The sequence below is a fragment of the Catenulispora sp. MAP12-49 genome (assembly GCF_041262705.1).
Classification (GTDB): Bacteria; Actinomycetota; Actinomycetes; order Streptomycetales; family Catenulisporaceae; genus Catenulispora.
Genome location: NZ_JBGCCP010000009.1, coordinates 223,541 through 279,580, shown reverse-complemented (window position 1 = coordinate 279,580; position 56,040 = coordinate 223,541). Strand labels below are relative to the sequence as shown.

51 protein-coding genes and 1 pseudogene (2 of these 52 only partly in view) are annotated in these 56,040 nt (G+C 71.7%); 32 read left to right on the top strand and 20 right to left on the bottom strand.

All coding sequences use genetic code 11. The annotated features are described in order from the left end of the window. On the bottom strand, positions 1-465 hold the 5' portion of the coding sequence (locus tag ABIA35_RS19530; protein ID WP_370358806.1) for a TIGR03086 family metal-binding protein. Its footprint begins 141 nt before the window's first position; the window shows 465 of its 606 coding nt (coding positions 1-465); the start codon lies at positions 463-465; its stop codon lies off the left edge, out of view. Positions 466-547: 82 nt separating this feature from the next. On the opposite strand from ABIA35_RS19530, the gene ABIA35_RS19525 reads away from it, so the two are divergent. Further along, entirely contained in the window at positions 548-1,519 is a 972-nt protein-coding gene (locus ABIA35_RS19525; RefSeq protein WP_370358804.1) for an ADP-ribosylglycohydrolase family protein, read from the top strand. Between the two features lie 32 nt (positions 1,520-1,551). Here the strand turns inward: ABIA35_RS19525 and ABIA35_RS19520 are convergent, their stop codons facing one another. Next, entirely contained in the window at positions 1,552-3,726 is a 2,175-nt protein-coding gene (locus ABIA35_RS19520; RefSeq protein ID WP_370358803.1) for a cell wall-binding repeat-containing protein, read from the bottom strand. Between the two features lie 111 nt (positions 3,727-3,837). Here ABIA35_RS19520 and murD point away from each other — a divergent pair, with 111 nt between their 5' ends. After that, a complete protein-coding gene (gene murD / locus ABIA35_RS19515) occupies positions 3,838-5,388 on the top strand; it encodes a UDP-N-acetylmuramoyl-L-alanine--D-glutamate ligase (RefSeq protein ID WP_370358802.1) in 1,551 nt (516 codons plus the stop codon). Between the two features lie 27 nt (positions 5,389-5,415). Here murD and ABIA35_RS19510 read toward each other — a convergent pair whose 3' ends face one another. Continuing rightward, positions 5,416-6,063: a tetratricopeptide repeat protein gene (locus tag ABIA35_RS19510; protein WP_370341371.1), complete on the bottom strand. Its 648-nt coding sequence runs from the start codon at positions 6,061-6,063 to the stop codon at positions 5,416-5,418. 79 nt (positions 6,064-6,142) lie between these two features. After that, positions 6,143-7,012, bottom strand: coding sequence for an AraC family transcriptional regulator (locus ABIA35_RS19505; protein ID WP_370341370.1), 870 nt, complete (start codon positions 7,010-7,012; stop codon positions 6,143-6,145). A gap of 100 nt (positions 7,013-7,112) precedes the next feature. On the opposite strand from ABIA35_RS19505, the gene ABIA35_RS19500 reads away from it, so the two are divergent. Continuing rightward, positions 7,113-8,165 (top strand): DMT family transporter, encoded by a 1,053-nt coding sequence (locus ABIA35_RS19500; protein WP_370358801.1) that lies wholly within the window; start codon positions 7,113-7,115, stop codon positions 8,163-8,165. Positions 8,166-8,374: 209 nt separating this feature from the next. On the opposite strand, the pseudogene ABIA35_RS19495 reads toward ABIA35_RS19500, so the two are convergent. After that, positions 8,375-9,382: pseudogene (locus ABIA35_RS19495) on the bottom strand (glycosyltransferase 87 family protein); the annotation flags it as partial. Between the two features lie 502 nt (positions 9,383-9,884). Between ABIA35_RS19495 and ftsW the strand changes: the two are divergent. From ftsW to ABIA35_RS19475, 4 genes are all read left to right on the top strand, one after another. After that, positions 9,885-11,138: a putative lipid II flippase FtsW gene (gene ftsW / locus ABIA35_RS19490; RefSeq protein WP_370341368.1), complete on the top strand. Its 1,254-nt coding sequence runs from the start codon at positions 9,885-9,887 to the stop codon at positions 11,136-11,138. A gap of 9 nt (positions 11,139-11,147) precedes the next feature. Beyond that, entirely contained in the window at positions 11,148-12,317 is a 1,170-nt protein-coding gene (murG, locus tag ABIA35_RS19485; protein WP_370358800.1) for an undecaprenyldiphospho-muramoylpentapeptide beta-N-acetylglucosaminyltransferase, read from the top strand. Next, positions 12,314-13,723: a UDP-N-acetylmuramate--L-alanine ligase gene (murC, locus tag ABIA35_RS19480; RefSeq protein ID WP_370358799.1), complete on the top strand. Its 1,410-nt coding sequence runs from the start codon at positions 12,314-12,316 to the stop codon at positions 13,721-13,723. Before murG ends, murC begins: the two co-directional genes overlap by 4 nt. A gap of 111 nt (positions 13,724-13,834) precedes the next feature. Then, positions 13,835-15,034 (top strand): FAD-dependent oxidoreductase, encoded by a 1,200-nt coding sequence (locus tag ABIA35_RS19475; protein ID WP_370358798.1) that lies wholly within the window; start codon positions 13,835-13,837, stop codon positions 15,032-15,034. A gap of 2 nt (positions 15,035-15,036) precedes the next feature. Here the strand turns inward: ABIA35_RS19475 and ABIA35_RS19470 are convergent, their stop codons facing one another. The 3 genes from ABIA35_RS19470 to ABIA35_RS19460 form a co-directional block, all read right to left on the bottom strand. Further along, the gene (locus ABIA35_RS19470; protein WP_370341364.1) at positions 15,037-15,363 is read right to left on the bottom strand and encodes a hypothetical protein; all 327 of its coding nucleotides are present in this window, start codon (positions 15,361-15,363) and stop codon (positions 15,037-15,039) included. Between the two features lie 147 nt (positions 15,364-15,510). Continuing rightward, a complete protein-coding gene (locus ABIA35_RS19465) occupies positions 15,511-16,764 on the bottom strand; it encodes a peptidase S8 (protein WP_370358797.1) in 1,254 nt (417 codons plus the stop codon). Between the two features lie 14 nt (positions 16,765-16,778). Then, positions 16,779-18,827 carry a hypothetical protein gene (locus ABIA35_RS19460; protein ID WP_370358796.1) on the bottom strand — a complete coding sequence of 683 codons (2,049 nt, stop codon included), beginning with the start codon at positions 18,825-18,827 and terminating at the stop codon, positions 16,779-16,781. A 205-nt stretch (positions 18,828-19,032) separates the two neighbouring features. On the opposite strand from ABIA35_RS19460, the gene ABIA35_RS19455 reads away from it, so the two are divergent. Then, positions 19,033-20,355, top strand: a complete 1,323-nt coding sequence (locus ABIA35_RS19455; RefSeq protein WP_370341361.1) for a hypothetical protein — start codon at positions 19,033-19,035, stop codon at positions 20,353-20,355. Positions 20,356-20,460: 105 nt separating this feature from the next. On the opposite strand, the gene ABIA35_RS19450 is transcribed toward ABIA35_RS19455, so the two are convergent. Then, positions 20,461-21,042, bottom strand: a complete 582-nt coding sequence (locus ABIA35_RS19450; protein ID WP_370341360.1) for a hypothetical protein — start codon at positions 21,040-21,042, stop codon at positions 20,461-20,463. A 133-nt stretch (positions 21,043-21,175) separates the two neighbouring features. Between ABIA35_RS19450 and ABIA35_RS19445 the strand changes: the two genes are divergently transcribed. The 7 genes from ABIA35_RS19445 to ABIA35_RS19415 all read left to right on the top strand — a co-directional run bounded on the left by ABIA35_RS19445 (position 21,176) and on the right by ABIA35_RS19415 (position 27,326). Then, complete coding sequence (locus tag ABIA35_RS19445; protein ID WP_370358794.1) at positions 21,176-21,967, top strand: cell division protein FtsQ/DivIB; 792 nt, start codon at positions 21,176-21,178, stop codon at positions 21,965-21,967. Between the two features lie 302 nt (positions 21,968-22,269). Next, positions 22,270-23,460 carry a cell division protein FtsZ gene (ftsZ, locus tag ABIA35_RS19440; RefSeq protein WP_370341358.1) on the top strand — a complete coding sequence of 397 codons (1,191 nt, stop codon included), beginning with the start codon at positions 22,270-22,272 and terminating at the stop codon, positions 23,458-23,460. A 15-nt stretch (positions 23,461-23,475) separates the two neighbouring features. After that, complete coding sequence (pgeF, locus tag ABIA35_RS19435) at positions 23,476-24,225, top strand: peptidoglycan editing factor PgeF (RefSeq protein ID WP_370341357.1); 750 nt, start codon at positions 23,476-23,478, stop codon at positions 24,223-24,225. A gap of 3 nt (positions 24,226-24,228) precedes the next feature. Further along, positions 24,229-24,975: a YggS family pyridoxal phosphate-dependent enzyme gene (locus tag ABIA35_RS19430; RefSeq protein ID WP_370341356.1), complete on the top strand. Its 747-nt coding sequence runs from the start codon at positions 24,229-24,231 to the stop codon at positions 24,973-24,975. Between the two features lie 151 nt (positions 24,976-25,126). Beyond that, positions 25,127-25,735: a cell division protein SepF gene (locus ABIA35_RS19425; protein ID WP_370341355.1), complete on the top strand. Its 609-nt coding sequence runs from the start codon at positions 25,127-25,129 to the stop codon at positions 25,733-25,735. 140 nt (positions 25,736-25,875) lie between these two features. Continuing rightward, positions 25,876-26,160 carry a YggT family protein gene (locus ABIA35_RS19420; RefSeq protein ID WP_015794684.1) on the top strand — a complete coding sequence of 95 codons (285 nt, stop codon included), beginning with the start codon at positions 25,876-25,878 and terminating at the stop codon, positions 26,158-26,160. Between the two features lie 56 nt (positions 26,161-26,216). Beyond that, positions 26,217-27,326, top strand: coding sequence for a DivIVA domain-containing protein (locus tag ABIA35_RS19415; RefSeq protein ID WP_370341354.1), 1,110 nt, complete (start codon positions 26,217-26,219; stop codon positions 27,324-27,326). A 185-nt stretch (positions 27,327-27,511) separates the two neighbouring features. On the opposite strand, the gene ABIA35_RS19410 is transcribed toward ABIA35_RS19415, so the two are convergent. Together ABIA35_RS19410 and ABIA35_RS19405 are read right to left on the bottom strand one after the other, a co-directional pair. Next, positions 27,512-27,790, bottom strand: a complete 279-nt coding sequence (locus ABIA35_RS19410) for an Lrp/AsnC family transcriptional regulator (protein ID WP_370341353.1) — start codon at positions 27,788-27,790, stop codon at positions 27,512-27,514. A gap of 24 nt (positions 27,791-27,814) precedes the next feature. Beyond that, the gene (locus ABIA35_RS19405; RefSeq protein ID WP_370358793.1) at positions 27,815-28,603 is read right to left on the bottom strand and encodes a rhomboid family intramembrane serine protease; all 789 of its coding nucleotides are present in this window, start codon (positions 28,601-28,603) and stop codon (positions 27,815-27,817) included. Positions 28,604-28,772: 169 nt separating this feature from the next. Between ABIA35_RS19405 and ABIA35_RS19400 the strand changes: the two genes are divergently transcribed. The 4 genes from ABIA35_RS19400 to ABIA35_RS19385 all read left to right on the top strand — a co-directional run bounded on the left by ABIA35_RS19400 (position 28,773) and on the right by ABIA35_RS19385 (position 32,868). Beyond that, the gene (locus ABIA35_RS19400) at positions 28,773-30,098 is read left to right on the top strand and encodes an NYN domain-containing protein (RefSeq protein WP_370341351.1); all 1,326 of its coding nucleotides are present in this window, start codon (positions 28,773-28,775) and stop codon (positions 30,096-30,098) included. Between the two features lie 161 nt (positions 30,099-30,259). Next, a complete protein-coding gene (locus ABIA35_RS19395) occupies positions 30,260-31,366 on the top strand; it encodes an NlpC/P60 family protein (RefSeq protein ID WP_370341350.1) in 1,107 nt (368 codons plus the stop codon). A 164-nt stretch (positions 31,367-31,530) separates the two neighbouring features. After that, positions 31,531-31,719 (top strand): hypothetical protein, encoded by a 189-nt coding sequence (locus ABIA35_RS19390; RefSeq protein WP_370358792.1) that lies wholly within the window; start codon positions 31,531-31,533, stop codon positions 31,717-31,719. Between the two features lie 39 nt (positions 31,720-31,758). Further along, a complete protein-coding gene (locus ABIA35_RS19385) occupies positions 31,759-32,868 on the top strand; it encodes a hypothetical protein (RefSeq protein WP_370358791.1) in 1,110 nt (369 codons plus the stop codon). Positions 32,869-32,917: 49 nt separating this feature from the next. Here ABIA35_RS19385 and ABIA35_RS19380 read toward each other — a convergent pair whose 3' ends face one another. Next, on the bottom strand, positions 32,918-33,394 hold the full coding sequence (locus ABIA35_RS19380) for a winged helix-turn-helix transcriptional regulator (protein ID WP_370358790.1): 477 nt from the start codon (positions 33,392-33,394) through the stop codon (positions 32,918-32,920). Between the two features lie 134 nt (positions 33,395-33,528). Here ABIA35_RS19380 and ABIA35_RS19375 point away from each other — a divergent pair, with 134 nt between their 5' ends. Both ABIA35_RS19375 and ABIA35_RS19370 read left to right on the top strand, forming a co-directional pair. Continuing rightward, positions 33,529-34,155 carry a dihydrofolate reductase family protein gene (locus ABIA35_RS19375; RefSeq protein ID WP_370358789.1) on the top strand — a complete coding sequence of 209 codons (627 nt, stop codon included), beginning with the start codon at positions 33,529-33,531 and terminating at the stop codon, positions 34,153-34,155. Beyond that, entirely contained in the window at positions 34,152-34,538 is a 387-nt protein-coding gene (locus tag ABIA35_RS19370; RefSeq protein WP_370358788.1) for a pyridoxamine 5'-phosphate oxidase family protein, read from the top strand. The genes ABIA35_RS19375 and ABIA35_RS19370 overlap by 4 nt, the downstream gene beginning before the upstream one ends. A 22-nt stretch (positions 34,539-34,560) precedes the next feature. Here the strand turns inward: ABIA35_RS19370 and ABIA35_RS19365 are convergent, their stop codons facing one another. Next, positions 34,561-35,256, bottom strand: coding sequence for an SDR family NAD(P)-dependent oxidoreductase (locus tag ABIA35_RS19365; RefSeq protein WP_370358787.1), 696 nt, complete (start codon positions 35,254-35,256; stop codon positions 34,561-34,563). Positions 35,257-35,369: 113 nt separating this feature from the next. On the opposite strand from ABIA35_RS19365, the gene ABIA35_RS19360 reads away from it, so the two are divergent. Further along, positions 35,370-36,263, top strand: a complete 894-nt coding sequence (locus ABIA35_RS19360; protein WP_370358786.1) for a helix-turn-helix domain-containing protein — start codon at positions 35,370-35,372, stop codon at positions 36,261-36,263. On the opposite strand, the gene ABIA35_RS19355 is transcribed toward ABIA35_RS19360, so the two are convergent. Next, positions 36,256-36,807, bottom strand: a complete 552-nt coding sequence (locus ABIA35_RS19355) for a helix-turn-helix domain-containing protein (protein ID WP_370358785.1) — start codon at positions 36,805-36,807, stop codon at positions 36,256-36,258. The two genes, ABIA35_RS19360 and ABIA35_RS19355, sit on opposite strands and share 8 nt — an antisense overlap. 66 nt (positions 36,808-36,873) lie before the next feature. On the opposite strand from ABIA35_RS19355, the gene ABIA35_RS19350 reads away from it, so the two are divergent. Next, complete coding sequence (locus ABIA35_RS19350; protein WP_370358784.1) at positions 36,874-37,809, top strand: alpha/beta fold hydrolase; 936 nt, start codon at positions 36,874-36,876, stop codon at positions 37,807-37,809. Positions 37,810-37,918: 109 nt separating this feature from the next. Further along, the gene (locus ABIA35_RS19345; RefSeq protein ID WP_370358783.1) at positions 37,919-39,559 is read left to right on the top strand and encodes a protein kinase; all 1,641 of its coding nucleotides are present in this window, start codon (positions 37,919-37,921) and stop codon (positions 39,557-39,559) included. Positions 39,560-39,611: 52 nt separating this feature from the next. On the opposite strand, the gene ABIA35_RS19340 is transcribed toward ABIA35_RS19345, so the two are convergent. Together ABIA35_RS19340 and ABIA35_RS19335 are read right to left on the bottom strand one after the other, a co-directional pair. After that, entirely contained in the window at positions 39,612-40,487 is an 876-nt protein-coding gene (locus ABIA35_RS19340; protein WP_370358782.1) for a DUF4429 domain-containing protein, read from the bottom strand. A gap of 12 nt (positions 40,488-40,499) precedes the next feature. After that, on the bottom strand, positions 40,500-41,102 hold the full coding sequence (locus ABIA35_RS19335; protein ID WP_370341330.1) for a TetR/AcrR family transcriptional regulator: 603 nt from the start codon (positions 41,100-41,102) through the stop codon (positions 40,500-40,502). Positions 41,103-41,202: 100 nt separating this feature from the next. Between ABIA35_RS19335 and ABIA35_RS19330 the strand changes: the two genes are divergently transcribed. Continuing rightward, on the top strand, positions 41,203-42,450 hold the full coding sequence (locus tag ABIA35_RS19330) for a cytochrome P450 (RefSeq protein WP_370358781.1): 1,248 nt from the start codon (positions 41,203-41,205) through the stop codon (positions 42,448-42,450). A 1,292-nt stretch (positions 42,451-43,742) separates the two neighbouring features. On the opposite strand, the gene ABIA35_RS19325 is transcribed toward ABIA35_RS19330, so the two are convergent. After that, a complete protein-coding gene (locus ABIA35_RS19325) occupies positions 43,743-45,149 on the bottom strand; it encodes a glycosyltransferase 87 family protein (RefSeq protein ID WP_370358780.1) in 1,407 nt (468 codons plus the stop codon). A 140-nt stretch (positions 45,150-45,289) separates the two neighbouring features. On the opposite strand from ABIA35_RS19325, the gene ABIA35_RS19320 reads away from it, so the two are divergent. Then, entirely contained in the window at positions 45,290-46,447 is a 1,158-nt protein-coding gene (locus tag ABIA35_RS19320) for a glycosyltransferase family 4 protein (RefSeq protein WP_370358779.1), read from the top strand. After that, complete coding sequence (locus tag ABIA35_RS19315; protein WP_370341326.1) at positions 46,444-46,821, top strand: YciI family protein; 378 nt, start codon at positions 46,444-46,446, stop codon at positions 46,819-46,821. Before ABIA35_RS19320 ends, ABIA35_RS19315 begins: the two co-directional genes overlap by 4 nt. 80 nt (positions 46,822-46,901) lie before the next feature. Here ABIA35_RS19315 and ABIA35_RS19310 read toward each other — a convergent pair whose 3' ends face one another. After that, positions 46,902-47,888 (bottom strand): aldo/keto reductase, encoded by a 987-nt coding sequence (locus ABIA35_RS19310; RefSeq protein WP_370341325.1) that lies wholly within the window; start codon positions 47,886-47,888, stop codon positions 46,902-46,904. Positions 47,889-47,933: 45 nt separating this feature from the next. Continuing rightward, on the bottom strand, positions 47,934-50,573 hold the full coding sequence (locus tag ABIA35_RS19305) for an ABC transporter (protein WP_370358778.1): 2,640 nt from the start codon (positions 50,571-50,573) through the stop codon (positions 47,934-47,936). 93 nt (positions 50,574-50,666) lie between these two features. Between ABIA35_RS19305 and ABIA35_RS19300 the strand changes: the two genes are divergently transcribed. Continuing rightward, positions 50,667-51,107 carry a helix-turn-helix transcriptional regulator gene (locus ABIA35_RS19300; protein ID WP_370341323.1) on the top strand — a complete coding sequence of 147 codons (441 nt, stop codon included), beginning with the start codon at positions 50,667-50,669 and terminating at the stop codon, positions 51,105-51,107. A gap of 4 nt (positions 51,108-51,111) precedes the next feature. Further along, positions 51,112-51,534 (top strand): VOC family protein, encoded by a 423-nt coding sequence (locus ABIA35_RS19295; protein WP_370341322.1) that lies wholly within the window; start codon positions 51,112-51,114, stop codon positions 51,532-51,534. Between the two features lie 129 nt (positions 51,535-51,663). On the opposite strand, the gene ABIA35_RS19290 is transcribed toward ABIA35_RS19295, so the two are convergent. Continuing rightward, the gene (locus tag ABIA35_RS19290) at positions 51,664-53,511 is read right to left on the bottom strand and encodes a long-chain fatty acid--CoA ligase (protein ID WP_370358777.1); all 1,848 of its coding nucleotides are present in this window, start codon (positions 53,509-53,511) and stop codon (positions 51,664-51,666) included. A gap of 255 nt (positions 53,512-53,766) precedes the next feature. Between ABIA35_RS19290 and ABIA35_RS19285 the strand changes: the two genes are divergently transcribed. The 3 genes in view from ABIA35_RS19285 to ABIA35_RS19275 are tightly spaced (at most 16 nt apart) and all read left to right on the top strand, a layout consistent with a single transcriptional unit that may run on beyond the window. After that, the gene (locus ABIA35_RS19285) at positions 53,767-54,207 is read left to right on the top strand and encodes an SRPBCC family protein (protein WP_370341320.1); all 441 of its coding nucleotides are present in this window, start codon (positions 53,767-53,769) and stop codon (positions 54,205-54,207) included. Beyond that, positions 54,204-55,535, top strand: a complete 1,332-nt coding sequence (locus ABIA35_RS19280; RefSeq protein WP_370341318.1) for an ArsA-related P-loop ATPase — start codon at positions 54,204-54,206, stop codon at positions 55,533-55,535. Before ABIA35_RS19285 ends, ABIA35_RS19280 begins: the two co-directional genes overlap by 4 nt. A 16-nt stretch (positions 55,536-55,551) precedes the next feature. Then, on the top strand, positions 55,552-56,040 hold the 5' portion of the coding sequence (locus tag ABIA35_RS19275) for a DUF5304 family protein (RefSeq protein WP_370341317.1). 39 nt of this gene lie beyond the right edge of the window; the window shows 489 of its 528 coding nt (coding positions 1-489); its start codon is at positions 55,552-55,554; its stop codon lies beyond the right edge, outside the window.

Genomic DNA, 56,040 nt, shown 5'->3' with positions numbered 1-56,040 from the left:
CGTGATCCGCAGCGCTTCGTCCGCCAGCTCCGGCCGCAACTCGTAGTCGACGCCGAGGGTGACGGCGACGTCCCAGGCGTGCACGACGTAGTCGATGAAGTGGAAACCGATCCCTCTGCTCGCCGGGAAGCGAGGCGGATCGATCTTGAACTCGGGCAGATCGAAGACGGCGTCCAACTCCTCCCCGACCGCCGCGAAAGCCGCCAACACCTCCTCCGAAGCCGCCAGGTACTGCTCCACGGCATCATCCCCGGCCGGCGCGAACTCCCAGTGCTTCATCTCGGCGCCGTCCCCCCGAGCCGCCGCCGCGAACCCCCGGTGCTGCACGATCATGTGCCCCAGTAGATCCGCGAGCGTCCAACCCTCGCACGGCGTGGGCCGCCCCAGGTCACCGACCTGCACTTGCCGAACAACGTCCATACTGTCGCGCACCGCGCGAGCGTTGAGATCCCTGATATCGGTCATGCCCCGATGATCCGCCGGTCCGCCGGGGCGGTCCACTCAAAAGCGCGTGAAGCGGGCTTGAGCTGGCGCTTAGGATGCGCGGGTGACGCACAGCGAGGGTCGGCGGACGGCGCGGGCGATCGGAGCCGTGGTCGGGGCGGCGGTCGGCGACGCGCTGGGCGCGCCGTTCGAGTTCGGGCCGGCCGGAGTGTTCTCCGCGAGGTATCCGCTCGGCGAACCGCAGCCCGACGAGATGCGCGGCGGGGGCGGCTGGGATCCCGGCGAGGCGACCGACGACACCCAGATGGCGGTGCTGGTCGCGGACTCGCTGCTGGGGCGCGGGGGCCTGGACCCCTCGGACGTCTTCGAACGCTTCCAGCGCTGGGCGGCCGGCGAGCCCAAGGACATCGGCCTGCAGACCGAGGCGGTCCTGACCAGCGGCGACCCCTGGGACAGTGCGGCCGGTCGGCACTTCTGGATCACCGGCCACGCCGCCGGCAACGGCTCCCTGATGCGGGCCTCGACCTCGGCGGTGTACTTCGCACCGGCGGGTCGCGAGGCGACGATGGACGCGGCACGGCGTATCGCGGCTCTGACCCACGGCGACCGCGCGGCCTGGGAGGGCACCGCGGTCTTCCACGAACTGATCCGCCTCGCACTCGCCGGCCAGGACCCCCTTGCTGCCCTGCCCGACGTCGTCGCCCAGATCCATCCCGACCACCGCGACCGCTACGCCGCGATCCTGGCGCCCGACTGGCATCCGAGCATGGCCACCGAGTTCAACGGCGCCGTCTGGCCGTGTCTGGCTTCTGCGGTGTGGGCGCTGCGGACCACGCCGGACTACCCCTCGGCCCTGCGCGCCGCCATCGACCTCGGCGGCGACACCGACACCGTGGCGGCCGTGACCGGGGGCTTGGCCGGTGCCGTGTATGGGATCGGGGCGATCCCCGCGCGCTGGACCGCCCCGCTGCATGTTCCCGTGCCCGGGTGGGGCGACCGGGTCCTGCGGTATCCGGACCTGGTCGCCCTGGCCGAAGAGCTGGCCGCGTCCCTTCCGGGAGTCGGCCGGCTCTGACGGCCGCTTCGACCTGCTTGCTTCGACCTGCGCTACGGAAGCGGGGCCGCCTCCGTGTGCAGCCCTCGCAGCTGCGCCGGGCGGGTCGAGAGTCCCAGCACCGAGCCGAGGCTCTGGGCCGGGGCCGGCTGGCCGGCCGGGGCGGTCAGCGGGGCCAGTTCCCGGCCGCCGAGCAGGTTCACGATCGAGGATTCGACGCCTGCGGAGACCGCGTTCGGGCCGCCGAAGATCTCGACGAGGCCCACGGTCTGCTTCTCCGAGGCCAGGAAGGCGGCCGAGGGGGCGGACAGTGTCTGCGGGGTGGTGAGCAGGAGCGGGTCGCCGAACATGCCCAGGAAGGCGCCGCCGGTGAGGGCGTCGGCGTAGTTCGTGCCGGTCGCCACGCCGGTGAAGATCGAGGCGGGTACGCCGGCGTCGGCGCGTACCGCGGCGATGCAGCGGGCCACGGCCGCGCTGGTGGCGTAGCGGTCCGGGCCGGCCAGGTCGCCGCACTCCTGGCCCGGGTCCGGGGCGAAGCCGGCGGCCTGGTACGCCGGGCCGCCGACCGGGAGCACCTCTTTGCCGGAGAGGTAGGCGCGGGTGGCCGGGTCCAGGGCCGGGCCGTCGGACAGCAGGATCGGCAGGCCGCCGAGGGAGGCCAGCGGGCCCGCGGACAGGGCGTCGGCGAAGGTCGTGCCGGTGGCCAGGACGAATGCCTGGCTCTGGCCGGCCGGGGTCGGCGTCAGCCGCTCGATCTCGTCGGCGATGACGCGCGCCGTGGCGTAGCGGTCGGTGCCGCCGAGCCGCTGGACGTGGTAGCCGGCCCCGCTGAGCTCCGCGGCGACCGCCGGGCTGACCGCGCTGGTGCCGCCGAGCACGTACACGGTCCCGCCGGGCTGCAGGACCCGCATGATCTCGCCGAACGTCTCCGGCGTCAGCGTGTGCGGGTCGGTGAGCAGCAGCGGTCCCTGGGCCGCGTGCGCCAGCGGCCCGCCGGCCAGCGCGTCCGGGAACGAGGCGCCGGTGGCCAGCACGACCGCCTTGGCGTGGATCGGCGAGGGCCGCGCGAAGTCCGGCCAGAGCAGGCGGGAGGTCTTCACGCCGGTGTCGAAGCGGTCTGTGCCGGCGATGCGCTGGACCAACGGGACCTGCGGCGGGCCGGGGTTGGTGGGCGGCGGCGAGGACGGCGGGGTCGACGGCGGCGTCGAGGGCGGCGTCGTGGGAGGGGTCGTGCTCGGCGGGGTCGTCGGAGGCGGGGTGGTCGGGGGCGTCGTGGACGGACTCCCCGTCGGCGGCGTCGGCGCCGAGGCGTTGATCGGCTGCCACTGCGGGTTCCGTCCGCTGCCGGTCAGCACCGTCTCGGTCCCGCCGGCCACATCCAGGACAGAACTGTTCGTCCCGTTGTCGAACGCGATCTTCGTGCCGGACGGCGACCAGACCGGGAACTGGTGCTGGACGGTCGCGCCGTTGGTCGTCAGCTGCTTGACCCCGGTGCCGTCGACGGCGGAGGTGAACAGGTCCTGCGAACCCGGACGGGTGAACACCAGGCTCTTGCCGTCCGGGGAGATGTCGGCGTCCTGCGCGTTGTCGACGACGAGGTGGGCCGAGCTGGTCGTGGTGTCGTAGATCCAGACCTGGGGGACGAGGTTCGTCCCGGACCGGGGCGTGCGCGTGAAGGCGATGAGGTTCCCGACGGCACGCGGGTACGTGTCGTTGAACCCCGTGTCCGTGCTGAACAACGGCCCGGCCGGACCACTGTCGGCGGAGACCGGGGCCTGGTACAGCTGGTACCACACAGTGGTGCCCGGTACCTCGAACAGGCTGTAGACGATCTCTTTGTTGCTGTCGGCCCAAGTCGGACTCTCGCCGTAGCAGGCCGTGTAGTTCGCCCCCGACAGCCCGGTCACGGAGCTGAGATCCGCCGGGCTCAGGTAGATCCCGCAGTCGCCTTCCATGTTCTTCCAGGCCAGCATCGAGCCGTCGGACGACCAGGCCGGCTGCGAGGCGGACAGAGCCGGGGAGCCGGGCGGCGGAGCCAGGGTCTTGAGCCCGGTGCCGTCCGCGTTCTGCTCCACGAGGTTGGTGCCGCTCTCGGTGGCGATCACGCCGTCCGCCCCGGGCTCGGTGGCCTGAGCCGCCCCCGACGACAGCGACACCACCCCCGCGGTCCCCGCGGCCAGCACGGCCAACGCCGAAACGGCCGACAAGGTGACACGACGAGAACGCACAGGCACAGCTCATCCCCCCACGGGATCGTAGACATTCGAACAGCCGAGCAGGTTCTACAGCCGCGGTGATCACCGCGTCAACATCACATGAGACCCAATAGGCTTTGAGCCATGAACCCCTTCGCCGCCTCTGGTCCTGTGCAGTTCGACGGCGCCGCCGTCACCGTCGTCGGAGCCCGGGTCGTCGGGTTGTCGGCGTCGGCGGCGCTGCTGGCGCGCGGGGCGCGGGTGACGCTGATCGACCGGTACGACGACGAGGTGACGACCAGCCGGGCCGCGCAGGCCGCCGCGCAGGGTGCCACCCTCCGTCTGGGCGACGACGAGACCCTGCCCGAGGGGACCGAGCTGCTGGTGGTCAGCCCGGGGATGCCTCCTTCGGCGCCGATCGTGACGGCGGCGCGGCAGGCCGGGGTGCCGATCTGGGGCGACGCGGAGCTGGCGTGGCGGTTGCGGGCTCCGTTGGCCGACGGGAGCTACGCACCCTGGCTGGTGGTGACCGGGACCAACGGCAAGAGCACCACGGTGCGGATGGCCGAGTCGATGCTCAAGCAGGCCGGGAAGAACGTCGTGGCCTGCGGCAACATCGGGTATCCGGTGCTCGACGCGGTGCTGCGGGGGCAGGCCGCCGGCGAGGCCGGGGAGCCGTTCGAGGTGCTGGTCATCGAGCTGTCGAGCTACCAGCTGTACTGGAGCTCCACGCTCAGTCCGCTGGCCTCGGTGGTGCTCAACATCGCGCCGGACCACATCGACTGGCACGGGTCGTACGCCGACTACGTCGCGGCCAAGGGCCGGGCGTACGAGAACACCCAGGTCGCCGCCGTGTACAACGCCGCCGATCTGGAGACGGTGCGGCTGGTGGAGGACGCCGAGGTCGTCGAGGGCTGCCGGGCGATCGGGTTCACGCTCGGCGCGCCGGGGCTGTCGATGCTCGGCGTGGTGGACGGCATCCTGGCCGACCGCGCCTTCATCCCCGACCGCCGCACCAGCGCCGCGGAGCTGGGCACCGTCTACGACGTCGAACCGCAGGCCCCGCACAACATCGCCAACGCGCTGGCCGCCGCCGCGCTGGTCCGCGCCTACGGCGTGGAGCCCACGGCGGTGCGCGACGGGCTGCGAGAGTTCCGGCCCGAGCCGCACCGCATCGCCTGGGTCGCGACGACGGACGGCGTGGACTTCGTCGACGACTCCAAGGCCACCAACCCGCACGCCGCCTCGGCCTCCATCGGCGCCTACGACCACGTGGTCTGGCTGGCCGGCGGCCTGGCCAAGGGCGCGGAGTTCGACGACCTGGTCGAGCGGCACGCCAAGCGGCTGCGCGGCGCGGTCCTGTTCGGCGCCGAACGCCACCTGGTCGCCGAGGCGCTGCGCCGCCGCGCGCCGGAGGTTCCGGTGGTCGACCTCGGCGGCCCGGGCCCGGAGCGCGCCGCCGAGGTGATGGCCGAGGCGGTGGCCGCTGCGCGCGCCATGGCCGTGTCGGGGGACACGGTGCTGCTGGCGCCGGCGTGCGCGTCGATGGACATGTTCACGTCGTACGGACAGCGCGGGGACGTCTTCGCCGAGGCGGTGCGGGAGCTGAAGGCGCGGGAGGCCGGGGAATCCGGGGACGGCGGGGACGCCGGAGACGCCGGGCAATCCGGGGATGCCGCGGAATCCGGCGAGTAGGCAGGAAGCCGGGGGAGCAGGCGAGCCCTACAGCCCCGGCATCCGGTTGTCCCGGAAAGCCCTGGCGAAAGCCGCCCCGGTCGGCGTCACATCGGGATCGTCGGCGATGACCGAGTACAGCGCGGTGGCCGCGATGACGTCGCCGAGCGAGGCGTACAGCCCGGCCTTGTTCAGCAGCAGCGTGGTCCTGGTCTCCGGGTCGGGGTCGCCGGCCAGGCCGTTGTCCATCGCGATCAGGCGGTCCTGCGGGTCCTCCAGCAGCAGGGAGAGTTCCTTCCAGGCCGGCGGGAATCCGGGGAAGCGCTGCGTGATGCCGCGCAGGATCCGCGTCTTCTCCACGCGGTCCTCCATCCATTCCAGCTGCACGAAGGCCCGGGAGAAGCCCGGGGCCAGCCGGCCGTCGTGCTCGCGGCGCAGCATGTCCAGCGTGGTGCGGCAGGTGAAGAACCCGGTGGGGGACAGGCCGGCCACGCGTTCGTACAGGTTCTGGGCGGCGCGGGTGTCGCCGCGCATCAGGTGCGTGAAGGCCGCGTCATACGGCGGGTAGGGCCAGTCCGGCGCCAGGGCCGCGGCCCGGCCGAGCAGGGTGAGCGCCAGGTCGTAGTCGCCGCGGGAGCCCGCGGAGCGGCCTTCCGCGTGCAGGCGGTGGGCCTCCGGCGGGATTTCGTAGCTCATGGTCAGACAAAATATGCCGCTCGTCTGTTCGACGGTAGCCCTCTGATATCAGAGAGCAGACCCGGAATCGGCTGTCCGCCTATCCGCCCGCGCCCCGCGCGAAGACCCCCGGCGTGATCCCGTACGCGCGCTTGAACCAGCGCGCCAGGTGCGCCTGGTCGGCGAAGCCGGTGGCCGCCGCGACGTCGGCCGGGGTGGTGCCGGCGGCCAGCAGCGAGCGCGCGTGGCGCAGGCGCAGCTGGCGTTCGTAGTCGCTGGGGGACATGCCGAACTCGGCGGAGAAGGCGCGGTAGAGCGCGAACCTGCTGCACCCCGCGGCCGCGGCGAGCAGTTCCACCGGCAGCGGCTCGGGATACGCCTCGCGCATCAGGTCCCTGGCGCGGCGCGCTGCCTCGCGCTGTGCCCTGTCGGCCAGGGTCCTGATACGCGGCGGACGGGTCGCGCCGCGCAGGTGCGCGCCCAGGATGACGGCGCGCAGGCGCTCGTCGCGGGCCAGCGGGCTGGCGTCGGCGGCCAGCGCGGCGTGCAGGCGGGCGATGGAGTCGGCCAGGCGCCGGTCGCCGAGCACCGGATTGGTGAACAGCGGCAGGGGAGCGGCGGCTCCCAGCGGATCGGCGTGGTCGGAGGAGTCCGCGGCGTCGGCCAGGACCGCGCGGACGATCTGCGGGGAGACGTGCACGATGCGGTAGTGGTAGCCGAGGTCGGCGGCGGCGCGGCCGTCGTGCGGGTCGTCGGGGTTCAGGGCCATGACCATGCCGGCGGCGCTGGTGTGCAGGGCCCCGCGGCAGTGGAACTGCTGCGCGCCGGCGTCGGTGACGCCGAAGGAGTAGGCGTCGTGCGAGTGCGGGGCGTACACGTGGTCGCGGAAGCGGGCGTGCATGGCCTCCAGGCCGCGCGTGTCGTCGCGCCAGTACTCGGCCCAGCCTCGGGCGTTCGCCGTCCCCGCCATGGTGCTCATTGTGCCCCCGGTCTGCATTCCCCGAGTCTGTGGCTTCGGCGCCGCACGAGCGTTCAAGACCGGATGCTGGGACGCGGGCCAGGATCGGGGCATGTCAGCTCGACGGTCGGCGGGTGCGCCGAACCCTTACCTGTTCCTCGCGATGACCATGATGTTGTGGGGCGGCGCGTTCTCCAGTTCGGAGGCCGTGGTCGATCACGTCCCGCACACCGTGGCCGCCACCCTCCGCTTCGGCGGCGGCGCGATCGCGCTCCTGGTGGCCATGGCGCTGACCGGCCGGACCCCGCGCGTGGGCGTGCGGGCCGCGGGCCGGGCGTGCCTGGCCGGGGTGCTGGGCGTCTTCGCCTACAACGGCTTCTTCTTCTGGGGGCTCTCGCTCGCGCCGTCGTTGGACGGCGGGATCCTGATCCCGGTGATGAGTCCGGTGCTGACCACGGCGTTCCTGCTGGTCAGCGGACGTGAGAAGGCCTCGCGCCGCCGGCTGGTCGGCCTCGCGCTGGGCCTGGCCGGCGCGGCGGCCTACCTGGTCGGTGCGAACAGCGCCGGCGGCGGCTCGCACCGGCTGGCCGGGGACCTGCTCTACGTGCTGAGCGCGGTGTGTTGGGCGGCGTTCACCCTCGCGGCGCCCAAGGTGCTGGCCGGGATCGAGCCGCTGACCGCGATGGCGTACGCGACGTGCACCGGTGCTGTTCTGCTGGCTGTGATCGCGGCGCCGGACTGGGGGAAGGTGCAGTGGGGCGCGGTGCCGTCAGGGGTCTGGGTCAACGTCGCCTACCTGGCGATCGGTGCCACGGCGGTCGCGAACGTCTTCTACTACCGCGGAGTCGCCGCGGTCGGCCCGGCCAGCGCGTCGCTGATGATGTTCCTCGTACCGGCGGTGAACACGGCCTGCGCCACGTTTTTCCTCGGCGAGTCGTTCACGACCGTTCAGGCTGCCGGCGCCGTGGTGCTGTTGGCCGGCGCGGCGCTGGCGGGCCGGGGGCGGATCAGGCTGTCGGGAGCGGACTCGCGGTGGTTGAGGCGGCGCAACTCCCACACCAACACAGCTACCACGAGCACCACTCCACCGAGCACATACCCGTTGCCGTACAGGATCTGGAAGGGATCCCAAGCTTCCTCACGGCCTTGGAGGCGCGGCGCGTAGTTGATCAGCCCGGTCGGGATGAGCGGCTGGCGGGGATCCGAGCCGCCGGAGTCGTCGACCCGCATCGGCCAGGCCAGCGCGGCGATAGTGCAGACCGTCACCCAGGCCAGTTTCGCGCGCTGCCGCGACCGGATGGCCGCGTGGAACCCGAGCACGACCAGCGGCTCGAACCACACCCAGTGGCAGGTCCAGGAGATCGGCGAGACCTCCAGCGCGACGATGGCGACCACGCAGCCGCCGAGCAACTCCGCGCCGCGGTTCGCGGCCAGCGCGGCGGCGACCAGCCCGGCCACCACGATCAGGGCGCTGGCCAGCAGCCACGGGACCTTCGCCGCGCTGTCGCTGTTGTTCAGCAGCCGCAGGAACATGCCCTGCAGCGACTGGTTCGCGGCGTAGTCGCGGCTGAACGGGGTGATGCCGATGGCGTGGAACCAGAACGCGTGCGAGGCCTTCGGCAGGACCGCCCACACCCCGCCGCTGACTGCCACGAAAGTGCCGGCGGCGACGGCCGCGGCCCGGAAGCGCCGCGTCAGGAGCAGGTAGACGATGAACAGGCCCGGGGTCAGCTTGATCGCCGTGGCCAGCCCGATCCCCACGCCCTTGGTCCACCGCCGGTCGGCCTGCGCCAGGTCCGCCACGACCAGCGCCATCAGCAGCACGTTGACCTGGCCGAGGTTCAGGTTCGAGTGCACCGGCTCCAGCCAGATGCCCACGGCGGCGACGATCCCGGTCGCCCCGACCCGCCCGAGACCCGGCCGGTAGCCGAGCAGGCCCCACGCCGACCAGGCGACCGTCACCAGGCACCCGATGCTCACCGCCGCCGTCAGCACCCTGACCTGCTCGAAGTCGAGCCAGGTCAGCTCATGGAAGCCGAGCGCGGTCAGCGGGGGATAGAGGTAGGGCAGGTTCCCGACCCCGAACCCGGCGGAGTACAGGCCGCCCTCGTTGTGCGCCAGCGACTTGCCCGCGTCGTAGTAGACGCTGAGGTCGACGGTGAGCCACAGGTTCTGCGGATGCGCCGAGACCACGGCGATCCGCAGCCAGACCGAGAGCACGAAGGCCACGACGCCGACCACGGCCAGCGTCTTGCCGCGCGGGATGCGGAGGTGTTGGGAAGCGATGCCCGAATACCTGACGCGCTCGCCCCGGCGCAAGGAGGTGTACGCGGCCTTACCGGCGTCGCGAACGGGGCCGATGGCAGCGGGTATGAGCGGCATGCAGTACGGACCCCCGAAGCGGCTACGGGCATAACAACGCATTGCCTGTGCGGCGCGCGAAGACGATACGGCATGCGGCAGAGGCAATACGACGGCCCACTGTAGCCGCTGTTCCTTCGGGCGCGGGTTGGGCCGGGGTGGTCGCTTGTGGAGAAGGGGGTGAAGGTGACTTTTTGGGTCTTCATGGTCTGTATGGGGGTTTACAGGCTTTTTTACGGCTTCGTGGGAACGGTTCCCGCACCTCACGCACACACTGCCCGGCCGCCGCTGTGCCGTGCGGAGTGGACCTCGTCGCCACCACGGATCGATTTTGTCCCGGATTGTTGTCATGAAACGCCTGTGCCTGTCAGCCCACGAACAAACCGCATCCACACCACGCCGGGCGCAATCGCACAGTTATAGCAAGTCACAACCACCCGTGTTTCGTGTGCTAAACCCACTGCCCCGACACCCCGTCCCAAGCTGACGCCGCGTCCACCGGTGGCTGGCTACCCTAAGGACCATGAGTGAACAGGCCTCGGGCCCGCCGGCGTCGCCGTTGAAGAACGCCGTCCGGGTGCTGCGGGCCCGTCGCGCGGTTCTGAAATCGCTGTTCGACCTCGAACTCACGTCGTACTACCTGCTCGTCGGGGCGGTGCTGCTGCTGCTCGGGATCGGGCTGCTGGAGGTGTTCTCGGCCTCGAGTGTGAACAACATGGTCAACGGGCGGCCGATGTTCTCCTCGATCCAGAACCAGGCGATCTCCGCGGTGCTGGGGCTCATGCTCATGTGGGGGGCCTCGCGGCTGCCGCCGAAGGCGTACCGGACGCTGGCCTATCCGGCGCTCGTGGGGACCGTGCTGGCGCTGCTGCTGGTGCTGGCCATCGGGTCCTCGCACAACGGGAACAAGAACTGGCTGATCATCGGGCCGCTGACGGTGCAGCCCAGTGAGTTCGCCAAGCTGGCGCTGGTGCTGTGGGGCGCCGACCTGCTGGTGCGCAAGGAGAAGCTGCTCACCACCTGGGACCACCTGCTGGTGCCGCTGGTGCCGGGGGCCGTGGTGATCATCGCGCTGGTGATGATGGGCGGGGACATGGGGACCTCGATAATCATCGTCGCCATCGTGTTCTGCCTGCTGTTCACGGCCGGGGCCCCGGGGCGGCTGTTCTCGATCATGGTGGCCTCCGCGATGGGCCTGGCGACGCTGGCCATCTTGATGCGGCCCTCGCGGGTGCGCCGGTTCACCAACTTCCTCAGCCCGGAGAACGACCCCGGCGGGACCGGGTATCAGGCCATCCATGCCTTCCAGGCGCTGGCCAGCGGCGGCTGGTTCGGGGAGGGGCTGGGCGCCAGCAAGCAGCGGTGGGGGCAGCTGCCCGAGGTGCAGACCGACATGATCTTCGCCATCATCGGCGAGGAACTGGGGCTGATCGGCGCGCTGACGGTGCTGGCGCTGTTCCTCACGCTGTCCTACGCCGGGATCCGGATGGCGCTGCGGACCGACGATCCGTTCGTGCGGCTGGTCTCGGCCTCGGTCACGGTCTGGCTGGCCGCGCAGATGATGATCAACCTGGGGGCGGTGACCGGCGTGCTGCCGATCGCGGGGGTGCCGCTGCCCTTCGTCTCCTATGGCGGGTCGTCGCTGCTGCCCTCGTTGACGGCGGTGGGGATGCTCATGTCCTTCGCCAGACGGCGCCCGGAGCCGATCGACCCGGCCACGGTCCGCGACCGCGGCGTCACCGCACCGCGTCCGGAATCGGCCCCCGCCGACCGATAGGGTGGCCGGGTGCATGTGGTCATCGCCGGCGGCGGCAGCGCCGGGCATATCGAACCCGCCCTGAACACCGCGGACGCCCTGCGGCGTGCCGACCCCTCGATCGGGGTCACGATGCTCGGCACCGAGAAGGGCCTGGACACCAAGCTCATCCCGGCCCGGGGGTACGAGCTGCGCCTGATCCCGGCCGTCCCGCTGCCGCGCAAGCCCTCGGCCTCGCTGCTGACGCTGCCCTCGCGGCTGCTCGGCACGGTCAAGGCGGCGCAGCAGGTGATCATGGACGTGGACGCGGACGTCGTCATCGGCTTCGGCGGCTACGTCGCGCTGCCGGCCTACCTGGCCGCGCGCCGGGCCAAGCGGCCGATCGTCGTGCACGAGGCGAACATCCGCCCGGGCCTGGCCAACCGCGTCGGCGCCAAGTTCACCGACCACGTGCTCACCGGCAACCCGGCGGTCCCGATGCCCGGCGCCACCTGCGTGGGCATGCCGCTGCGCCCGGCCATCACCGGCCTGGACCGCGCGGCCGTGCGCGCCGAGGCCCGCAAGGCCTTCGGCCTGGACCCCGACCGCCCCACGCTGCTGGTCACCGGCGGCTCGCAGGGCGCGCGGCGGCTGAACGACACGATGGTCGCCTCGGTGAAGGCCCTGCACGACGCCGGGATCCAGGTGCTGCACTCCTACGGCGACAAGAACTCGGTGTCGATAGAGCAGGACCCCGCGGGCCCGCCGTACGTGGCGCGGCCCTACGTGGACCGGATGGACCTCGCCTACGCGGCCGCCGACCTGGCGATGACCCGCAGCGGGATGATGACCTGCAGCGAGCTGGCCGCGGTCGGGCTGCCCTCGGTGTACGTGCCGCTCCCGGTGGGCAACGGCGAGCAGCGCCTGAACGCCGCGCCGGTGGTCGAGGCCGGCGGCGGGCTGCTGATCGACGACGCGGCCCTGACCCCGCAGTGGTTCGCCGCGAACGTGGTGCCGCTGCTGCTCGACCGCGAGCGCCTGACGACGATGAGCCAGGCCGCGCGGCGGTTCGGGATCCGGGACGCGGACGAGAAGATCGTCGACCTGGTGTTCGCCGCGGCGGGGAAGAAGCGGCCGGGGTCGGCCGCCGAAGTCGCCGCCGCACCGGCCGGAACGGCCACAGACATCCTGGACGGCGAGAACAAGGACGGCGACCGATGACCCGCTTCCCCGCCCCCGCCGAAGTGGTCCCCGCCGCCGACCTCGGCCGCATCCACCTGGTCGGCATCGGCGGCGTCGGCATGGCTCCGCTGGCTCGCGCGATGCTCGGTCGCGGCCTGCCGTTGTCCGGCAGCGACATCAAGGACACCGCGACCGTCAGGGAGCTGCGGGCGCTCGGTGCGACCATCGCCATCGGGCAGGCGGCGGAGAATCTGGACGGGGTCGACACCGTCGTGGTCTCCGGCGACATCCCGGCCGACAACGTCGAGATCGTCGAGGCGAAGGCGCGCGGGCTGCGGGTGCTGCACCGGGCCTCCGCGCTGGCCTCGCTGATGCCCGGGTACCGGTCGGTGGCGGTGGCCGGCACGCACGGCAAGACCACCACCACCTCGATGGTCGCCGTCGCGCTGCGGCACGCCGGGCTGGACCCGAGCTTCGTCATCGGCGGCGAGCTCGGCGAGACCGGGGAGTCCGGGCACGCCGGGTCCGGCGACATCCTCATCGCCGAGGCCGACGAGTCCGACGGCACCTTCACGCACTACCGGCCGGACGTCTCGGTCATCACCAACATCGAGCTCGACCACCCCGACCACTTCGCCGACGTGCTGCAGGTCCGCGCCGAGTTCCAGGACTTCGCCGACCGCCTGGAGCCCGGGGGCACCCTGGTCTGCTACGCCGACGACCCGGCCGCCCGGGCCATCGCCGAGCGCACCGCCGCGCGCGGGATCCGGGTGCTGACCTACGGCGCCGGCGAGGACGTCGACATCCGGGTCGCCGACGTCGGCACCGTCGGCGGCTACCCGACCTTCACCCTGATCACGGCCGCCGACACCCACGGCCCGATCACCCTGAGCATCCCCGCTCGGCACAACGCCCTCAACGCCGCCGCCGCGCTCGGCGTGGCGCTGGCCCTGGGCGTGGACGCCAAGCCGTACCTGGAGGGCGTCGCGGGGTTCAGCGGCGCGCGCCGCCGGATGCAGCTGCTCGGCGAGGCCGCCGGCGTGCGGGTCTACGACGACTACGGCCACCACCCGACCGAGATCGCCTCGATCCTGTCGGCGGCCCGCGAACTGGCCGGCCAGGGCCGCGTGATCGCCGCCTTCCAGCCGCACCGCTACTTCCGCACCAACACCTTCCTGCACGAGTTCGGCCCGGCCCTCGGCGGCGCCGACGCGGTCGTGGTGCTGGACGTGTACGCGCACGGCGAGAAGCCGATCCCCGGCGTCGGCGGCGACGTGATCGCCGCCGAGACCGGGCTGCCGGCCGCCGCGAGCGTGTTCGAGCCCGACTTCGATCTGGTGCCGCAGCGGCTGGCCGAGCTGGCCGGTCCCGGGGACCTGGTGGTGACGGTCGGGGCCGGCGACGTGACCGAGATCGGTCCGCGGCTGCTGAGGCTGCTGGCCTGACCGGCAGCACACTTCGAGATCAGGGCGTCCCGTCTACGGGGCGCCCGTTTTGCGTGCGCAATCCATAGAGACTAGTTGCACTGCAACTAGTCTCTATGTAACTATCAATCCATGACAGCCATCAAGAACGCCATCGTCATCGGCGGCGGAATCGCCGGCCCCGTCACCGCCCTCGCCCTGGCCAAGGCCGGGATAGAAGCCACCGTCTACGAGGCCTACGCGACCACAGACCGGTCCGGCGCCATGCTCACCGTCGCCCCCAACGGCCTGGCCGCGCTGGAGACCGTGGGCCTGCGGGCCGCGGTCGAGGCCGTCGGCAACCCGCTGCACGCCATGGTCATGGAGAAGGGCAACGGCAAGACCCTGATGCGCGTGCCCTCGCTGCCGGACCTGCCGTTGAGCCGCGTCATGTACCGCGCCGACCTGTTCGACGCCATCCGGGCCGGTGCCGCGGCGCAGGGCATCGTCATCCACGACGGCAAGCGCCTGGTCGGTGTCGAGGAGCATGCCGGCGGCGTCACCGCGCGGTTCGAGGACGGCAGCACCGCCACCGCCGACCTGCTGATCGGCGCCGACGGCATCCGCTCGACCGTGCGCACCCTGATCGACCCGCAGGCGCCGGGGCCGGAGTACACCGGCCTGATGAGCTTCGGCTTCGGGAACCTGAAGGGGCCCTTCAAGCCCGGCGACATCCAGGAGATGCGCTTCGCCTTCGGCAAGCACTCCTTCTACGGGTACTGGACGCAGCCGGACGGCTCAGAGGTCTTCTTCAGCAACCACCCGCAGGACAAGCCCATGACGCTGGCGCAGGCCCGCGCCGTGCCGAAGGGGGAGTGGCTGGCCAAGCTGCGCGCCGCGCATGCCGACGACCGGCCCGGCAACCGCCTGTTCCAGTCCGCCACCGAGGACACCATGCTGCTGACCGGCCCGATGGAGCGGATGCCCAAGCTGCCGCACTGGTTCCGGGACCGCATGGTGCTGGTCGGGGACGCGGCGCACGCGCCGTCCTCCAGCTCCGGCCAGGGTGCCTCGCTGGCCCTGGAGAGCGCGCTGGAACTGGCGCGCTGCCTGCGCGACATCGACGACCTGCCGGCGGCGCTGGCCAAGTACGAGGGCCTGCGGCGGCCGCGGGTGGAGGAGATCTCGGAGCAGGCGGTGAAGACGAACAACGGCAAGACCGCCGGTCCGGCCGCCAAGTTCGTGTTCGGCCTCATCATGCCGATCGCGACGCGGACGTTCCTGCGGCCGGAGAAGATGTTCGGTCCCGTCCACCGCTTCCGGGTGGACTGGGACCGCGAAGCGACCGCGTGAGGTCAGATGGTCCAGCCGACCGGCTGGGTGACGATCGGGTTGAACGTCACGCCGGCCGCCTCCATCTCGCCGCGGGCGATGACGGCCATCTCCTTCAGCGTGTTCATCTGCGCCGCGTGCTCGGCGGTGTCCCAGACGCTGAAGTTCACCATCGAGCCGTCCGGCGAGACACCGGCGACGAAGTCCAGGAGCCCCGGCAGGGCCTTGATGGCCGGGATCAGGTACTCCGACTGCTTCGTGCTCAGCGCCGAGATGTCGGTGTACAGAGTCGGGTCGAAGCTCCCGGACGAGACGCGGAGCACTGCGGTTGCGGGCACGTTAGCGGTCATGGCGATCCCCACCCTTCGAGCGATGAATTACGTTTCGATACCCTATCAGAACATAATTATGGCGGCGGAGTGGGTGGACGAAGGGCCGGTGCCTGGGGAGGCACCGGCCCCTCGCTGTGTACTTGATGGGACATCAGAACTGGGACATCAGAAGGCTGACAGTCCGTTCGGCGTGCCCAGCCCGGTGGGTCCGTCGTATCCGGTGACGGCGTTGCACTGGTAGTCGCCGCCGCAGTCCTGGAACGTGACGTTGTTGCCGGTGACCACGTCGTTGAGCCCGGTCTTGGCGCCGGGGGTGTAGAAGGCTGAGGCGTTGTTGTACTTGGCGGGGTTTCCGGCCAGCGCGATCACGCCGGCGATGAAGGGTGAGGAGGCGCTGGTGCCGCCGACGACGTTCCAGCCGGAGGGCAGGCCCTCGAGGTCGGGGGTGTCGGTGACGTAGATGGCCGGGCCGGTGTTGGGGTCGGCGTCGGCGGAGACGTCGGCGACCATGCGTCCGGGGCAGTTGGCGTCGGTCTGCCAGGCGGGCTTGTCGACCCAGGCGGAGCAGCCAGAACCGGCGCCCTGCCAGGCGCTCTCAGACCAGCCGCGGGCGTTGGTGGCCTTGGTCAGCGAGGTGCCGCCGACGGAGATCACCGAGGAGAACACGGCCGGTTCGGCCGGGATCCCGTAGCCGCTGTCACCGGAGGAGGCGACGATGGCCACGCCCGGGTGCGTGTAGTAGGCGGCGTCGGCGGGCGTCACGCTGGATTCGGTGGCGCCGTAGCTGTTGGACACCTCGGTGGCGCCGAGGCTGACGGCGGTGTTGACGGATTTGCCGAGGTCGTCGCCGGTGGGCTGGTTGGCTTCGACCAGCAGGATCTTGCATTGCGGGCAGGCTGCGGAGACCATGTCCAGGTCCAGGGCGATTTCCACGCCCCAGCCCTGGTCGGCCGGGACCGGGGTGGTCTTGCCTTGTTCGTTGACCTTGGTGAAGCAGCCGTTGGCGGTGGTGCAGGCTGACAGGCCGTAGGTGGAGCGGTAGACCGCCAGGTCCGCCTCGGCTGTGGGGTCGTCCCCGGCGTCGACGATGGCAACGGTCTGGTTCGCGCCGCCGGTGGTCGGCAGCTTGTACGCCGATTGCAGGTCCGCCGGGCCGAACCCGGCCGGCAGAGTGGTCGCGGCGGCGTTGAGGCCTGCCGCATGCCCGATGTGGGCCGGTTCCTTAACGTCGGTGCGGGCCTGTGCGAAGCAGCGGTCGAAGCCGGGCTTGGCGGTGGCGCACACGTTTTTGATGGTGCTGGGAGTCTTGCTGCGAGCGGCGCTGGCGTTGGCCGGTGCCACCGCGGCCGCGACGGTGCCGACGGCCAGCACGGTGGCCCCGAGCATCCCCAGCAGCCGGTGGTTTCCTATTCGACTCATGGTTGTGTTCTCTCTCAGCCGATGGTGTAGGCGTTGGCGACGGTCTGGGTGATCGAGCCGCCGAGCGCGTCGGTGGCGGTGACCTTCAGCCACGGCGTGGCACCCTTGGCACCGTTCGTCCACAGCACGGCGTAGTGGCCCTGCCCGGCCGGGACCACCGAGGCCGGGGTCCAGGTGGCGCCCTTGTCGTAGGACACGGACACGGTCGCGCCGGTGATCGCGGCCTGCGAACCGGCCTTGCCGTAGGACTGGTGGCCGACGGTCAGCAGCATCGCCGCGACCGGGCCGTGCGTGGTGTTGAAGCCGTCGGTGGCCAGCTGGTAATTCAGGTTCAGCACCGGCAGGATCGAGCACGGCGTGGTGCCGGTGCCCTGCGCCTGGCAGAAGTCGCCGGCCGGCAGCGTCGACTTCGGGTCCTGTGCCGGGGTGTAGGGCACGGTGATGTCGGTGTGCGAGGCCGTGGACTGGGTGATCGGGAACTGGCTCAGGTCCAGGTCGAACACCATGCGGTAGGTGCCGGGTGTCTGCGCCTGGCCGGTGAGCTCGGCGCCGGAGGCGTTGTCCTGGGAGAAGACCTGAGTGCCGTCGCGGTAGACCGTGAAGTGGCCCGTCGCCGGGCCCATGAAGTCGGCCGTGCTGTCCGGGTTGCTGTCGGTCAGCGCGCTCAGGGCCAGGTCGACGGTGCCGCCGTCAGCGCAGGAGCGGCAGCCGGCCGGGTCCTTGAACTGCCCCGCCTGCGGGGTCAGCGGGCCGTGCGCCCAGGTGTGCCAGACCTCGGTCTTGCCCTGGTAGACCGGTCCGTTCTGGTTGAAGAACAGCGCCGCCGGGAAGCCGCTCGTCACGTCCGGCAGGGCCGGGATGACGGTCGCCACCCACTGGTCGTCGCCGATCGGCGGGCCGGTGTAGGCGGTCAGGTTCTCCGGGACCGTGATCACGTGGCCGGTCTGGAAGCCGCCCTGGGTCGGCGAGACCGGGCCCACCATGTACTCGCCCTGGTGCCGCGTCTCGCCGGGATCCGTGGAGACGATGTTGTGGGTGGTGGTCAGCTTCGAGGCGTCGACCGTGTGGTTCTGGTTCGCGTCCACGTGGTCGGCGGCCGGGAACATCACGTCGTACCGATAGGGGTTCGCGGTCCCGGCCGGGCTCTCGCCGCCCCAGGACTGCAGGTCGTAGCTGAAGGTGCCGACCTGCGCGGTGCCCGTCGGGCTGACGTAGGTCGGGCCGCCGTCGCCGAGGATGGTCACACCGCCGGTCAGGCCCTTGGTGTCGGTGCGGAGGTAGGCCAGCGTGGTGGCGTCGGCCACGGTCGGCTTCGGCGCGGTCGCGGTGACCTGCGCGGTCGCGGTGCGCTCGTCGGCGGTCACGGTGGTGACGCCGCCGGCGGTGACCGTCAGGTCGAGCTGCGCGGCCACGTGCATGGTGTCGATGCCGGTCGTGGCGTCGTAGGAGTCGAAGATGGTGGTCGCCGAGTAGTGCCCGGTGGGCACCGCGACCCGCTCGATGCCGCCGGCCACCGGCAGCGGCATGCTCCACTTGGTGGCGTCGTCGACGTTGGTCAGGAAGGTCGTGGCGTCCGCGGCCTTGCCGTCCAGGCCGAGCGCGTTGATCTGCAGGATGCTCAGCGGGTAGAACGGCGTCGCCGCCGGCGCGCTCGCGGTGCTCAGCGCCGGTACCTGGTACTGCGCCAGGGTGGACAGCTGCGCCGGGTTCGCCAGGACCGAGTCGGGGATGACGTAGGCGTGGTGCGTGTCGGGCATGTAGCGGACGGCCGGGACGGTGCTGCCGTCGGGAGCCTGGACCATGATGGACGCGGCCGGACCGGTACCGGAGACCAGGACGCGGTCGCCGTTGGGCAGCGTGGCGGCCTGCGGGCCGGCCAGGCTGTGCGGGGCCGGTGCGGCGGCCGGGGCCGACAGGGCCGAGGCGGCCGGCGCGGCGGCCGAGGCGGCCGGCGCGGCGGCCGCGGCGGCCGGCGCGGCGGCCGCGGCGGCTCCCCCGGCGGTGGCAAGGCCCAGCGCCACGGCCGCGGCCATGGTCGGGACACGACGGGTTCGTGCTAGCACAAGCGGTTCCTCCAGATCGTCGGACGGCCCCGGCGCGCGGATGCGCTGTGCGCCCCGGAGCCCTGTGCTCTCGCGAAGTACCGACGACGCCGGGATCCCATCTGGTTGTAAGAGTCCTGAAATTCGTTCACTGATTCAATGAGGATGAGACGGCCGCTGCGAAAAACCTCGGCGCGGCATACGGCGGAATCGCTACCGTGCCACGGTGACTCCTGAAGGCGCCGCCCCCGCGGCCACCGACGTCCTGTCCGCCGTCGACGACCTGCTCGCCGCGGGCGACATCGCCGGGGTGGTCCGGCATCTGCGCGTGGACGGCGACGCGCTGCCCCTGCTGGATTTCGTGCGCGTCCTGCGCGACGCCGCCGGCGCCATGGGCTTCGACGCCATGGCGGTCGCCGCCGAACGGGTCCTGGCCGCCGGCGAGGACCGCGAGGAGCAGGCGGTGGGCCTGTACGAGTTCGGGTACGAGTGCGTCGAGCACGGGATCGCCTTCCTGGCGGTCCGGCCGCTGCGCGAGGCCGCCGAGCGCGAGCCCGGCGTCATCCAGATCCGCACCGAGCTGGCCGCGGCCTGCGAGCGCTCCTGGGAGCACCGCGAGGCGATGGCCGCGCTGCGCGGTTTCGACGGCGAGCTGCCCTGGCTGGCGCGCTACCAGCTGACGTTCAACGCGCTGCTGGCCGGCGACGTGGCCGGTGCCGAGCAGGAGTTCGCGGCGCTGCCCGAACCCGAGCCGCAGGACCGGGAGGAGCTGGCGCCGCTGCGGGAGAAGGTGCGCGCGATGCTGGTCCGGGCGGCCGCGGTCGCCGTGACCGACGGCGGGCTCGCGCCGAAGGACCTGCGCGGCTGGCACTTCGCCCTCACCGGCGGCGTCCTGCTGACCGTCTCGCCGTACGGCTACGACGCGGGCATGACCGGCCGCTGGGCCATGGTCGGGGACTCCTATGGAACCTGCGCCGAGGTGTTGCGCCGGCTCAAGATGGTGCTGGCGGTCAAGGGCCGGGCCCCGCAGACCGTCTCGCTGCTGCCCGACCGGGACAGCCGGATCCTGGGGATGGCGGCCGCGCGGTACTTCGGGCTGCCGGCCGTGCCGTTCGCGCCGGACCGATCCGAGACCCTCGTGGTCGCCTACGACCTCAACGAATCTGAGCCGGAGATCCTGTCCGCGCTGCGCGACCGGACGGCCGGGCAGATCCTGTTCGAGCGGGCCACCGACTGGACCGATCCGCCGCTGGCCGCCGCCGACGTGGTGGGCTTCCTGCGCCAGGCGGTGCGCGAGCCGTGGGGCGCGGCCTTCCGCATGGTCGACGGCGAGGTGGTCGAGACCGAGCCCGACGACCGTCCGGCCGAGGAGATCGCGGCCGAACTCGCCGCGGCCGAGCCGTACGCCGACGAGGGCGACGGTGCGACCCCGCCAGACCCGGACTCCGTCCTGGAGGCGTTCGTCTCCGAGATCGAGGGCACCTGGCTGACCGCGCGGCGGGAGTACATCGGCTCGCCGGGGCCCGTGCCGAGTTCGCGGTTCCTCTGACAGAGGTTCCTCTGAATCCGGACGAGGTTCCTCCGAATCCGGACAGGGGAAAGCCCGGCCACTCCTCGCCTAAGTGGTGGCCGGGCGGACCGAGGGGGTTTCGCCTCAGCCCTGCTTGGCCGGATTCGCTGAGGTCTTCGCGGAGGCCGCCGTCGAGCTCACAGTCACCGTGAACGGGATCGAGTACACGGTCTGCGGCCCCTCCTTGTCCTGCGGGTGCTGGACGCGCAGGTTGAAGGAACCGGCCGTCTCCATCTTCACCGGCAGCGAGAACTTGCCGTCCTGGTCGGTGAAGGTCGTGTAGGCCAGCGTGTTCCAGGCCGACGCGGCCTTGTGCGAGGTCGTCGTCTGCTGCCGCTGCAGGCGGATCTTCGTGCCCGGCTTGGCGCCGGTGACCTCGCCGGAGACCGTGAACACGGTGTCGTCGCCGGGCTTTGTGTTGTCGGCCTGGGCGGTGACGGCGACCGTCCCCGCCGCCGCGGCGGCCGCGGGGCTCTGCATCTTCGGTGATGCCGGCGCGGCGGGCGCGGCCGCCGGCTGTGGCACGGCCGCGGCGGCGACCGGCCGGGAATCCGTCGGGGACGCGGAGGAACCGAGGGTCGAGACCGCGATGCCGCCGATCGCCAGGGCGCCGACCGCGGCGGTCGCCACGGCCCCCTGCTTCTTCTGCCTGGAGGTGAGTGCCATGGCTCGATCTGACGCTGCCCGGCGCGGCCCCGCACGCCGCGCGGTCCGAATGGGGGATCGGGGGGAATCCGTTGAGGATCCCGAAGAGGCGCACCTGCCCGATGGCATCGTCCCCATCTGCGAAACTGGGCCCATGAACGCCACCGGAGCCGACCACCCGCGGGTCAGCAGGGTATTGGTCGAGCGCTACCTCGACCGGCTGCGGCGGCGGCGCCGCTGGCGGCGGCTGTCGGTGACGATCACGGTGTTCCTGGCGCTGCTGGCCCTGACCGGGTACTCGATCCTGTGGCACACCAAGGTGTTCGACGTCCGCACCACGACCGTGGCCGGCACCAGGGTGCTGAGCCGCCAGCAGGTGCTGGCCGCAGCCGCGATCGCGCCGCACACGCCGGTCGCCGGGGTGGACACCGCGGCGGCCAAGGCCCGGCTGATGGCGATCCCGCGGGTGAAGGACGCGTGGGTGGAGCGCTCACTGCCGCACACGATCGCCATCTCCATCGTGGAGCGCACGCCCGCCGCCGCGCTGCCGCAGCCCGACGGCTCCTACCAGATCGTGGACTCCGACGGCGTGGCCTTCGACACAGCGGCCACCGCCTCGGCGATCCCGGCGCACGTCCCGGTCATCCACCTGGAGCAGTTCGCCGACCGGGCGGCCGCGGACCGCGCGGCGACCGTGGCCGGCGCGCTGGCCGCGCTGGGGGCCCTGCCGGCCCCGGTGCACTCGCGGGTGCTCACGGTGTCGGCGACGGGGCCCTTTGCGATCACCTTGACGCTGACGGCTTCGACAAAGAAACAGCACTCGGTGACGGTCCTGTGGGGCGGTCCGGATCAGCCGGATCTCAAGGCTCGGATACTGGCCGCGCTGATCGGAAATGACGCGGCGCACTATGATCTCAGTGCTCCGGCGGCCCCGGCGTATTCGTAACGGTTCGAATCCAACACGCCGGATCGGCTAAGATCTGGCGGGCAATCGAACAACATACGTATTCCCCTCAGCGGGTCCCCACGGACCTCGCGAGGGTCGTCGGACCACGCTGAGAAGTAAAACCTGCCGACAGTTTCGGCGTGTTCGTTGAACCTCACAGGTCGCGGGACCTAATGTCCTGTAAAGACTTCACAGTCGCACGACCCCGCCGTGTCCCCTGGCCGGTGTGGGCGGGACTAAGGTGATCACAGGGTTTAATGAATCACTACAGATCACCGGACACCACGGAGAGGCCGTCGGACGTGGCAGCACCGCAGAACTACCTGGCTGTTATCAAGGTCGCCGGCATCGGCGGCGGCGGCGTGAACGCCATCAACCGGATGATCGAGGTCGGTCTGAAGGGCGTGGAGTTCATCGCCGTCAACACCGACGCCCAGGCTCTGCTGATGAGCGACGCCGACGTCAAGCTGGACGTCGGCCGGGAACTCACCCGGGGGCTCGGCGCCGGCGCCAACCCCGAGGTCGGCCGCAAGGCGGCCGAGGACCACGCCGAGGAGATCGAGGAAGTCCTCAAGGGCGCGGACATGGTGTTCGTCACCGCCGGCGAGGGCGGCGGCACCGGGACCGGCGGCGCCCCGGTGGTGGCCCGCATCGCCCGGGAGTTGGGCGCGCTGACCATCGGCGTGGTGACCCGGCCGTTCACCTTCGAGGGCCGGCGCCGCGCGAACCAGGCCGAGGACGGCATCGCGGCGCTGCGCGAGGAAGTCGACACCCTGATCGTCATCCCGAACGACCGGCTGCTGTCGATCTCGGACAAGAACGTCTCGGTGCTGGACGCCTTCAAGGCCGCCGACCAGGTGCTGCTGTCCGGTGTGCAGGGCATCACCGACCTGATCACCACCCCGGGCCTGATCAACCTGGACTTCGCCGACGTGAAGTCGGTGATGAGCGAGGCCGGCTCGGCCCTGATGGGCATCGGCTCGGCCCGCGGCGACGACCGCGCGGTGGCCGCGGCCGAGATGGCGATCTCCTCCCCGCTGCTGGAGGCCTCCATCGACGGCGCCCGCGGCGTGCTGCTGAGCATCTCCGGGGGCTCCGACCTCGGCCTGTTCGAGATCAACGAGGCCGCGCAGCTGGTCAGCGAGGCCGCGCACCCCGAGGCCAACATCATCTTCGGCGCGGTGATCGACGACGGCCTCGGCGACGAGGTCCGGGTCACCGTGATCGCCGCCGGGTTCGACGGCGGCGAGCCGGCCAAGCGCCGCATCACCAACGCCGGCCACGCCGTGGCGGCCGGCGGTCAGCGCTACGACGAGACCAGCGTCCGCGACGGCATGCGCGAGCAGGTGCTCGGCACGCTGCCCAAGCCCTCCGAGGGCGTGCCGGCGCCGGCCCACGACCCGATGGCCGACACCCAGAACGTCCCGGTCATTCCGGTCCAGCCGGCGCCCTCGGCCGCCGACGAGCTCGACATCCCCGACTTCCTGAAGTAGAGCCGGGCGCGAGACGTGGCTATATGGCAGCACACCGGTCCGGCAGGGCAAGGCGGCAAGGCCCGCTTCGCCTTCTCCGACCGCTGGGGCGGGGTCTCCAAGGCCCCTTACACCGCGACCAACCTCGGCGGGCACGTCGGCGACGACCCCGAGGCGGTCGCCGCCAACCGTTCGCTGGTGGCCTTCGAGCTGGGGTTCACCGACCCCGGCAACGTCGTGTACATGAACCAGATCCACGGCGCCGACGTGGCCTACGCCGCCGCGCAGTGGCAGGGCCGGGCCCCCGACGTGGACGCGCTGGTCACCGACCGCCGGCACCTGGCCCTGGCGGTGCTGGTCGCCGACTGCGTGCCGGTGCTGCTGGCCGACGCCGAGGCCGGCGTGGTCGGCGGCGCGCACGCCGGGCGGCCGGGCATGAAGGCCGGCGTGGTGCCGGCCGTGATCGAGCACATGGTGTCCCTCGGCGCGGTACCCGAGCGGATCGTCGCGGTCAGCGGGCCCGCGGTGTGCGGGCTCTGCTACGAGGTGCCCGAGCGCATGCGCGCGGACGTCGCCGAGAAGGTCCCGGCCAGCTACGCGGTGACCCGGCAGGGCACGCCCGGCCTGGACGTCGCCGAGGGCGTGTGGGCGCAGCTGGAGGCGTGCGGCATCGACCTGAAGTCCTCGGTGCGGCTGCGGGTGTGCACCCAGGAGTCCGAGGACTACTACTCCTTCCGTGGCGAGGGGACGACCGGCCGGTTCGCCGGATTCGTCTGGCTGGACTGAGCCATGTCCGAGCCGGAAGAGCAGATTTCCCAGCGGAAAGTACAGATTTCGCAGCGAACAGAACAGATCGCGGAGAATCTGGCCGTGGTCCGCGAGGACATCGCGGCCGCGGCCCGCAAGGCCGGCCGGGACCCCTCCGAGGTGTCCCTGATCGCCGTCACCAAGACCTATCCGGCCTCCGACGTGCGCATCCTGGCCGAGCTCGGGGTCCTGGACGTGGGTGAGAACCGCGACCAGGAGGCCGGGCCGAAGGCGCGGGAGACCGCGGGGCTGGGGCTGCGCTGGCACTTCATCGGGCAGCTGCAGACCAACAAGGCCGTGTCAGTGGCCGAATACGCCGACTTCGTGCACTCCGTGGACCGGGTGCGGTTGGTGGGTGCGCTGTCCAAAGCGGCTGTCCGGTATGACAAGGAATTGACATGTTTGGTGCAGGTCGACCTGGGTAACGCAGAGCCCATGGATGACAACGCGGCCCGCGGCGGGGCGTTTCCGGACCAGGTGCCGGAACTGGCCGACGCGATCGCCGCGGCGCCGGGTCTGCGATTCGGGGGCCTGATGGCGGTGGCGCCTTTGGGCGCCGAGCCGGGACCGGCCTTCGAGCGCTTGCACACGCTGGCTATGCGGTTGCGGACCGCACACCCTTCGGCCACCATGATCTCGGCGGGGATGAGTGGGGATCTGGGCGAAGCGGTGGCGGCGGGCGCGACACACGTCCGCATCGGCAGCGCGATACTCGGTATCAGACGGTGATTCCGGTAACGTCGCATCTATCGAACATCGGATACGACGACCGCACTTCTGCGCCACCCATCATCGACCGCGATCGGGAAACCTCCGCGGCACCCATTTACGTTGACAGTTGCAAGACAGCCGTAACAGGCCCCGTCCGGAGGCGAACAACATGGCCGGCATGATGCGCAGAGCAGCGGTCTACCTCGGGCTCACTGACGAACAGCGGTTCGAGGACGAGCGGTACTACGACGACTACGAGGACGAGTACGAGACCGAGCCCGCCGAGCCCGCCGCGGCTCCGGACTCGGCGCACCACGAGCCGGACCCCGGCTCCGGAGCGCTCGTCGTCGCGCAGAACGACCGCCGCGCATTCGCGGCGCCTTCCAACGTGACGGTGATGCCGGACCGCTCCGAGCGGTCCGCGCGAGCCGACCGAGCCGAGAGAGGTGGACCGGTGATGTACAGCGTCCCGACGGACCGGTCGGCGGACCGTGAAGCGTCCTACCGCATCACGACGCTGCATCCGCGCACCTACAACGAGGCGCGCACGATCGGCGAGCACTTCCGCGAGGGAGTCCCGGTGATCATGAACCTGACCGAGATGGAGGACGCCGACGCCAAGCGCCTGGTGGACTTCGCGGCCGGGCTGATCTTCGGCCTGCGCGGGAACATGGAGCGGGTGACGCAGAAGGTGTTCCTGCTGTCGCCTGCTAATGTCGATGTGACGGCCGAGGACAAGGCCCGGATCGCCGAGGGCGGCTTCTTCAACCAGAGCTGAGGCGGCGCCGGCTGGGGCCGGGCGGCCTCAGGCGGCGGTGGAGGTTTCGGGTCCGGCGGCGTCCCGCGGCGGTTTTGCGACAAGATTCGTGATGACCGTGAGCGGCGGGGCGCCGGCGAACGTGGGAAGGGGAGTGCGCTATGAGCGTTGTGGGGGCGTTGCTCCTGTGGGTGCTCTACCTCTTCGCGCTGTGCTTGATCATCCGCCTCATCATCGGCTGGGTTTTGGTATTCGCCCGGTCGTGGGAGCCGCGGGGTGTCATGCTGGTCGTCGTGGAGACGGCGTACACGGTCACAGATCCTCCTCTGAAGCTGTTGCGGCGGTACATCCCGCCGTTGCGGCTCGGCGGGATGGGGTTTGACGTGGCGTTCATGATCCTCGTGATCATCGTCTTACTGCTGATCCGGGTCGCGGCTACGCTGTGACCGGGTAATGTCTGTGCGAATGCCGACGACCACGCCACGCCTGAGGTGAATGAAAGATGCCGTTGACTCCCGAGGATGTCCACAACAAGCAGTTCACGACCGTACGCCTGCGTGAGGGCTACGACGAGGAAGAGGTGGACGCCTTCCTCGACGAGGTCGAGGCTGAGCTGACCCGCCTGATCCGCGAGAACGAGGAGCTGCGGGCCAAGCTGGCCGCCGCGACCCGGGCCGCGGCCAGCGCGGCGGCCGCCCCGGTGCCGATGCGGCGGGAGCCGACCCCGATACCCGCGCCCGCGCCTCCGCAGCCGGCGCTTCCGGCTCCGCTGCCCGCGCCGCTCCCGGTGCCGCAGGCGCCGCAGTTCCAGGCCCCCGGCGGCGACTCGGCCGCCCGCGTGCTGGCCCTGGCCCAGCAGACCGCCGACCAGGCGATCGCCGAGGCCCGCAACGAGGCCAACAAGATCGTCGGCGAGGCCCGCGGCCGGGCCGACGGCCTGGAGCGCGAGGCCCGCGGCAAGGCCGACGCCCTGGAGCGGGACGCGCAGGAGAAGCACCGCGTGGCGATGGGCTCGCTGGAGACCGCCCGCGCCGCCCTGGAGCGCAAGGTCGACGACCTGCGCGCCTTCGAGCGCGAGTACCGCCAGCGCCTGAAGTCCTACCTGGACGGCCAGATGCGCCAGCTCGAGGCCTCCGGCGGCGATGACATGGCCTCCTCGATGGGCTCGCGTTCGCAGCTGAGCCCGACCGGCCTGTCCGCGCCGCCGCCGGCCCCCTCGGCCCCGCCGATGCCGATGCAGGCCTCGCTGCCCCCGGGCATGTCGCCGGCGCCGTCCCCGGTCGGTGCCGGTATGAACGGCGGCGGAATGGGCTCCACCGGCTCCTTCCAGAGCGGCGGCAACACCGGGTCCTACCAGAGCGCCGGCAACACCGGGTCCTACCAGTCCGCCGGCAACTCCGGGTCCTTCCAGTCCGCCGGCAACAACGGCTCCAACGCCGCGGCTCTGACCCAGACCATGGCGCCGATCCGGCCGCAGATGCCGGCCCCGCCGATGGGCGGCGGGCAGCAGCCGCCGTTCATGGGTTCGGGCAACGGCCTGGGCCAGCCCCCGGTCCCGTCCCAGCCCTCGCCGATGCGCGGCTTCCTCATCGACGAGGACCCCGACGCCTGACGGCTCGGCTGGACCGGACGGCGTCCGGAGCACGGTGCGCTGACCCGCACTGTGCGACCTGCACTCACACAATGACGTGGCGTCACAAGCCCCGCCTCCCGATCCGGGGGGCGGGGCTCGGCGTTTGCCGGGAGTTCGCGCAGTGTTGGTCGGGAGTTTCCCTTAGGGGTCAGTCCAGGCCCGACTCAGTCCAGGCCCAACGAGAACGCCGCCTCGAGGTCCAGCGCGCTGTAGGTCCGGAACGACACGTGCGTGACCGTGTGGCTGACCCCGGCCACCTTGTTCACACCGCCCGGGATCACGTCGGCGAGCTGCTCGTGCTCGCGGACCCGGACCATGGCGATCAGGTCGTACTCCCCGGTGACCGAGTACACCTCGCTGACGCCGGGCAGCTGGGAGATCTTCTCGGCGACCTCCGGGATGGCGTCGACGTCGGTCTTGATGAGGACGATGGCAGTGATCACAGCGGCTCCTTCTCGCGGGACTCGTTAGCGATGGTATTGGCCGTACGGATCGTCCGGATCGGCGGAGCGGTAGTCCGGCATCAGCGGCGGCGGCGGGGGAGGCGCGTCGGCGGACGGCAGGCGGGCCGGTCCGTCGGGTCCTCTGCCGATGACGAGCGCTACGTACAGGAGCCCTAGAACGAATCCCGACACGTGCGCGAAGTAGGCGACGTCCGTGGAGCCCGCCACGCCGATCGTCTGCTGGAACTCCGGCAGCTGCATCACGAACCACAGGCCCAGGACCAGCCAGGCCGGTACCCGCATGGGCAGGAAGAACAAGAAGGGCACCAATAGCGTGACCTTCGCTTGAGGGAACAGGTAGATGTACGCACCCAGGACCGCCGCGATCGCCCCGGAGGCTCCCACGAGCGGCCCGGTGGCCGTCGGGTTGGCCCAGGCGAAGGCGTAGGTGCTGACCGCGCCGCCGACGACGTAGAACGCCAGGAAGTGCACGCGCCCCAGAACGTCCTCGACGTTGTTGCCGAAGACGTAGAGGAACAGCATGTTCCCCAGCAGGTGGATCCAGCCGGCGTGCACGAACATGGCGGTGAACACCGGCAGGACCGGGTTGCCGTGCCCGTTCAGCAGTTGGGCCGGGATCGCGCCGTAGTGGTACAGGTACGCGTTCTCCCTGGCCTTGCGTGCCGCGTCCGGGTCCAGCCCGGCGAAGGCGATGGGGCCCGACAGGAACACCACCACGTTCGCGATGATCAGACCGTAGGTGACATAGGGCGCCCGGGACACCGGGTTCCTGTCGTGAATGGGGATCACCACTGTTGCATCATGGCCCATCACCGTGCGCGCGGGAGATCCGAAACGCGGCGCGGAGGGCCTACCTTTGAGTGAGTGCTTGGTACGGGCACAAGTCAGGCCGATACAGTCGGCGGATCAGGAACGATGTCCGGAGGAGTCTCCGGCGAGGCGAGGGAGTGGGGCGAGCGACGTGAGCTCACCGGAGGGTGAACGTCTCACCATCACGCTTCCCGACTCGGTGCGCCAGCGCGTCGTGGAGATCGCCTCCGAGGTGCTGGGCCGGATGCCGGCCGCGGAGATCCCGGCCCCGCTGCGCCCGTTCGCCAAGTTCGCCCCCGCCAAACGGGCCAAAGCCGCGGCCATCCCCATGGCGGCGTCGCTGGAGGGCGACGGGGCGTTCCGCGCCCGGGTGGCCGAACGGGTGCGCGAAGCATCCCCGGACCTGTCCGACTCCCTGTACGCCGGGGTGGTACCGGCCGCCGCTGACCCGCACGAGGTCGCGGCGGTCGCTTATGTGCTGCGTCCGCACGGCTGGACCGGGATCGTCAAGGACGCCCTGGAGGCGGTGACGCAGGGCGCCCGCGTGGCCGCCGGCGAGGCTGCCGAGAGCGAGGTCGCGCGGCTCAGCGCGGAGGTCGCGGAGCTGCGCGACACGGCGCGCACGTCGGCCGACGGCCTGCGCGTCGCGCAGGAGGAGGCCCGCCGCGAGGGCGACCAGCTGCGCCGCAAGGTGCGGCAGCTGGAGGCCGACATGCGGCGGGCGCAGGCGGCGGCGCGGAGCGCCGAGACGGCGCTGGAGGCCGAGCGGTCGGCGGCGGCGGCAGCCGCGTCGGCCTCAGAGGCCGAACTACGGCGTCTGCGGACGCGTCTGACGGCCGCGGAGACGGCCTTGGACACCGCACGCCGTTCGGCCCGTTCGGGGCGCTCTGAGGGGGACATGCGGCTGCGGCTGTTACTGGACACGGTGACCGGCGCGGTGAAGGGGCTGGAGCGGGAGCTGGCGCTGCCGCCGACCGAGACGAGGCCGGCGGACACGGTGGGGGCGGCGTCTCCGGACTCTGTCGCGCCCTCGGACATGTCGGTGCAGGGGCGGGCCAAGGACGATCCGGCTCTGCTGGACCAGTACCTGGCGCTGCCGATGGTGCACCTGGTGGTGGACGGCTACAACGTCACCAAGACGGGCTACCCGACGCTGTCGCTGGCCGAGCAGCGGGTGCGGCTGGTCGGCGGGCTGGCGGCGCTGGCCGCGCGGACCGGCGCCGAGGTGACGTGCGTCTTCGACGGGGCCGCGCTGGACGGGCCGGTACGGCTGACGCAGCCGCGGGGTGTGCGGGTGCTGTTCTCCGCGCCCGGGGAGATCGCCGACGAGCTGATCCGGCGGCTGGTGGCCGCCGAGCCGGCCGGACGGCCGGTGGTGGTGGTGTCCTCGGACCGGGAGGTGGCCGAGGGGGTGCGGCGGTCGGGAGCGCGGCCGGTACCGGCTTCGATGCTGCTGAACCGGATGGCGCGGTCTTGAGGTTCAAGCCTTCTCTGTCTCATTGATCCCAGATGTCTTATCTCTGATCCGCTCACCTATTTGAGTGGTTGATCCTTGCCCATATGTGTCCGCTGGGTTTAGGTTCGTGCGCTGTTCTGCCGGTATGTTCCGGCGTGCCCTGATGTGGAGGTCATCACAGAATGGCGCATCACAGTACGAAGCGATCGAAGCGTCACCGCGGATCGACCCTGCCGGCCAGGGGCCGCACCGTCGCAGCCGCCGCCCTGACCGCCGTGGCGGCCGCCGCGGGGGTGGTCGGCACCGCGGCCGCCGCCCCGGCGGCGGGCCCCGGCACAGGCTCCGCGGACGGCGACCGCACCACGGTGAAGGCCCAGATCGCGGCGCTGTACCGCCAGGCCGACCAGCTGACCCAGACCTTCGACGCGGCCCAGGAGCAGGAGGCCCGCCTGAGCCTGGCCCTGCAGCGCTCGCAGTCCTCCCTGCAGGACATGCAGACCGACTACGAGCACCAGCGGGCAACCGTCGGCGCCATCGCCGCCGGCCAGTACCGCGCCGGCGGCGTCGACCAACGCCTGGCCCTGATGCTGGCCGACCACCCCGAGACCTTCCTCGGCAACGAGGCCATGGCCACCCGCCTGTCGGAGGAGCAGGGCCGCAAGGTCGCCGAAGTCGTCGAGGAGCGCCGCCAGATCATCCAACTCCAGCGCGCGGCAGCCGACCAGCTCGCCGAACTGAACCAGACCCGCGACGCGGCAGCCGACTCCCGCAAAGCGGTCACGGACCAGCTCCACAAGGCGCAGTCCCTCCTCAACACCCTGTCAGCCCCCCAACGAGCCACCACGATCCAGGCCGACCTGGGCCAGGACCCCGCCGACCCCTTCGCCGGCCAGCAGGTCGACCCCACCCTGGTCGCCCGCCTGAACCAGGTCACCGCCCCCACCGACCGGGCCCGCGCCGCGATCGACGCCGCCATCGCCGACCTCGGCAAGCCCTACGTCTTCGGCGCGGAAGGCCCCGACGCCTTCGACTGCAGCGGCCTGATCCAGCAGGTCTGGCGCCAGGCCGGCGTGGAGCTGCCGCGCACCTCGTCGGAGCAGGCCCAGGCCGGCCAGCAGGTCCCCCTGTCGCAGATCCAGCCGGGCGACCTGGTGATCTACTACGCGGGGCGAAGCCACATCGGGATGTACGTGGGGGATGGGAAGATCATTCACGCTCCGCATCCGGGGACGCGGGTGCGGTACGCGCCTTTGATGTCGATGCCGGTGAACATGGTGGTGCGGGTTTGAGGGGTTGGCGTACTTCGAAGGCCTGAGCACGTACACGTATAAGCAGGGCAGCCGACCATGGTGCGGCTGAACGTCGGCTGGCTCGGGATCGCGGGCGGTTCGGTCGAAGGAAGCGGGTTCGCTACGGGCTCGGTCTCGGACGCGATCGACAAGGGACTGCCCCGATGGGCAAGGCTGAGATCCGGGTTCCTGCGGGTGATGGGGCGGTCTTCGCGGCGCCCACACTGATCGGGCACTACGTGCGTGATCACGGCTACTGCCCGCCGGCGGTGTTCATCAGTGGGCTGCTGGCATTCCGGCGTGGAACCGCTGATCTTGCTGAGGGCTGGTTCACCGACTCGCCGACGCGATAATCGGTTTGGGTCCGCTCGGCGGTGGCCCACACTGTTCGGATGAATCAGCAGCTCAACGTGGCCGGCCCGCTGCCGGTGCCGCCAGTGCTGCCGGTGGCGGTGCGCAAGGCCGTTCGGCGTGCCTTGTCGGGCAAGAAGGTCGATGCCGATGCTGCCGCGCGCTTGCTGATGGGGATCACGGCGGATGCGGATGTGGATCCGGAGTCGCTGGCTGAGGTCGAGGCCGTGCTGGCGGGTGTTGAGCCGAGGTTCTGGCTTTTTCTGGAGCGTGCGCGGGACTGGTTTTCCTGGGAGGGCTCGCGTGTGCCGACCCGGGTTGAGGACGGGGATCCGGTTCCGGCTCTGGTGGTGAAGGCGCTGTTCGCCGACGGCCGGGTTCGGGAGCGGGCTGTCGGGCTGCTGGCCGCGTCTGCGTCTGCGTGTTTGTCTTCGTCTTCGTCTGCGTCGTTGGCGGCGGTGCCGGTTCTCGTTCTGCGCGCGGGCGACTGGGTGCCGCAGGTGCGCGAACGGGCTCGTGAGGCGATCGGCGCGCTCCTGGCCGCGGATCCGGACGGCGCGGTGTTGGCGGCGGCGGCGCCGATGGCTTTGTTGCTGGCGGGGCGTCACGACGGCCGGTGGTCGGCCGATGTGGTCACCGAGCGACTGGCCGCCGATTCGGCCGGCCCCGTGGTCGAGCGCCTGCTGGCCAGCGCGGACGTCGAGCTGCGCCGCCTGGCCCACCAGGTGATCCTGCACCGGGGCGCGGCCGTGGACGCGGATCGTCTGCTCACCCTGCTCGCCCCGGACCGCCCCGCCCCCACCCGCATCGCCGCCTGGCGCCTGCTGACCTCACGAGACAGCGCCTGGCGCCTGGCGGTGAACGTGATGCTGCTGGACGACGCGGACGAAACCCTGGCGCGCCGTGCCCGTACAAGCCTCGTCGCCGCGACGCAGCAGCAGCTCTACACCAAACCTGCCGGGCAGCCCAGAGACATTCTGGCCGCGCATCTGCCGAAGGCCGACGCTGTTCTGCCGCCGCGCGATGTGCGCCTGCTGTACTTCATCAGCGGGATCGACAGGCCCGAGGATGTTCCCGTGCCCGTGCCCGTGGCCGTGGCTGAGGGGCGGCGCGGGTTCCGGATCTTTCGGCGCAAGGCAGGACGCTGCTAAACCCGCGCTGGTGCGACCGTGCCGTCAGCCCGTCGTCGCGCACCGACTTTCACGCGGCGGGTTCGGTCGCCGGGGCGCTCGCCCCCGGCCCCGGCAGGGGATCGACGTCCCCCGCGTGCATCGGCTCCCCGCAGTGCGCGCACCGCAAGTCCACCGAGCTGATCTCCCCGCACGCGTGGTGCCGGAGCAGCACCGGCGGTCCCGCCTCGCCGGCCAGCCACCGGTCGCCCCAGGCCGTCATCACCATCAGCAGGTCGACCAGTTCGGCCCCCTTCTGCGTCAGGTGGTACTCGTACCGGGGCCGCTGGTCGTACGGCCGCCGCTCCAGAACCCCCTCTTCCACCAGGTGGTTCAGGCGTTCGGTCAGCACCTTGCGGGAGATGCCGAGGTCGCCCTGGATCTGGTCGAAGCGCCGGAGTCCGACCCACACGTCCCGCAGGATCAACGGGGACCAGGGCTCCCCGATCACGTCCAGTGTGCGGGCGATCGAGCACGCGGCCAGGTCGCTGAAGTTCGTGCGCTGCATGCGCCCACTTTAGCCCTTGGGGTTCCCTCGGGGAACCCGAAGGTGCTACGGTTCACATCAGGACAGGGTTTCCTGAAGGAACTCCAGAACCCCAGAACTCCCGAACTTCAGTACCACCAGAAGGGAAGCGAACGATGGGCAAGGTCTTCAGCGCCCTCGCGGTGTCGGTCGACGGATACATCACCGGACGCGGCGCCGGGCCCGGTCACGGCCTCGGCGACGGCGGGATGCTCTTCGACTGGTACTTCTCCGGCGACACGCCGAGCCGCGAGTTCGACGGCTTCCGCCTGAGCCAGGCCAGCGCTCGGGTCTTCGACGAGACCGCAGCCCGGGTGGGCGCCGTCGTCGTCGGCCGCAACACCTTCGAGGACTCCGAGCACTTCGGCGGCGGCAGCCCGCACCCGAACGCGCCGCTGGTCCTGCTCAGCCACCGTCCGGCCGACGTCTCCGACCGCCAGCGGCTGGTCACGACCGGCGTCGCCGACGCGATCGCCGCCGCCCGGGAACTGGCCGGCGGCAAGGACGGCAAGGACAGCAAGGACGGCAAGAGCGGCAAGGACATCGGCCTGATGGGCGGCGGCGTGGTGACCGCGGCGCTCAAGGAAGGCCTGGTCGACGAGCTGATCCTGCACCAGGTGCCGGTGCTGCTCGGCGGCGGCCGCCCCTTCTTCCAGGAGCTGCCGCAGCACATCCGGCTGACCCTCGTCGAGGCCGTCCCGGCTCCCGGCGTCACCCACTTGCGATACGAGGTGCAGAAATGACGCTCGACCCGGAAATCCGCCGCATCCTGGACGCCGCCCCGCTCGTGCACCTGGCGACGATCCTGCCCGACGGCGCCCCGCACTCCGTCACCATCTGGGCCGCCCCGCACGGCGACCGCATCGCGATCCTCACCGGCCCGGACAGCCCCAAGGCCCGCAACATGCGCCGCGATCCCCGCGTCGCCCTCTCCTTCACCCCGGTCGACGCGCCCAACGTGCCGGTCGCGATCCGCGGCCGCGTCGTGGAGTGGATCGAGGGCGACGCGGCCTGGGAGATCATCGACCCGATCGCGATGAAGTACATCGGTCAGCCCTACGACCGGAGCATGGACCGGGTCGTGCTGCTCATCGAGCCGGACAAGCAGACCGTGGGGGTCGGCTGAGCCCGGCTCAGCCCGGCGCGGCTCACCAACCGATGTCGCCCTCGCGGTCCACGAACCGCCCCGAGCCCGCGCCCGGCCCTTCAGTGGCCAGCGCGACGATCGCGTCCGTCCCCTCGGCGACCGTCTGCGTCCCGTGGTGTCTGTTCAGATCGGTCGCCGTGTAGCCGGGGTCGGCGGCGTTGACGCGGATGTCGGGCAGCGCCTTCGCGTACATCGTGGTGAGCATCGTCAGAGCGCTCTTGGAGGCGGCGTAGAGCGGCGCGATCGCCGTGGACTCGACCCGGTCCGGGTCGTGGGTGAAGGCCAGGGATCCCATGCCGCTGCTGACGTTGACGATCGCCGGGTCCTCGGCCTTGCGGAGCAGCGGCAGGAACGCCGACGTCACGCGCACAACGCCGGCCACGTTCGTGTCGAACACCCGCAGCGCGTCGGCGCCGGTGATGGTCTCCGGGTCGCTGTTCCGGTGGTTGATCCCGGCATTGTTGACCAGCACGTCGATCCGGCCCTCGCGGGCGGCGACATCCGCGGCGGCGGCGGTGACCGAGGCGTCGTCGGTCACGTCGATCCGGACGAAGCGCGCGCCGAGCGCGTCGGCGGCCTGCCGGCCCCGCTCCGCGTCGCGTGCCCCGAGCAGCACCGTGTGTCCGAGGCCGATGAGGCGCCGGGCGGCCTCGTGGCCGAGTCCCTTGTTGGCTCCGGTGATGAAGATGATTGCCATGGCTTCATGGTCTGCCCCGGGGTGAGGCGTCGGCCAGGATCGCCTCAACGGTAGGAACAGCGGTACCACCCTTGGACCTGCCGCACGCTGCGGTGGCGAGCGAGGATGTAACCGTGAGCATTCCACCGGCGGCCGACCTCGGCGCGACGATCCGCATCTGGCGGGACCGGCTGCCGCCGTCGGCGGTGGCGCTGCCCTCGGGGCGGGCGCGGCGGGCCGCGGGCCTGCGGCGCGAGGAGCTCGCCGACCTGGCCGGCGTGTCGGTGGACTATCTGGTCCGGCTCGAGCAGGGCCGGGCCACGACGCCCTCGGCCCCGGTGGTCGCCGCGCTGGCCCGGGCGCTGCAACTGACGGTCGCCGAACGCGACCACCTGTACCGCCTGGCCCGCCTGGTAGCGCCGGCGGACGGCATGATCAGCGACCACATCCCGCCCGGCGTGCACCGGGTGCTCAGCCGCCTCGGGGACACGGCGGTCGCGGTGTTCGCCGCCGACTGGGAGCTGGTCTGGTGGAATCGCGGCTGGGCCGCGCTGCTGGGCGATCCCGCGGAGGTATCGCCGCGCTTGCGGAACTTCGCGCGCGGCAAGTTCCCGGTGGCCGCCGGTGCCGGTGCCGGAGCGGAGTCCGCGCGGCTCGCGCACTGGCCGGTGATCGAATCGGATCCCGACGGCGTGGAGCACGCTGTCGTCGCCGATCTGCGGCGCGCGACGGGGAGGTTCCCGAAGGATCCCCGCCTGGCCGCCCTGATCGCCGACCTGGAAGCCGGCAACGCGCGCTTCGCCGAGCTGTGGGCCGCCGGCGTGGTGGGCGCGCATCGCGAGGACCACAAGCGGATCGAGCATCCCTCGGTCGGCGCGGTCACGGTGAACTGCGATGTCCTCGGGGACGGCGACACCGAGCTGAAGATCGTCGTCATGACCGCGGCGCCGGGCAGCGAGGACGAGACCAAGCTGCGGCTCGCGGTGATCGCGGGCGCCGCCGCGCCCGCCGACGTGCCGATCAGCTGACGGGACCGGCGCCCGCGGCCTTCTCGATCGGGAAGAAGATCGGGCTGAGCAGATACAGGCTGCGATCCGGCGCCGGCTCGTTCCCGGCGCGCGAGACGATGCCGGCCCGCAGCTCTTCGACCATCTCCGCGAGCTCTGCAGGGCTGAGCCACAACGGGATCTGGCGATAGCCGACCGAGTCGGCGGTGGGGTCGGCGCCGTCGCCGTCGAGGTAGCCGTTGAACGCCGCGAGCAGGGCGGCGACGGCGGCGGCGAAGGACCGGCGGTGGTCCTCGACGCTCATTCCGGCGGCGTCCTCGGCGCTGATGCGGGCCCGGGTGTCGCGCATGCGGTAGCGGCGTTCGACGGCGCCGTGGACGCGCTGTTCGCCGACCACGTCCAGGACGCCGCCGTCGGCGAGCAGGCCGACGTGGCGGTACACCGTCGTCTTCGGGACGTCGGCCAGCTGCTCGCACAGCTCGGCCGTGGTGCGGGTCCGACCGCCGGCCATGGCGTGCACGATGCGGAGCCGGACGGGGTGCAGGAGGAGCGTGAGCGTGTCCACGGGCTGCATGGTTCCATATCTGGTACCGTTCCCATAGTTGGGAATGCAGAACGAGGGGAGCCCACGATGACCGGTCCGGATGACACCGAGCTGCCCGCGCCGCTCGGCCGGCGCTGCGAAGTGCACGGCCACGGTTTGCAGACGTACCGCAGCGGTTCGGGGGAGGTGACCGTAGTGCTGCTGCCCGGCGGCGGCTCGGTGGGCCTGGACATGTGGCGCGTACAGGAGGGGATCGCCCAGTTCGCGACCGTCGTGGGCTACGACCGCGGCGGGACCGGCTGGAGCGACCGCGACGTGGAGCTGCCGCGCAGCCTGCGCGAGGTCACCGACGAGTTGGAGGGACTGCTGCATGCGTCGGGGGTCACCGGGCCCTGCATCCTGGTCGGCCACTCGCTCGGCGGCCTGTACGCGCGCTACTTCGCGGCCCGCCACCCCGACCGGGTCTCGGCCCTGGTCCTGGTCGAGCCCGGCCACGAGGACTTCCGGAAGTACATGCCCAAGGAGCTGACCGACCTCTGGGACGCCTTCGACCCGGACAGTGTCGTGCCCGATGAGATCCCGCGGGTTTCCGAAGAATATATACAGATCAGGGACTTCTATCGGGGCCTGTTCCGGGACGCCATGGCGGACTTCCCGGCCGAGGTCCGCGATCCGCTGGCCGCCAACCACGTCCACCCAGCCTGGCTGCGCGTCGGCCTCCAGGAGGCCTCGAACGTCAAGGCGCTCGGCGAGGAGATGCGCGCTGTCGCGGACGCCGTCCCGGACGTTCCCACGATCGTCCTGACCGCGATGGATGTCGACGCGTTCAAGCGCGCGGTCTCGGCGGGCATGCCGGAGGACCTGCTGGCCGCCGAGACGGCCGGCAAGGTGCGGCTGTACGACGAGCTGGCCGCGTCCTTCACCCGGGGTGAGAACCGGCGCGTCGAGGGGGTCGGGCACGTGACGCTGGTGATGGAGCGGCCGGACGCGGTGGTTGAAGCGGTCGGCGATCTGATGGGGTGAACCTCAACAACGTCTTGCCCGACGACCACCAGGTTCGCGCGATGCCCGATCCCGGATTTGCCCCCTGGCGTTTCCCTCCGGGAAAGCATGCCCTTTAGGGTGGGCGTCTATGAAGCCACTGGGGGTGCCGGATCCGCGGCGGATCGGACCCTACCGGATCTTCGCCCAGCTCGGGCGGGGCGGTATGGGGCGGGTCTTCCTGGCCGGAGCGCCGGACGGGCGGCTTGTGGCGCTCAAGCTGGTGCACGTCCAGCATGTCGAGGAGCCCGGGTTCCGGGAGCGGTTCCGGCGCGAGGTGGCCGCTTCGCGGCGGGTGTCCGGCGCCTACACCGCGCCGGTGGTCGACGCCGACGTGGAGACCGAGATCCCGTGGCTGGTGACGGTGTTCGTGCCCGGCCCCTCGCTGCGGCAGGCCATCGAGGCCGCCGGGCCGCTGCCGCCGGAGAACGCCGCGCGGCTGGCCGCCGGGCTGGCCACGGCGCTCGGCGAGATCCACGCGGTCGGGCTCGTGCACCGCGACCTGAAGCCCTCCAACGTGCTGCTGGCCGCCGACGGGCCGCGGGTCATCGACTTCGGCGTGGCCCGCGTGACCGACGGCACCACCAGCGAGCTGACGCACACCGGCTATCTGGTCGGCTCGCCCGGCTACATGTCGCCGGAGCAGGCCCAGAGCAAGGCCCTGAGCCCGGCCAGCGACATCTTCTCCCTCGGCGCGGTGGTGTACATGGCGTGCACCGGCATCGAGCCGTTCATGGGCGCCTCGACCCCGGCCACGCTCTACAACGTGGTCCACGCCGAGCCGGACCTGCGGGCGGTGCCCGAGCAGCTGCGCGAGGTCATCGCGGCCTGCCTGGCCAAGGACCCCGCCGACCGTCCGACGCCCGAGCAGGTCCTGGCGCTCATAGGCGACGTGCCGGCGGTGACCCGCACCTGGCCCGAGGCCGTGCACGCGCTGATCGCCGAGCAGGACCGAGCCGTCGTCGAGGCACTGCGCGACGGCGGCGCCTCGCCGGACGTGGCGGTGGTGCCGATGCTGCCGGAGGATCCGATATCCACCACCGGCGCACGGCCGCCCGAGCCCCCGACGGCGTTCGGCTCCCAGGTCCCGGAAGATCTGACCGCCGCGAGCCAGGGCGGCGGACGCGACCGCCGACCGCGCCGCGCCCTGACGGCGGTCCTGGCCGTGGCGGCGCTCGCCGTCGGCGGGACGGCGGCGGCCGTGGTCGCCACCGGATCCGGCGGGTCGCCGACCGCCGCGAGTCCGCCGGTGTCCGCCTCCGCGCCGGTCGCGAGTCCTTCGGAGTCGGACACCTCGGACTCGGCGGGGCCCTCGCTCGCCCCCTCCGAGACGGACGCGACCGGCGGGACGGACTCGACGGACGCGACGACCGCCCCCGCGCCCTCGACCGCCGACTCCAGCACCGCCGGCAGCGACCGTACCGGCACCAGCACCGGCACCAAGACCGAGGCGCCGACCTCGGTGAGCCCGAGCTGCCTCGGCGACAAGGAGGCCTACGACCTCGCCAAGCAGAAGAACGGCGGCACGATGCCCTCCGACGCGAAGGTCACAGTGCTGAAGTGCGACGACGGCTGGGCCGCGGGCCGCTTCACCTCAACGTCCTACGGCAACGCCTCGGTCGTGTACGAATACGACGGCGCCGGCTGGCAGGCGGTCGACCTCGGAACCTCGCTCTGCGAGGGCGTGGTCAGAGGGGCGCCGGCCGATGTCCGCAACGCCCTGAGCTGCTGAGCCGCTGAGCCGAGCCGAGCCGAGCCGAGCGCGTGAGACCTGCTCAGCGCCCCTACATCTGCCTCAGCACAGCCTGCTTCGCCATAGCGAACTCCTCGTCGGTCAGCACCCCGTCGCGGCGCAGCTCGCCCAGCTCCCGCAGCCGACGCAGCAGCGCGTCGTGGTCGGGGGCTGCTGCGGCGACGGTCGCGGGCGCCTCAGGGGTCGCATTCGGGTGCGCCATCCGTCCGACGATCGCGGCGGCAAGCACCGCGCTGTTCCCGCTCTCCTTCTTGGTCCCCCACAGGGCCAGGCAGTTCGGGTCCAGGCGGGGATTCGCCGAGACGATTCCGGCGTCGCCGCGTACCCGGAAGCGGATCCAGCCCCAGTCCATCCCGACCGCCGGCCGCCACTCCACGGCCTCCAGTGCCGCCAGCGGCCAGGCGCGGTTGCCGGCAGTGCGCTTCTTCCCGTCGGCCAGCCAGCCCCACTCCAGGCGGACGGTTTCGCCGTCGAAGGAGCCGGTCCCGTCTTGTCCGTTGGCCGAAATCGGTACCGGTGGCGGGGTGATCAGGTAGCGGTCGGCCGGCTCGGCGGGGATCTGCGCCACGCTCAGTGCGTCGCGTACCTCGTCGGCGAAGTACTCCGCGACGCCGCCGCGTTCGGCGGGGACTTCCAGTTGGTAGGGATCGGCTTCGTCGGCGAGGCGGCCGCCGCAGGCCTGGAGCAGGGGGTCGGCGCCGGCGCGCAGGCGCAGACGGATGCGGCCCGCGCCGTTCTTGGTCTTCTTGCCGGCTTCGAAAGCGATTCCGGCCAATGCCTCCAGCGGTACCGCGATCTCACCGAGGGCCGAGCGGAGCCGCGCGACGTCCTTCTCGTGGCCGGGGACGACGCGCAGCACGGCGCCGTCGAAGGTCCACGTGCCGTTCTTCCCGATGAGCTCGGTCATGGCCCGATTACATCAGGCCTTGTCGCCGAGCATGTACCGCAGCACCTGGGCGTACTCGTCCTTCACCCGGGCCTTGTCCGCCTCCGGGGTCAGCGCCAGCTCGATCCCGGCCGCGCCGAGCAGGTGGAACACCGCGCGCGCCATGGTGCGGGCCGGCAGCGGCGGCAGCGCCCCGGCGTCGATCAGGGCCTTGATGGTCCGCTCGATCAGTCCGAAGGCGAACTGTTCCTCGCTGGCCTTCCACTCCGACCAGCCCAGCGCCATCGGCGCCTCCTGCCAGACCAGGCGCCCGTACTCCGGTTCGCAGCAGCACTCCAGGAACTCGTTCAGCGCGGCTTCGGCGGCGGCGCGGACGTCGTCGGCGTGCAGCGCGGCGGCGGCCTCGACCCGCTGGAGCATCTCGGCCTCGGTCTGTTCGTGTACCGCGCGGAACAGCGCGGTCTTGTTCGCGAAGTGGTGGTAGACCGCGCCGCGGGTGGCCTGGATGTCGGCCGCGACGTCCTCCAGGGCGGTGCCGGCGAAGCCGTGCTGGGCGAAGCGGCGCGCGGCGGCCGCCAGCAGGGCCGCGCGAGTCGCTTCGGAGTACTGCTCGCGCCTGCTCTTGACACCGGACATGCCCAGAGCATACGACATACACAGCGTATGTTTCCGACACTGAGTATCCGAAGGGCCGCCCGAGGCCCGCCCGGACTCGGGAGAGGCGAGGTGAGTCCGCATGACCGATCTCGAACCGCTCTTCAACCCGTTTGAGCCGGGGTTCAGCGACGACCCGTATCCGGCCTACCGCCGGCTCCGGGCCGTCGAGCCGGTGCACTCGCACCCCTTCGGCTTCTGGATGCTGTCCCGGCACGACGACGTCTCCGCGCTGCTGCGTTCGGGGAACTCCGTCGACTACCGCAACTCCGCGGAGGGCAGCACGGCGCGGCTGCAGGCCGACGCGATGATCGCGGCCGCCGCCCCGGTGACCGGGGACACCGTCGACGCCTACGGCATGTCGATGCTCGACCGCGACCCGCCGGACCACACCCGGCTGCGCGGCCTGGTGTCCAAGGTGTTCACGCCGCGCTCGGTGGCCGCGCTGGAGCCGTTCGTCACCGAACTCGTCGACGCGGCTCTGGACCGGCTGGCCGAGGAGGGGAGCGGGAACGGGACCGCGGACCTGATCGGGACGCTCGCCTTCCCGATCCCGTTCGCGGTGATATCCCGGATGCTCGGCATCCCCGACGCCGACCACGCGCGGATCAGGGCCCTGAGCGGGCTGCTGGTCCGCACGCTGGAGCCGATCGGCGATCCGGAGCTCCTGATGGAGATCAACAGCGCGCGGCTGGAGATGCAGGACATCGTCCGGGGCCTGATCGCCTACAAGCGCGAGCGCCCGGGCGGGGACCTGCTGACCGCGCTCATCGCCGCCGAGCAGGACGGCGACCGGCTCTCCGACGAGGAGCTCATCGCGCAGGTCGTGCTGCTGTACGTGGCCGGCCACGAGACCACCGTCAACCTCATCGGCAACGGCACGCTGGCCCTGCTGACCCACCCCGACGAGCTGAAGAAGCTGCGGGAGACGCCGGAGGCGGCCGCCAACGCCGTGGAGGAGCTGCTGCGCTACGACAGCCCGGTGCAGTTGTCGCGGCGGGTCATCCTGGAACCGTACGAGGTCCGGGGCACGGTGATCCCGAAGGGCGCGTTCGTGGTCGCCGGCCTGTCCTCGGCCAACCGCGACGAGTCCTACTGGGGCCCGGACGCCGAGGAGCTGCGGCTGGACCGGTCCAACGCCCGCAACCACGTCGCCTTCGGCGGCGGCCCGCACCACTGCCTCGGCGCGGCGCTGGCCCGGCTGGAGGGCCGGGTCGCGATCGAGCGGCTGGCCGCGCGGTTCCCGGGCCTGGCGCTGGCCGGGGAGCCGGTGTGGAACGGCCGGATCAACCTCCGAGGAATGGACACGCTGCCGGTGACTGTGGGTTAGAGCAGCAGGTGGGCGTCGCTGCCCGCGGGACGGTCGGACGGCTCCGGACGGCGCGGGACGGTCGTCGCCAAGGCTTAGCATGGTCCGCTATGGCGGGCATACCGAGGCTGCGGCGACCGGACGGGACAGCGTTCCGTCCCGGTGCCGGACCGCTGGGCGGCGCGTGGCTCGGCGACGGCCGGTGGGGCAGCGGACGGCTGCGCGCCGGCGCCGCGCTGCTCGCCGTGGTCATCGCGGTCGTCGTCGCGCGCTGCGCCATGACGTCCTCGGCGCAGGCCGCCCCGCCCGAGCCGCAGGTCCGGGCCGCCGCGGCCGCCACCCTGGCCGCCCGCGACGCCGCCGTCGCCGCCCACGACAAGGCCGCCTACCTGGCCACCGACGCCGACGGCGGCTACAAGAGTGCCGACGCGCAGGTCTTCGACAACCTCACGGCGCTGCCGCTGGCCTCCTGGAGCCTGACGCTGGCCGCCGACCAGAGCACGGCGAAGCGGGCCGGGGTGCCGCACCTGTACCAGGTGACCGAGTCCTACGAGCTCTCCGGCGTGGACTACAGGCCGGTGACCGACACGCGGTACCTGACGTTCGTCGAGCGCGGCGGGAAGTGGTTGATCTCCTCCGGCGGCGACGGATCCGCCGCGGGTCTTCATCCCGACACCCAAATCTGGGACCAGGGCCCGGTCTCGGTGGTCCAGGGCTCACGCTCGCTGATCATCGGCCTCGGCGGCCAGGAGCGGCTCAAGCCGTTCGCCGACCTGGCCGACCACGCGGCCGCGAAGGCCGCGACGGTGTGGGGCGCGGCGGGCTGGAAGGGGACCGTCGTGGTCGAGGTCCCGATGAACCAGGCCCAGGTCGAGACCCTGCTCGACAGCCCCGCCGGAAGCCTGGCCGGCGTCGTCGCGATCACCGCCGGCGAGGGCGGCCAGGCGCTGACGGCGGCCCCGGCCAGCCGGGTGCTGGTCAACCCGGACGCCTTCGACGGCGAGGCGCCGGACGCCTGGCAGTTCTTCTTCGACCACGAGCTCACGCACGTCGCCACCCGTGCCTGGACCACCTCGGCGGTGCCGCTGTGGCTCTCGGAGGGGGCCGCCGACTACAGCGGCTACCTCGGCTCGTCGATCTCGGTCGACCGGCGGTTCGAGGAACTGGCGAACGCGGTCGCGCAGAGCGGCTGGACCCCGAAGGACCTGCCGGCCACCGACGACTTCGCCGGCTCCGGGGACTCGGTGTCGCGGACGTACCAGATCAGCAACCTGGCGTGCGCGCTGATCGCCCAGAAGTACGGGCAGGCGAAGCTAGTCGCCTTCTACAAGGCGGTCGGCACCGCCCCGGCCGGGACCGCCGACCCCGTCGACCACGCTTTCCGGACCGTGCTCGGCACCACCACCGCCGAGTTCACCGCCAAGTGGCGCGCCTTCGTCCTGAACGAGGCGCACACGGTGACCGCGATCCTCGCCAAAAAGCACTCCTGAGGCCGGGGCCGGCGCGCCGTCCAGCGCCTTGCCGGTCGCGCGCCACAGCGCGCGCAGCGCCAGCACCGCCGCGACGACCAGCACCGCGTTGCGCCCGATCAGGATCATGCCGGAGTAGACCTGGCCGAGGCGCAGCGTGTGATAGAAGAGCGGGAAGATCAGCTGGGTCACCGAGACCGCGGCCAGGACCAGCCAGGCCGGGGCGCGCATCAGGGTCTCGCGGCGTGTCAGGCACACGGCCGCCACCCCGAGCAGCCACACCAGGTACTGCGGCGAGAGCACGCGGCTGGTGACCACGGCGACCAGCACCGCGGCGAACCCGACGTCGGCCAGCATCGCCGGGAACGGGAAGCCGCCGCGCACGGCCGCGCGCCGCCGGATCAGCAGCAGGACCGCGAAGCTGACGGCGGTCGACAGCAACGCCGCCTTGCCGGCCAGGGGCACGCCCGGGCCGATGAACTCGTAGGCGCCGTGCGTGTTCGTGACCCCTCCGGACCAGCCGAACCACCGGCCGGCCACGAACGGCGTGGCGAACACCGACTCCAGCTGGATGCCGCGGGTCTTCTGGTTGGTCAGGAAGGACAACACGCCCGGGAAGAACAGCTCCAGCGCCAGCGTCGGCACCACGGCCGTGGCCGCCGCGACGCCGACCAGCTGCCGGCCGTTGCGGCGCTTGGGCGCGCCGAACAGGAAGGCCGCGGGCCAGAGCTTGAGGAACGCGCCGAAGCCGATCAGGACGCCGCGCGCGACGGCCGTGGAGCGCTTGGAGCGCAGCGTCACGGTCAGCGCGGCGACGGCGAAGGCCGTGACCACCAGGTCGTAGCGGCCGTAGGCCATCGGCCCGATGGCGGCGACGCCGAGGGTCCACAGCCAGGGGCCGGCCGGGGAAGACTTGTCCGGGTCGGCGCGCTTCGCCGCCCGCAGCAGCATCCAGAACACCGCGATGTCGGCGATCAGGCACATCAGGAAGAACAGCACGTAGTAGCTGCCGGGCAGCCAGTGCGGCAGCAGCAGGGGAGCGGCGGCGCCCGGCGGGTACTGCCACATCTGATCGTCGACGGGGTACTTCCCCTGGTCGAACGGCCCGTTGATCCACCCGAGGTAGGTGCTGACGTCGCCGGTGACCGCGCCGCGGTTGAAGTACGGCAGGACGTTCAGGGCCAGCAGGAGCATCAGCGCGCGGGTGGCGGCGTACCAGGGGACGACGGGCTGACGGCGGGCGATCCTCATGGTGGCTGCCATCCTAATCGGCCGCGCACCGGTGCCCGCGCGCCGCTCGGCCCGGCGCGTCAAAGGCGGGCGCCGGTACCGGATAAACTCCGTTGGGTTATCGGGCTGTTGCAGGGTGACCTGGGCTGGAAGGCGCTATTTTGACGATTCTCGTGGTCACCAACGACTACCCGCCCCGGCCCGGCGGGATCCAGCAGTTCGTGCAGAACATGGTCGAGCGGCTGCCCGCCGAGCAGACCGTGGTCTACGCGTCCTCCTGGCACGGCGACCCGGCGCGCTGCCGCGAGTTCGACGCCAAGCAGAAGCACCGCGTGATCCGCGAGAAGACCGGCATGCTGCTCCCGACCCCGGACCGCACCAAGCGGGCCGTGGAGATCGCCAAGGAGATCGGCGCGGAGTCGGTGTGGTTCGGCGCCGCGGCGCCGTTGGGCCTGATGGCGCCCGCGCTGCGCAAGGCCGGGGTGCGGCGGCTGGTGGCCACGACGCACGGGCACGAGTCCGGCTGGGCCAAGCTTCCCGGCGCCCGTGACCTGCTGCGCAAGATCGCCGACCAGGTGGACTGCGTCACCTACCTCAACGAGTACCACCGGGCCCGCATCGCCAAGGCCCTGACCCCGGCCGCCGCGGCCCGGATGGTGCAGCTGACGCCGGGCGTGGATGTCGACATGTTCCACCCGAATCCGGCCGGCGCCGCCGAGATGCGCGCGGCCCTGGGCCTGGCCGGCCGCCCGGTGGTGGCGTGCGTCTCCCGCCTGGTGCCCCGCAAGGGCCAGGACACTCTGATCAGGGCCCTGCCGCTGATCCGCCAGCAGGTCCCCGGCGCGGCATTGCTGATCGGCAGCGGCGGGCCGTACAAGGAGACGCTGCAGAAGCTGGCCGTCTCCGAGGGCGTGGCCGAGCACGTGGTCTTCACCGGCTCGGTCCCGTGGGAGAAGCTGCCGACCTTGTTCGCGGTCGGCGACGTCTTCGCGATGCCGTGCCGCACTCGCCGCTACGGCCTGGACGTGGAGGGCCTGGGCATCGTTTACCTGGAGGCCTCGGCAGTAGGTCTGCCGGTGATCGCCGGCGACAGCGGCGGCGCCCCGGAAGCGGTCCTGGAGGGCGAGACCGGCTACGTCGTCCCCGGCGACTCGATCGAGCGCACAGCGGCGCGCTGCGTCGAACTGCTGAAAGACCCGGCCAAGGCCAAGGCGATGGGCGAGCGCGGCCGCGCCTGGGTCGAGGAGAAATGGCAGTGGGACTCCATCGCGGAGATCCTCCGCCGCCTGTTGGACCCCGCGGCTAAAGTCGCGGCATGAAATTCATGGTCCTGATGTACGCCGACCCGGCCACCACCGCCGCGATGACGCCGGAGCAGCGCGCCGACGTCTTCGCGCGCCACGAGGCGCTGCACACGGACCTGGGCCAGACCGGCGAACTGCTGAACGGCGCGGGCCTGGTGTTCCCGAAGGACACCACGACGCTGCGCTGGCAGCCCGATGCCGAGCCGGCCGCCGCCGAAGGGCCGTTCGCGGAGGCCGGCGAGCACCTGACGGCTTACTACGTGCTCGAATGTGAGAGTGCTGAGCGGGCTCGGGAAATCGCTTCGCGGGTGCTCGACTTCCATGTGGTGGCGGTCGAGGTGCGGCCGATCCACGACTTCTTCGGGATGGGCGCGGATCCGGAGGGCTGAAGGCGCCGGACCGGCAAGCCGGGCGCATCGGGTTTCCCCCCCACCACGCCCGGCCAGCCTCTCTCAGATGTAGTCAGGTCTCAGATGTAGTCCGGCACCACCGGCCCGCGCGGCCGATAAGGCGCCTCCATCGCGGCGACCTCCTCCTCCGTCAGCTCGATCGCCAGGGCGGCCACCGCGTCGTCGATGTGGTGCGGCTTCGTCGCCCCGAAGATCGGTGCCGTGACGCCGGGCCGGCTCAGCAGCCAGGCCAGCGACACCTGCGCCGGCGGGACGCTCCGCGCCGCGGCGATGGCCTCCACCGCGTCCACGACCGGGAAGTCGCCGGTGTTGTAGAGCTCTGAGGCGAACGGGTCGCTCGTGGAGCGCGTCGTGGTCGCGTCCCCGGCGCGGCTGCGGGCGCCGGCGAGCAGGCCGCGCGCCAGCGGGCTCCAGGGCAGGACCGCGACGCCCTGGTCCAGGCACAGCGGGATCATCTCCCGCTCCTCCTCGCGGTAGACGAGGTTGTAGTGGTTCTGCATCGAGACGAAGCGGGTCCAGCCGTTCAGGTCCGCGGTGTGCTGCGCCTTGGCGAACTGCCACGCCGCCATGCTCGACGCCCCGATGTAGCGGGCCTTTCCGGCGCGCACCACGTCGTGCAGCGCCTCCATCGTCTCCTCGATCGGGGTCTCGCGGTCCCAGCGGTGGATCTGGTACAGGTCCACGTAGTCGGCGCCGAGGCGGCGCAGGGAGGCGTCGATGGAGGCCATGATGTGCTTGCGGGACAGGCCGGCGTCGTTCGGGCCGGTGCCGGTCGGGAAGAAGACCTTGGTGGCCAGGACGTAGTCCTCGCGGTCGGCGAACAGCTTCGGCAGGATGCGGCCGGTCACTTCCTCGCTGGCGCCGCCGGAGTACATGTCGGCGGTGTCGAAATACGTGATCCCGGCCTCGACGGCGCGGGCGACCAAGGGGAGCGCCGAGTCCTCGGGCAGGATCCAGGCCCGGGACTGCGGGCTTCCGTAGCTCATCATGCCCAGGCACAGGCGCGAGACTTTCAGGCCGGTACGGCCCAGTCGGACTTGCTGCAAAATACTCAATCCTCTCTAAGCCCTCTAAGAGGTATGGGCAAACCTCTAAGAGGCGTGCGCAGCCAAGAATCGCGCTGTGTGCCCGGATCCGCCACCGGATACTTCGGCCGGCGTCCCCTCGGCGACGATCCGGCCGCCGTCGGCACCGGCGCCGGGTCCGAGGTCCAGCAGCCAGTCCGCGGCCGCCGCGACGCGCATGTCGTGCTCGACCACGATCACCGTGTTGCCCTGGTCGACGAGTTCCTGCAATCGCGCCAGCAGCAGGTCGGCGTCGGCCGGGTGCAGTCCGCTGGTCGGCTCGTCGAGCAGGTACAGGGTGTGGCCGCGCCGTGCCCGGTGCAGCTCGCTGACCAGCTTGATCCGCTGGGCCTCGCCGCCGGACAGCGTCGTGGCGCTCTGGCCGAGGGTGAGGTAGCCCAGGCCGATGTCGTCGAGCAGGCGCAGGATGCGGTGCGCGGCCGGCAGCCGGTCCAGGAAGCCCAGCGCGTCCTCGACGCTCAGCGCGAGCACGTCCGCGACCGACTTGCCGGCGACGAGCACCTGGAGCGTCTCGGGGTTGTACCTCGCGCCGTGGCATACCGGACACGGCGCGGATTCGGTCGGCAGGAAGAGGAGTTCGACGCTCACCACGCCCTCGCCCTGGCAGTTCGGGCAGCGGCCGTCGCGAATGTCACTGTGGCGCGAAGCGTCTCCGTAACGGGCGGTGGTGGGAGACGGGCGGGCGAAACTGAAGCGGCTGGCCGTGTATCCGCGCTCCTTGGCCACCGGCTGAGCCGCGAATAGCTTGCGCACCGCGTCGAAGAGCCCGGTGTATGTCGCCAGGTTCGAGCGCGGCGTCCGGCCGATCGGCTTCTGGTCCACCTGCACCAGGCGCTGCACGGCGTCCAGCCCGTCGGCCTTCGGGACGGCGACGATCCGGTCGTCGTCCAGCGCGGCCGCTTCGTCCTGCGAGCCGTCCCGGTCGGCGTCCGAGACGTCCGAGACGTCCGCGGCGGCCGGGGTGCCGAGGTGGTCCCGCACGGTCGCCGCCAGGACCTGGCCGACCAGCGTCGACTTGCCGGAGCCGGAGACGCCGGTGACGGCGGTCAGCGTGCCGAGCGGGAAACGGACGGTCAGCCGTTCGAGGTTGTGCCGCGTGACGTCGAACAGCGTCAGCCACGAGGACGGCGCCCGGACCGTGTCCGGCCGGATGCTCGGCGCGTCCCCGAACAGGTAGCGCGCGGTGGCCGATTCGGCGACGTCCTTCAGCCCGGTTTCCGGTCCGCTGTAAAGGACCCGGCCGCCATGCGTGCCGGCCCCCGGCCCGAGGTCCACGATCCAGTCGGCGTCGGCGATCACCCGCGGATTGTGCTCGACCACGAACACCGAGTTCCCGGCGGCGCGCAGCCGCTGCAACGCGGTCAGCAGCAGTTCGGTGTCGGCCGGGTGCAGACCGGCGGAGGGCTCGTCGAGCACATACAGGACGCCGAACAACCCGCTGCCCAATTGTGTGGCCAGATGCAGCCGCTGGAACTCGCCGCCGGACAGCGTGGAAGTCGTGCGGTCGGTACCCAGGTAGCCCAGGCCGAGCTCGGTCAGGGTCTTGAGATGCTCCTCCAGGTTGCCGATCAGCGCTTCGGCGGCCTGACGGCGCTCCGGCGACAGCGCGGCGGTGTCGGGATGGACGCGGGCCCGGCGCAGCAGATCGGCCAGCTCGGTCAGGGGGAGCGCGGTGGCCTCGGCGATATCGACCCCGGCGATGGTGATGCTCAGCGCGAAGCGGTTGAGCCGGCGCCCCTCGCACGTCGGACACGGCTCCTCGGTGAGGAACGACGCGGCCTTGGCGCGCAGCGACGCGCTCTTGGTGGTGGCGTAGGTGTGCAGCACCCAGCTCTTGGGCGACATGTATGTGCCCTGATAAGGACGGGTGATCCGATGCGCCTCCCGCACCGGATGCACCGTCACGACCGGCTGCTCCTCGGTGGTCAGCAGCCAGTGCCGCCGCTCGGCGGGCAGCGTCCGGAACGGCGCGTCGATGTCGATGCCCAGCTCGCCGAGGATGTCCCGGTAGTTCTTGCCCTGCCACGCCCCGGGCCAGGCAGCCACCGCTCCCTCGCGGATGCTCAGCTCCGGATCGCCGACCAGCCGGTCCTCGTCCACGGTGTACCGGCGGCCGAGCCCGTGGCAGGTCGGGCAGGCGCCGGCGGCGGTGTTGGGGGAGAACCAGTCGGAGTCGACCGGCTCGGCGCCCGCCGGATAGGTGCCGGCGCGCGAGTAGAGCATGCGCAGCACGTTCGACACCCGGCTGACGGTCCCGACGCTGGAGCGCGCGCTGCCCGCGCCGTACTGCTGCCGCAGCGCGACCGCCGGAGGCAGACCGCTGATACCGCCGACCCGCGGCGCGCCGGCCTGCTCGATCAGGCGCCGCGCGTAGGGGGCCACCGATTCCAGATAGCGGCGCTGGGCCTCGGCGTAGACGGTCGCGAACGCCAGCGAGGACTTGCCCGACCCCGACACCCCGGTGAAGGCCACGACCCGGTCGCGCGGCACCGCCACGTCGACGTGGCGCAGGTTGTGCTCGGTGGCGTCGTGGACCCGGATCATCGGGTCGGCGACGGGGGCCGGGCCGGCGCCGGCACCGGCGGGGTCCGGAGCACCGGCCGGGTCCGAGCCCGCTCCGTGCTGCTCGGCGGGCTTGTCGACCATGCCAGTCACGGTATCGGCGGGCGCTGGGCGGCGCACGTCGGCGCACCTGCGCGCGAGGCGGCGCGTGTCGGTGCCCGGCGCTACCCTCGCAGCGTGGCCCCCGTCCCTCCCGCCCGCCACCTGCAGCGCGCCAAAGACCTCGCCGACGCGCGCTACGCCGAGCCGCTGACCGTCGCCGACCTCGCGGCGGCGGCGCGGCTGTCGCGGGCGCACTTCTCGCGGGAGTTCCGGCGCGCCTTCGGGGAGTCGCCGCACGCCTACCTGCTCACCCGGCGCCTGGAGCGGGCCGCGGCGCTGCTGCGGCACACCGACTACGCCGTCGCCGACATCTGCTGCGCGGTCGGGCTGACCAGCGTCGGGTCGTTCACCACCAGCTTCACCCGGGTCTACGGCCTGCCGCCGGCCGCCTACCGGGCCGCCGCGCCGCCGGCGGCGCACTTCGTGCAGGTCCCGGGCTGTGTGCTGCGCGCCTACGGACGGCCGAAGAACCGGACGTTTCGAGAAGACGGCGCGCCGCCCGGCGGCCTAGCGTGAGCCCATGATCTCCTTCAGCAGCACTCAGCTCTGGGTCCACGACCAGGACGTGGCCCTGGACTTCTACACGAACAAGCTCGGCTTCGTGGTCCGGGCGGATATCACGGTGCCGGAGATGGGGAACTTCCGCTGGCTCTCCGTGGGCCCCGCGCACCAGCCGGACGTCAGCATCGTGCTGATGAAGATCGTCGGCGAGCCGCTCATGGACGAGGCCACCCGCGCCAAGGTGGAGGAGCTGACCGGCAAGGGCTTCGCCGGCACGGTCTTCCTGACCACCGAGGACGTGGACGCCGACTACGCCGCCCTGGTGGAGCGCGGCGTGGAGTTCATCGAGAAGCCCAGCGACGAGCTCTACGGCCGCGACTCGTCCTTCCGCGACCCCTCCGGCAACCACATCCGGCTCATGACGCCGCGCGAGATGGGGTAGCCGGCGGCTCTTCGGCCACGATGAGTCACATCACCAGATCTTCGGCAGCAAGAAGGGCGTCCCGACCGGGACGCCCTCCTTCATGTTCTCCGCGCCTTCACGCTCTGCGCGTGCGGCGCGGCAGCTGCCTCACGAGCCGGTCGTCGACCCGACCCCGGCGTACAGCGCCTCCACATCCGTGGAGTTCTCCAGCATGACCACGTTGCGCTTCAGCTTCATCGACGGCGTCACCTGCCCGCCCTCGACGCTCCACTCCGTGCCCAGGATCGCGAACTTCTTGATCGCCTCGGCGTGGCTGACGGCGCGGTTCGCGTCGTCGATCGCCTTCTGGATCTCGGCGCGGACGCCGGTGTCCTCGGCGGCGTCGGCGATGGTCCAGTCCGCCGGCTTGCCGTGGGCCGCGGCCCAGGTCGGGAGGGACTCCGGGTCCAGGGTGACCAGGGCGCCGATGAAGGGCTGCTTGTCGCCGACCACCATCGACAGGTTCACCAGGGGGTGGGCGTTGATCCGGTCCTCCAGGACGGCCGGGGCGACGTTCTTGCCGCCGGCGGTGACCAGGATCTCCTTCTTGCGGCCGGTGATCGACAGATAGCCCTCGGCGTCCAGGGAGCCGATGTCGCCGGTGGCGAACCAGCCGTCCTGCATGGCCTCGGCCGTGGCGGCGTCGTTGTGGTAGTAGCCGGAGAACACCATCGGGCCCTTGAGCAGGATCTCGCCGTCCTCGGCGATGCGGACCGAGGCGCCGGGGACCGGGACGCCGACCGTGCCGGGGCGGGCCTTGCCGATCGGGTTCAGCGTGATCGCCGCGCACGTCTCGGTCAGGCCGTAGCCCTCCTGGACCTGCAGGCCGATGCCGTGGAAGAAGTGGACCAGCCGGGTGCCCAGCGGCGCGCCGCCGGAGACGGCCAGCGTGGCGTTGCCGCCCAGGGCCGCGCGCAGCTTGCCGTAGACCAGCTTGTCGAAGACCGCGTGCTTGACCTTCAGGCCCATCGGGACCTTGCCCGCGTACTCGGCGCGCGACCAGGCGATCGCGGTGGCCGCGGCCTTGTCGAAGATCGCGCCCTTGCCCTCGGCGTGCGCCTTCTGCGACGCGCCGTTGTAGACCTTCTCGAACACCCGCGGCACCGACAGGATGAAGGTCGGCTTGAAGCCGGCCAGCTCCTCGACGATCTTCTTGGTGTCCGAACAGTGCGCCAGCTTCACCCGCGCGGTGAGCGCCGCGGTCTGGATGACCCGGGCCAGCACGTGCGCCAGCGGCAGGAACAGCAGCGTGGAGCCGGAGTCGTTGAACGCCGCGGACGCCATGCGCGTCACGTTCTCGCACTCGGCCAGGAACGTGCCGTGGGTCAGCACGCAGCCCTTGGGCCGGCCGGTGGTGCCGGAGGTGTAGATGATCGAGGCCAGCGACTCCGGGGTGGCCGCGCGGCGGCGCTCGGCCAGGTCCTCGTCGCTGATCGCGGTGCCGGCCGCGGTCAGTTCCTCGACCGCGCCCTTGCCGCTGTCCGGCTCGATCGTCCACACCTGCCGGACGTTCGGCGCGCCGCCGATGCTGGAGCCGGTCTGGCCGGTGCGAGCGGATTCCACGCACGCGGCGTTGCCGTCGGTCTCGGCGAACACCGCGACCGCGCCGGAGTCCGACAGGATCCACTCGACCTGCTCGGCCGAGGAGGTCTCGTACACCGGCACCACCACGGCGCCGGCCTCGAACAGCGCGAAGTCCAGCAGCGTCCACTCATAGCGGGTGCGGGACATCAGGGCTACGCGGTCGCCGACCGCGATTCCGGAGGCGGCGATGCCCTTGGCCAAGGCGGTGACTTCGGAGAGGAAGTCCTTGGCGGTGACATCACGCCATACGCCGCCGACCTTGCGGCCCAGCAGCGCCGCGGCCGGGGCCTTCTCGGCCGCGTTGTGCACCACGTCGGTCAGGTTGCCGGTGGCGCCGACCTCGTAAAGCGGCGGGACGCTGAACTCACGCACGGTTGTCTTGACTCCTCGTCTTCGAGGCCGGACGACGGGGCGGCCGGGCGCCGCGTGGGGTCGAGGCGCGCCCTGACGCTACTGCTTATTACCAACCGGTAGGTAGTACTTGATGCTGTTTTGTAACCTGTACGACTCCTGCCCATGGCAAGGGCCGTCGGACACCATCATGCCCTGCCGCGACCCTCGACCGGCCGTCAGGTGTGGCGTACGCGATAGCCTTGGCCGCATCCACCGACGGCGAGGAGGCGGGCCATGTCCGAGCGCACCAAGTCCAGCATCGACATCGCGGCCCCGCCAGAGGCCGTACTCCAGGTCATCACCGACTTCGAGTCCTATCCGGAATGGGCCGGAGAAGTGAAGGAAGCGCGGATCGAGGAGCGCGACGAGGCCGGCCGCGCCACCCGCGCCTGGTACCGCATGGACGCCGGCGCGCTGCGCGACGAGCACACCCTGGCTTACGAATACCCTTCGGACGTTGAGGTCCGCTGGACTCTCCTGTCCTCGAACATGATGCGGGCGCTGGACGGCTCCTATGTGGTGGAGGCGACCGACGCCGGCAGCCACGTCACCTACCAGCTCGCGGTGGACGTCAAGCTGCCGATGGTCGGCCTGCTCAAGCGCAAGGTCGAGAAGCTGATCATCGACCGCGCGCTGTCCGGGCTGAAGAAGCGTGTCGAGGCGATCTCGGCGTGACGCGGCTGCTCTTCCTCACCGGCCCCGGCGGCGCGGGCACCACGACCCTGGCGGCGGCGACCGCGCTGCGGGCCGCGGGCAGTGGACACCGGACTTTACTGCTCGGCGTCGCCGACGCCGGGGAGCTCGCCGCGGTGCTCGGCGCGTCGGGTGTCTCCGGGGACGGAAACGTCCTGGACATCGATGACGCCCTCGACGACGACTTCGACGACTTGAAGGACTCCGGGGCCGCCGCAGACTCCGCCGCCGCAGACTCAGAGGACATCGAGGTCACCGCGAGCTCCGAGGACACCCGGAACGCCGGGAACGCCGACGACTCCGGCGAGCCGAGCGCCGCGAACGCCTCGGCCGTCCGCCGCACCGCGCTGGCCAACCTCACCGTCCGCCGCTTCGACCCGGCCGCGGCCACCGAGACCGCGCTGGTCGACCTCGCCAAGCTGCTCACCGGCCCGCTGGCGGCCGCCGGCCTCACGGCGCCGGACGCCACCGAGCTCGGGCCGGTCCCCGGCCTGCCGGACATCCTCGCGCTGCGCGAGATCGCCTCGGCCGTGGGCTCCTCGGAGTGGGACACCGTCGTGGTGGACGGCCCGCCGCTGAAGGCCGCGCTGGCGATGCTGGCCTGGCCCGAGACCGCCGCCGCCGCGCTGCGCCGGGTCCGGCCCATCGAGGGCCAGGCCGCCCGCGCGCTGCGTCCGCTGCTGGCCGGGCTGGTCGGCCTGCCGACCCCGTTCGCGATGGTCACGCAGTGGACCGACAACGCCGCCGCCGAGATCGCCGCCGTGCGGGCCTCGCTGGTGCACCCCGGCAGCGTGGTGCGGATCGTCGGCTCGCCCGCGGCCGCCGTGCAGCCGCTGCTGCAGGCCACCCCGACCCTGCTGGCCCTGCACGGCCTGCGCGCCGACGCCGACACCCTGGCCGACGTGCCGCGCCAGGACGCCGAGCCGCTCGGCGTCGCGGCCCTGGAAGCCCTCGGCGAGGCGGTCTACGCCGGCGGGGATCCCGGTCCCGGCCTGGCCGACCCGCCGGAGCCGGTGATGCTGAGCGAGGGCGAGGGCTACCGCTACGACCTGCCGCTGCCCGGCGTGGAGCGGGACCAGCTCGGCCTGGTGCGCTCCGGCGACGAGCTGGTGGTCAGCGTCGAGGTCCCGGGCGTCGCGGCCCAGCGGCGGGCCTTCCCGCTGCCCGGGGCGCTGCGCCGCTGCCGCATCGCCTCGGCCCGGATCTCGGACGGCGTGCTGCGCGTCGGCTTCAAACCGGACGAGAGCCTGTGGCCCGAGCGGTTCCTGGCGGATCATAGTGATGAAGACACCCAAAACGGTGACCGGTGACGGGAGGGACCCAGCCGTGAGCGATAACCAGAAAAAAGACGACATCCCCTTCGAGGACATCCCGCCGCGCCCGGCCGCTGCCGACAGCGCCGACAGCGCCGTCGGCGATGACGCCGGCGACGGCGGCATCGGCGGCATCGGCGCAGTTCAGGGCGACAAGACCCCCGAAACGGACAACGCGGACCCCGGCTCCGCCGGCCGCGCCGCGCAGGCTTCCGAGGAACGGACACCGCCCGGTCCCGGCTCGACAGGGCCCACCGGGGTGCGCGAGGATCTCGGGACGCTCGCCGATGAGGCGCGCAAGCTCTGGTCGGCCCTCGAGGCGCGCGTCGTGGCCCCGGCGGTCCAGTCGTACCCTGAGGTGGCGCGCCACCTCGGCGCCGCCGGCCGCGAGGTCGCCGCGGCGTTCCGGTCGGCGGTGCGCGGCTCCGAGCAGTCCTGGCGGGATTCCGGTCCCGGCGGCGACAAGGCAGGACAGCAGGAGAAGATCATCGTCGAACGGGTG

Coding starts and splice junctions, on each gene's coding strand:
- murD (WP_370358802.1), top strand. CDS start 3,838: ATGAACCCCTTCGCCGCCTCTGGTCCTGTGCAGTTCGACGGCGCCGCC.
- ABIA35_RS19510 (WP_370341371.1), bottom strand. CDS start 6,063: ATGAGCTACGAAATCCCGCCGGAGGCCCACCGCCTGCACGCGGAAGGC.
- ABIA35_RS19505 (WP_370341370.1), bottom strand. CDS start 7,012: ATGGCGGGGACGGCGAACGCCCGAGGCTGGGCCGAGTACTGGCGCGAC.
- ABIA35_RS19500 (WP_370358801.1), top strand. CDS start 7,113: ATGTCAGCTCGACGGTCGGCGGGTGCGCCGAACCCTTACCTGTTCCTC.
- ftsW (WP_370341368.1), top strand. CDS start 9,885: ATGAGTGAACAGGCCTCGGGCCCGCCGGCGTCGCCGTTGAAGAACGCC.
- murC (WP_370358799.1), top strand. CDS start 12,314: ATGACCCGCTTCCCCGCCCCCGCCGAAGTGGTCCCCGCCGCCGACCTC.
- ABIA35_RS19475 (WP_370358798.1), top strand. CDS start 13,835: ATGACAGCCATCAAGAACGCCATCGTCATCGGCGGCGGAATCGCCGGC.
- ABIA35_RS19470 (WP_370341364.1), bottom strand. CDS start 15,363: ATGACCGCTAACGTGCCCGCAACCGCAGTGCTCCGCGTCTCGTCCGGG.
- ABIA35_RS19465 (WP_370358797.1), bottom strand. CDS start 16,764: ATGAGTCGAATAGGAAACCACCGGCTGCTGGGGATGCTCGGGGCCACC.
- ABIA35_RS19450 (WP_370341360.1), bottom strand. CDS start 21,042: ATGGCACTCACCTCCAGGCAGAAGAAGCAGGGGGCCGTGGCGACCGCC.
- ABIA35_RS19445 (WP_370358794.1), top strand. CDS start 21,176: ATGAACGCCACCGGAGCCGACCACCCGCGGGTCAGCAGGGTATTGGTC.
- ABIA35_RS19430 (WP_370341356.1), top strand. CDS start 24,229: ATGTCCGAGCCGGAAGAGCAGATTTCCCAGCGGAAAGTACAGATTTCG.
- ABIA35_RS19425 (WP_370341355.1), top strand. CDS start 25,127: ATGGCCGGCATGATGCGCAGAGCAGCGGTCTACCTCGGGCTCACTGAC.
- ABIA35_RS19420 (WP_015794684.1), top strand. CDS start 25,876: ATGAGCGTTGTGGGGGCGTTGCTCCTGTGGGTGCTCTACCTCTTCGCG.
- ABIA35_RS19415 (WP_370341354.1), top strand. CDS start 26,217: ATGCCGTTGACTCCCGAGGATGTCCACAACAAGCAGTTCACGACCGTA.
- ABIA35_RS19395 (WP_370341350.1), top strand. CDS start 30,260: ATGGCGCATCACAGTACGAAGCGATCGAAGCGTCACCGCGGATCGACC.
- ABIA35_RS19390 (WP_370358792.1), top strand. CDS start 31,531: ATGGGCAAGGCTGAGATCCGGGTTCCTGCGGGTGATGGGGCGGTCTTC.
- ABIA35_RS19385 (WP_370358791.1), top strand. CDS start 31,759: ATGAATCAGCAGCTCAACGTGGCCGGCCCGCTGCCGGTGCCGCCAGTG.
- ABIA35_RS19380 (WP_370358790.1), bottom strand. CDS start 33,394: ATGCAGCGCACGAACTTCAGCGACCTGGCCGCGTGCTCGATCGCCCGC.
- ABIA35_RS19375 (WP_370358789.1), top strand. CDS start 33,529: ATGGGCAAGGTCTTCAGCGCCCTCGCGGTGTCGGTCGACGGATACATC.
- ABIA35_RS19370 (WP_370358788.1), top strand. CDS start 34,152: ATGACGCTCGACCCGGAAATCCGCCGCATCCTGGACGCCGCCCCGCTC.
- ABIA35_RS19365 (WP_370358787.1), bottom strand. CDS start 35,256: ATGGCAATCATCTTCATCACCGGAGCCAACAAGGGACTCGGCCACGAG.
- ABIA35_RS19350 (WP_370358784.1), top strand. CDS start 36,874: ATGACCGGTCCGGATGACACCGAGCTGCCCGCGCCGCTCGGCCGGCGC.
- ABIA35_RS19345 (WP_370358783.1), top strand. CDS start 37,919: ATGAAGCCACTGGGGGTGCCGGATCCGCGGCGGATCGGACCCTACCGG.
- ABIA35_RS19340 (WP_370358782.1), bottom strand. CDS start 40,487: ATGACCGAGCTCATCGGGAAGAACGGCACGTGGACCTTCGACGGCGCC.
- ABIA35_RS19335 (WP_370341330.1), bottom strand. CDS start 41,102: ATGTCCGGTGTCAAGAGCAGGCGCGAGCAGTACTCCGAAGCGACTCGC.
- ABIA35_RS19330 (WP_370358781.1), top strand. CDS start 41,203: ATGACCGATCTCGAACCGCTCTTCAACCCGTTTGAGCCGGGGTTCAGC.
- ABIA35_RS19325 (WP_370358780.1), bottom strand. CDS start 45,149: ATGAGGATCGCCCGCCGTCAGCCCGTCGTCCCCTGGTACGCCGCCACC.
- ABIA35_RS19315 (WP_370341326.1), top strand. CDS start 46,444: ATGAAATTCATGGTCCTGATGTACGCCGACCCGGCCACCACCGCCGCG.
- ABIA35_RS19305 (WP_370358778.1), bottom strand. CDS start 50,573: ATGGTCGACAAGCCCGCCGAGCAGCACGGAGCGGGCTCGGACCCGGCC.
- ABIA35_RS19295 (WP_370341322.1), top strand. CDS start 51,112: ATGATCTCCTTCAGCAGCACTCAGCTCTGGGTCCACGACCAGGACGTG.
- ABIA35_RS19285 (WP_370341320.1), top strand. CDS start 53,767: ATGTCCGAGCGCACCAAGTCCAGCATCGACATCGCGGCCCCGCCAGAG.